Origin of the sequence: Streptomyces sp. NPDC017991, assembly GCF_044328075.1 — a bacterium.
In the GTDB taxonomy this organism is placed as follows: domain Bacteria; phylum Actinomycetota; class Actinomycetes; order Streptomycetales; family Streptomycetaceae; genus Streptomyces.
The window spans coordinates 1-57671 of record NZ_JBIRGP010000008.1; the positions used below are offsets into that span (position 1 = coordinate 1).

The 57671-nt window shown below is 71.9% G+C and carries 21 protein-coding genes (1 of these 21 running past the window's edge); 4 read left to right on the forward strand and 17 right to left on the reverse strand.

All coding sequences use genetic code 11. From position 1 onward, the window contains the following. The 9 genes from ACH4DZ_RS23360 to eccD form a co-directional block, all read right to left on the reverse strand. Positions 1 to 16867: hypothetical protein (locus tag ACH4DZ_RS23360; protein ID WP_398289238.1), on the reverse strand; the 16867-nt coding region annotated here is incomplete at its 3' end. 84 nt (positions 16868 to 16951) lie between these two features. Next, complete coding sequence (locus ACH4DZ_RS23365) at positions 16952 to 17329, reverse strand: hypothetical protein (protein ID WP_398289239.1); 378 nt, start codon at positions 17327 to 17329, stop codon at positions 16952 to 16954. 3 nt (positions 17330 to 17332) lie between these two features. After that, positions 17333 to 17788, reverse strand: coding sequence for a YbaB/EbfC family nucleoid-associated protein (locus ACH4DZ_RS23370; protein WP_398289240.1), 456 nt, complete (start codon positions 17786 to 17788; stop codon positions 17333 to 17335). Positions 17789 to 18017: 229 nt separating this feature from the next. Then, a complete protein-coding gene (locus ACH4DZ_RS23375; protein WP_398289241.1) occupies positions 18018 to 21707 on the reverse strand; it encodes an AAWKG family protein in 3690 nt (1229 codons plus the stop codon). 121 nt (positions 21708 to 21828) lie between these two features. After that, positions 21829 to 22293 (reverse strand): type VII secretion system-associated protein, encoded by a 465-nt coding sequence (locus ACH4DZ_RS23380; protein WP_398289242.1) that lies wholly within the window; start codon positions 22291 to 22293, stop codon positions 21829 to 21831. 201 nt (positions 22294 to 22494) lie between these two features. Continuing rightward, positions 22495 to 22803, reverse strand: coding sequence for a WXG100 family type VII secretion target (locus ACH4DZ_RS23385; protein ID WP_267024490.1), 309 nt, complete (start codon positions 22801 to 22803; stop codon positions 22495 to 22497). An 85-nt stretch (positions 22804 to 22888) separates the two neighbouring features. Next, entirely contained in the window at positions 22889 to 23224 is a 336-nt protein-coding gene (locus tag ACH4DZ_RS23390; protein WP_267024489.1) for a hypothetical protein, read from the reverse strand. A gap of 494 nt (positions 23225 to 23718) precedes the next feature. Beyond that, on the reverse strand, positions 23719 to 25290 hold the full coding sequence (eccB, locus tag ACH4DZ_RS23395; protein ID WP_398289243.1) for a type VII secretion protein EccB: 1572 nt from the start codon (positions 25288 to 25290) through the stop codon (positions 23719 to 23721). Between the two features lie 55 nt (positions 25291 to 25345). Then, positions 25346 to 26752, reverse strand: coding sequence for a type VII secretion integral membrane protein EccD (gene eccD, locus ACH4DZ_RS23400; protein WP_398289244.1), 1407 nt, complete (start codon positions 26750 to 26752; stop codon positions 25346 to 25348). A 476-nt stretch (positions 26753 to 27228) separates the two neighbouring features. On the opposite strand from eccD, the gene eccCa reads away from it, so the two are divergent. Then, positions 27229 to 31266, forward strand: coding sequence for a type VII secretion protein EccCa (eccCa, locus tag ACH4DZ_RS23405; RefSeq protein WP_398289245.1), 4038 nt, complete (start codon positions 27229 to 27231; stop codon positions 31264 to 31266). Between the two features lie 127 nt (positions 31267 to 31393). Here the strand turns inward: eccCa and ACH4DZ_RS23410 are convergent, their stop codons facing one another. From ACH4DZ_RS23410 to ACH4DZ_RS23425, 4 genes are all read right to left on the reverse strand, one after another. Further along, positions 31394 to 32659, reverse strand: a complete 1266-nt coding sequence (locus ACH4DZ_RS23410; protein WP_398289246.1) for a S8 family serine peptidase — start codon at positions 32657 to 32659, stop codon at positions 31394 to 31396. Then, positions 32656 to 35973: a right-handed parallel beta-helix repeat-containing protein gene (locus tag ACH4DZ_RS23415; RefSeq protein ID WP_398289247.1), complete on the reverse strand. Its 3318-nt coding sequence runs from the start codon at positions 35971 to 35973 to the stop codon at positions 32656 to 32658. The genes ACH4DZ_RS23410 and ACH4DZ_RS23415 overlap by 4 nt, the downstream gene beginning before the upstream one ends. Before the next feature lie 165 nt (positions 35974 to 36138). Next, positions 36139 to 37419, reverse strand: a complete 1281-nt coding sequence (locus ACH4DZ_RS23420) for a ricin-type beta-trefoil lectin domain protein (RefSeq protein ID WP_398289248.1) — start codon at positions 37417 to 37419, stop codon at positions 36139 to 36141. Then, positions 37416 to 38330, reverse strand: a complete 915-nt coding sequence (locus tag ACH4DZ_RS23425; RefSeq protein WP_398289582.1) for a type VII secretion system-associated protein — start codon at positions 38328 to 38330, stop codon at positions 37416 to 37418. Before ACH4DZ_RS23425 ends, ACH4DZ_RS23420 begins: the two co-directional genes overlap by 4 nt. A gap of 460 nt (positions 38331 to 38790) precedes the next feature. Between ACH4DZ_RS23425 and ACH4DZ_RS23430 the strand changes: the two genes are divergently transcribed. From ACH4DZ_RS23430 to ACH4DZ_RS23440, 3 genes are all read left to right on the forward strand, one after another. Beyond that, the gene (locus tag ACH4DZ_RS23430) at positions 38791 to 39930 is read left to right on the forward strand and encodes a mannose-binding protein (protein WP_398289249.1); all 1140 of its coding nucleotides are present in this window, start codon (positions 38791 to 38793) and stop codon (positions 39928 to 39930) included. 221 nt (positions 39931 to 40151) lie between these two features. Then, positions 40152 to 52175, forward strand: coding sequence for an amino acid adenylation domain-containing protein (locus tag ACH4DZ_RS23435; protein ID WP_398289250.1), 12024 nt, complete (start codon positions 40152 to 40154; stop codon positions 52173 to 52175). Positions 52176 to 52264: 89 nt separating this feature from the next. Then, positions 52265 to 53185, forward strand: a complete 921-nt coding sequence (locus ACH4DZ_RS23440; protein ID WP_398289251.1) for a helix-turn-helix domain-containing protein — start codon at positions 52265 to 52267, stop codon at positions 53183 to 53185. A 67-nt stretch (positions 53186 to 53252) separates the two neighbouring features. On the opposite strand, the gene ACH4DZ_RS23445 is transcribed toward ACH4DZ_RS23440, so the two are convergent. The 4 genes from ACH4DZ_RS23445 to ACH4DZ_RS23460 all read right to left on the reverse strand — a co-directional run. Beyond that, positions 53253 to 54068: an SAM-dependent methyltransferase gene (locus ACH4DZ_RS23445; protein ID WP_398289252.1), complete on the reverse strand. Its 816-nt coding sequence runs from the start codon at positions 54066 to 54068 to the stop codon at positions 53253 to 53255. 242 nt (positions 54069 to 54310) lie between these two features. Next, the gene (locus ACH4DZ_RS23450; protein WP_398289253.1) at positions 54311 to 55369 is read right to left on the reverse strand and encodes a sugar kinase; all 1059 of its coding nucleotides are present in this window, start codon (positions 55367 to 55369) and stop codon (positions 54311 to 54313) included. A 68-nt stretch (positions 55370 to 55437) separates the two neighbouring features. After that, positions 55438 to 56520, reverse strand: a complete 1083-nt coding sequence (locus ACH4DZ_RS23455; protein WP_398289254.1) for an L-idonate 5-dehydrogenase — start codon at positions 56518 to 56520, stop codon at positions 55438 to 55440. Beyond that, a protein-coding gene (locus tag ACH4DZ_RS23460; protein ID WP_398289255.1) for an MFS transporter crosses the window boundary here: on the reverse strand, positions 56517 to 57671 show its 3' portion. Its footprint extends 240 nt past the window's final position; 1155 of the gene's 1395 nt are visible here — the last part of the coding sequence; its start codon lies beyond the right edge, outside the window; its stop codon occupies positions 56517 to 56519. The genes ACH4DZ_RS23455 and ACH4DZ_RS23460 overlap by 4 nt, the downstream gene beginning before the upstream one ends.

Consider the following 57671-nt stretch of genomic DNA (forward strand, 5'->3'; position numbering starts at 1 on the left):
GCAAGTCACCGTTCGGGAGCCGGTAACCGGGGCTGTTCAGGAACTCGCTTACCCCTGTACCAAGTTGCGCGAAGACATGAGCGTTCTGACCGTCCGTGCCGCCGCGCATCGCGATACGGACCGTGAGGTCGGTGACCGGATCGCCGTCGTAGGTGAACCGCCGCGCATCGAAGCCCGACCGCACCACGAAACGGGGGCGCTTGTCCCGCGACCCTCCTGGACGCGGCGAACCGGCCGGCCCTGTGTGGGGCGCCGGATCCGTGCCGCTCCCGGTCAGCCGAGGGCGGGCTTCGCCGGTCTCGGTGCTGCTCGACACCGGAGTGGCGGTCTGGATGCTGTCGCCCTGGTTGTTGAACGCGACGCTGCTGCCCAGGCCCAGGAAGTTGCTGGTGACGTTGTACCAACTCTTGTCGGCCGGAAGCAGGCTCCGTACGGGACTGTCCTGCGCGAGCTGTGCCGCGAACTGCTCCTTGTAGGCGTTGTAGACCTTCGCCGTGTAACGCGGCTCCCAGGCCGCGTCCTTGCGCTTGTCATTGGTGAGCGCAATCGTGGCCAAGTCCATGAGATAGGTGTCGATCAGGTCCGTGACGTCCTTGGCCTTCGCACCCTCTTCCCCTGTTCGCGCCTCCTCCGCCAGGTCATTGGCCATACCGAGCACGATGTCCCGGTAGATCCGGTGCCTCGTACTGCTCGGGAACGCCGCCATGATGTGGTCGGCCTGACCCGCGCCTTCAGTACTCATCGTGCGTGGCGTCTTCAGATCGGCCAAGCCCGGAACGGTCAGCGGCACTCCTGCGAACATCGACTCCTCGTCGGGGATGTTCGTGTCCCGCGAGGCGAGGGGGTGCAGGCCGATCTCGTGGGCCAGCATGCCCATGATGTAACCGATGTCGTACTTCTCGAAGTAGTAGCTCGCAAGATTGATGTCGACACCCGCGTCACCCAGATCGCGAACGTCCGCCGGGGTTTCCGTCGTCCGCAGGTGCAGAGTGATCCGGACCGGACGGCCCCCGACGTAGTCACGGATCGTGTCGTGCTTGCGGAGCAACTCGATGATGCGGACCGCCTTGTCGCGGTACGCCTCGTTCGTGTGCTTCAAGTTGGTGAACTCGAAGTTCCCCGACTTGAATGGCGTGAGGGTCGGCTCGACGGCGGTGGTCGGCGTGCCATCGGTGTCGCTCTGGGGCAGCCGCGGGCGTGCCTCGCCGGTATTGCCACCCCTGCTCGGTTCCGGAACAGCCGGGCGCTGGATGCTGTCCCCGCGGTTGTTGGTACCCACGCTGGTGGCAAGCGCGGCGAAGTCACCCAGGACACCGAACCGGCCCTTGTCCCCCGGCAGCAGAGCACGGACAGGACTGTCCTGGGCCATGTGCTCGGCCAACTGGGACTTGTAGGCGTTGTAGACCCTCGCTGTGTAAGCGGGATCCCTCATCGCGCGCGCCCGGTGATCGTTGGTGACCGCGATGGAGGCGAGGTCCATGAGGTAGGTGTCGAGGAGATCGGTGACGTCCTTGGACTTCGCGCCCGCCACACCCACCCGCGCATGCTGCGCGAGCACCTCCGCCATCTCCAGCACGATGTCGCGATAGATACCGTGCCGAATGGTGTGCGGGAACGCGGCCATGATGTGATCCGCCTGACCCGCACCCTCGGTGTTCATGAAACGCGGCGTGCTCAGCGTCTCCAGCCCCGGCACCAACAGGGGCATGCCCTGATACAGCTCCTCCTCCTCAGGAATCTTCGTGTTGCTGGAAGCGAGAGGATGGAGACCGATCTCATGGGCCAGCATGCCCATGATGTAACCGATGTCATACTTCTCGAAGTAATAACTCGCGAGATTGATCTCAACACCCGCGTCACCCAGATCGCGAACGTCCGCCGGGGTCTCCGTCGTCCGCACATGCAGAGTGATACGCACAGGACGGCCGCCGACATAACCCTTGATCGTGCCGTGCTCATCCAGCAGCTCGACAATCCGAACCGCCTTGTCCACATACCTGTCCGTCTGATTCAAGTTCGTGAACTCGAAATTCCCCAACTTGAACGGACGCAGAACCGGCACCGGCACGGCGGGCGCCATGCTCGTGGTCGGGTCCTGCTGCATATGGGCCGGAACCCCGGTGACCGCCGTGTCGTCGGCAGACCGGGGCAGGGAGACCGGGTCGACCCAGATGGCCTCGCGAGGTTCCGCGATGGCGCCCTGCCGGGCCGCCGCCCAGCTCTCGTCGGCCGGATCGGACCGGTCGTCGTTCTGTCGAGGCGCGGGGGTCACCTCGCCGATGAGCGCACCGAGCAGGGCCAGGTGCCGGTCGCGCAAGCCGGCGGGGGCGAGCGACGAGTCCTCCGGCGCCGCGTCGAGGTCGCCCAGCAGGCTGCCGAGGATGTGGGGGCGGTGCGGGGAATCGGCATCCCGGTACTCGTCTCGCAGGCCGAGCTGGTGGGTCAGCTCGTGCACGAACTGGACCGGGGCCGCGTCGGCCCACCAGGTGGTCTGGTTCATCGCCTGGTCCCGGCCCGCCAGGTCCACCGTCAGGTGCGGGGCATCCGCGGCGCCCGGGGCACGCCGGACTTCCGGGAGGTCGACGTGCTCGACGGTCACATGCAGCCGGTCGCCGTTGAGGAGGCGGTGGGCCGGATCGTTCAGGAACTCGTCCACGCCCGCCCTGAGCTGGTCGAACACCTGGTTGACCTGCTCGTTCGTGCCGCGCAGCGCGACGCGGACAGTAAGCTCGGTGACCGGCTCGCCCTGGTACGAGAACCGTCGGGCGTCGAAGCCGGAACGCACCACGAACCGGGGACGGGTGTCACGCGGACCCCTGGGCCGCGATGTGTCGGGGGCCCCCGTCCGCGGCACAGGCCCCGCGTCCGTGTCGGCCTGGGGAAGTCTCGGGCGTACCTCACCGGTGTTGTCCGCGGCCTGCTCCGGAGCACTGGCAACGGGCTGTTGGATGCTGTCGCCGCGGTTGTTGGTCGCGATGCTGCCGGCGAGTTGGGTGAAGGACCGCGCGACACCGAACAGGCTCTTGTTCGAGGGCAGTAGGCCCTGGAGCGCGGTGTTCCCCGCCAACTCGGCGTGCAGCAGGTCCTTGTAGGCGTTGTAGACCCGCGCCGTGTAGTTGGGTTCCTTGACCGCGTTGATCCGGTAGTCGTTGGTGACCGCGATGGAGGCGAGGTCCATCAGGTAGGTCTCGAACAGGTCGGTGACGTCCTGGGACTTGGCTCCCGCCACGCCGACCCGCGCGCGCTGCGCGAGCACCCTGGCCATCTCTATGACGATGTCGCGATAGGTGCCGTACCGGATGGTCTTCGGGTAGGCGGCCATGATGTGGTCGGCCTGACCCGCGCCCTCGGTGTTCATCGTGCGCGGAGTCTTCAGGTCGCTCAGCCCCGGTACCGGCAGGGGCATCCCCCGGTACGCCTCCTCCTGCTCGGGAATCTCCGCGTTGCGGGAGGCGAGGGGGTGCAGGCCGATCTCGTGGGCCAGCATGCCCATGATGTAGCCGGTGTCGTACTTCTCGAAGTAGTAGCTCGCGAGGTTGATCTGGACACCGGCGTCGCCCAGGTCGCGTACGTCGGCGGGGGTTTCCGTCGTGCGCAGGTGCAGGGTGATCCGTACGGGCCGGTCGCCGACGTAGGTCTTGATCGTCCTGTGCTCGTCGAGCAGTTCGATGATCCGGACCGCCTTGTCGACGTATCTGTCCGTCTGGTTCAAGTTGGTGAACTCGAAGTTCCCCAACTTGAAGGGGCGGAGGACCGGCCGCGGCGCGGGCGCCGGGTCCGGGGCAGGGTCCGGGTCCAGTACAGGATCCGTAGGAGCGTCGGTGCCGGTGCCGGTGCCGTCGTCGTTGCCGGACAACGTGCTCAGCTCGTACGCCTCCTCCTCCAGCGTGCCCGGGAGGTCGCTGCCGGTCGGTGACGGGGGCAGCGGAAGGGTGATCGCATCCTGCAGGGCCGTGTCCTCGATCTCCGGGGACGCCAAGTCCTTCGGCGGCGTCGAGTCCTTCGGCGGCGTCAAGTCCTTCGGCGGCGTCAAGTCCTTCGGGGCCGGCGCCTTCGAGTCCTTGAGCTCGGAAGTCTTCGAGTCCTTGGAGTCGGGAGCCGACAGATCCTTGGAGTCGGGAGCCTTCAGATCCTTCGGCTCCGGAGCCTTCGGCGGAGGCGCCGGAGTGTGCAGGGTCAGTGGGACGAAGTCCCCGCCCCGACGGCGGAGCCGGATGTGCGGGCCGCTGTCGCCGGACGGGCCCGCGTAGGTGTGAGCGGTTCCGTTCTCCTCGATCAGGGTGACGGTCGTGCCGGTCGCCGCGGCGGCCCACTCGGCCACCGCGCGGTCGGCCCCCGGGCCCCACGGGGCCTCGGCGAGGTGGCGGCGCAGATGACCGTCGCGGGTGTACTGGCTCGGCGCCGGGTCGCCGCGGCGGCCGGCAGGGAGCGGCGGGGGCGTGAAGAGCGTGTCGTGCGCTGTCCGGTCGCCGGGCAGGCCGTACCGGCGCATCAGCTCGGCGGGCGGCACCGTCGCGCGCCTGCGCAGGCGTGCCACCTCCGGACCGACGACTCCGGGCTGTTGCGAGGCCTGGCGCACGGCCGTGGAGAGCGCGCCGAAGAAGCCGTTGCCGCGGCCGGTGGGCGTGCCCTGGGTATAGGTGGCGCCGTCGGGCGCGGTGAGGACGCCGTCGCGGTCCAGGCGGTAGCGCGGGCCGCTGCTGTCGGCGGGTGGCAGCCAGGGCGCGATGGTGTGGCTGCGGTGCGCGGGCGGCTGCTCGGGGGCGGGGCGTGTGGTGCCGACGGCGGAGGTTCCGGTCGTCGTGGTCGAACCGGCCGTGTCCGCCGGCAGTGCGGTGGCGACCGGGGCCGGGGTGCCGGGCGGGAGCGCGGCGTGGAAGAAGCCGTCGGTGGCGAAGAGGACGGGGTCGGCGGCCGGGTCGACGGAGGCCGGGTCGATGCCGTGCGGGAGGAACAGCTGGTCGCGGCCCTCGCCGGTCACCACCGTGAGCGGGGTGCCCAGCACTCGGGCGGCGAGGGCGGGCAGCAGGTCGGCGCCGCCGTGGTCCCCCGCGCGGCGCTCGGGCGGTTGTGGTTCGCCGTCGGGAAGCTCCGTGGCGCCGTCCTGCCGGGGCTCGCTCGCGAACGGGCGGGACAGTGCCACCGTGGCGAGGGTCACCCGCTGCTCGGGAGTCGGCCAGTAGGTCTGCGGGAGACGGCCGAAGGCGTCGAACTCGGCCTGTTGCGCGGGGGTGAACACCACGCCCGCCGTGTCGAGTTCGGCCTGGGTGAAGGTGTCCGCGACGTCCAGGGCGAGAGCGTCGAGCAGGTCCTGGTTGCCGTCCTCGCCCAGTGACCAGGCGAGGCGGTCACGGGCGGCGCCGACGGCTTCCTCGGTGACCGCCGGATCGCCGGGGTCGCCGGTGAACCGGTCGGCGAGGTCGTCGCCGAGCAGGTACGGCAGGCGGCCCCGTGTGTCGGCGGCGGCGAGCAGCGCGTGGAAGAACGAGGCGCCGTCGTGCGGCATGTCGTGCACTTCGCGCACCGTGACACCGTCCGGCGAGGTGATGGTGCGCGGCGCGGAGTCGGTGGCCTCGGTGACGGTGTACGGCGCGGGTGTCTCGGAACGCCAGTCCGGCGCGGTGTACTCCTGCGGCGCGTCCGGCACCGTGACCGCGGCCGAGCCCTGGTGGTGGGCGGTGAGGCGGGAGGCGGCGAGCTGCAGCCGGTGGTGGTCCGCGGCGGCGGCGTCGGTGCGCAACTGCCAGCGGTGGACCTCCTCGCGGGCGGCCTGCCAGGCGATGACGGCCGGAGAGTAGAACACGTCCGGCGGCAGGTCGGTCGGCTCACCGGAGTTGTCGTCGCCGAGCGCGGCCCGGTCCTCCGGGCTCAGGTCGAGCCAGGTCTCCCGGGACCGCGCGCGGGCGTCGTAGTAGTTCTTCTCGGCCGTGGCGAGGTCGGCGGCGGCCTTGGCCTGGCCGTCCCAGGCCGCGAGGACGTCGTCGGTGAACGAGGTCTCGTCCAGGAGCCCGTAGTCACGGGCGATGTCCTCGCGCAGCCAGACCAGGGCGGTGGTCTCGGCCTCGGCGGCGCGCGGTCCGCGCTTGGCCTTGCCGAGGGCGTGCAGCGGGCGGCTGTCGGTGAACCGGTGGTCGACCTCGGCCACCGACAGCCAGCTGACCGGGATCGCGAAGAGCATGCTCCGGTCGGTGACGACCTTGAGGTGGGTGCCGAGGGTGGTGTCGGCGGTGCCCTTGAGGGTGGTGCCGTCGTTCGTGCCGCCGATCGGGACCGTGGCTCCCGGGTTGGTGACACCGGCGTTGCTGTTGCCCGCCAGTGGCGCGGTGCCCACCGCGCCCTCGACGTTGTCGGTGATGCCTGCCTCGGACGCGTCGGAGGTCTTGGCCCGCTGCATGGCCTCCATGCGCGGCTTGTTCTCCACCGCGAGCAGTCGCGCGCCGCGTCGGTGCATCTTCGCGTAGAGGCGGGAGTCGGCGGTGTGCGACTGGCCGAAGAGGTGGGAGGACGCCTGGGTGGGCAGTGCTGCGCCGTTCGCGCCGAGTGCCTCGCGGAAGCCGCCGGTCAGGCCGACCTGGGTGGTGGCCTCCTGCTGGGCCTGGCCGGGGGCGGTGCCGAGGCCGGTGAGGGAGGTGAGGCGGGCCATGCGTACGCGGTTCACGAGGCCGGTGCCGGTGTGCCGGTCGCCGAGGTCGCCGTCGCCGAGGCCGTCGGCGCGTGCGGTGGCGATGGTCAGGGCGTCGTGCACGTTGGCGGCGCCGCGGATGTCCACGGCGAGGATGCCGGAGCCGATGGTGTCGTCGAAGGGCAGCACGTCCGGGTCGGGGCTGCCGCCGGGGTCCCCGGCGGCGGAGGTGCGCCAGGCGGCGATGCCCTCGGGGCGGGCCTGGGCGGCGGTCAGGACGCGCACCGCGCGCTGGGGGTCGGGCACGTCCTGCTCGGTGAGCGCGCCGTCGGAGCCGTCGCCGTCCGGGGTGAGCAGACTGGCGGGGACGACCTCGTTGAGAGTGCCGACGGCGACGTCGGAGACGCCGGGGGTGAGCGCGTCGCCGGACGAGTCCGTCATGGTGATGGTGAGGGCGTATTCGGTGATGATCTCGGCGTGGGCCTGGGTGGTGGCGATGTTCGGCATCGCGGTGCTGCCGGCGGTCTGGGTCCGGACGCTGGACCGCTGCTTGGCCGCGGTGCCCTGGAGCGAGGGGTTGGCGATGAGGACGCCGTCCTCGGCCGCGCGCTGGCCGCCGCTGAGCGTCACGTCGGCGCCGCGGTCCTGCGAGGTGCCGCCGGCGTCGTCGCGGGCGGTGGTGCGGTAGTCCTCCAGCTCGTAGCCGGTGCGCAGCCGGTCCACAGTGGTGGTGACCGGTGTCAGCTTGAATCGGAGCTGTCCGGGGCTGCCGTTGACGGGCAGGTGGAACGGGTTCGACCAGGTGCGGTAGCGGACCGGCAGGGTCATCCCGTCGGTCGTCAGCTCGTGCAGATGCGCGGCGAGGAAGTCCGGGGAGAGCCGCTGGAGGACCTGCTCCCGGTCGTGCGAGGGCACCCCCATCCGCGCCAGCTGCTGTATCAGCTGCCGCGCCGCGGGACTTGCGTCGAGCTGGCCGCTGGGGTGGCTGGGGAAGCGGCGGAACCGCAGGTAGGGAGGCAGCCGGTAGCCGCCGCCGAGGTTGTGCGGGGTGGTGGCGCCCAGGCCGTCAGGGGCGAGACCGGCCTCGATGACGTCCTGCATCGGCAGGTGGAACATCACCGCGTCGCGGATGCGCTGGAGCGCGGCGGCGGCCCCGCGCGGGGCGAGGGCGTTGCCGAGGCGGCCGGAGACGCGTCCGGCCGCGGAGCTGATGCCGGCCCCGGCACGGGTGCCGACCGCGCCCATCGCGGCCGTCCACCGGTCCCGTACGGCGATGGTCTCGGCGGTGTCGGCGACCACCAGGTACATCCGCCCGGCGTAGGAAAGGGTGGTGTTGCGTCCCCGGGTGAGGGTCTGCGAGACGCTGCGGCCCTTGCCCCAGGCGTACTGCAGGGCGGCCGAGTAGGAACCGACCACCGCCGGCCCGCCCGGGGACTGCTGCAGGGGTGTGTCGGCGCCCTGGAGGCCGAGGGTGGTGCGCGAACCGGTGCTCGCGCTGCCGTTCACTCGGTGTTCGTTGCCGACGGTCGTCTCGGAGCTGGCCGGCTTCGGGTCGCTCCTGACCCGGAAGTTGCTCAGCTCGCCGCGGATCACTCCCTTGAGGTAGTGGGTGCTGAACGGTCCCGCGCCGTTGAGTCCGGCGACACGGGAGCCGAACGGGCCCAGGTACTGGCCGAGTTGGCCGGCCACGCTGAGGTTCGCCATCGCGCGGCGCAGTGCGGTGCGCACCGGGGCGCCGGGAGCGCTGACGTGCCAGGAGGTGCCCGAGGCGCGGTCGGCGGTGTCCTGCATGAGCTGCTGGCGCTGCGGGCCGCCCTCGGCGCTGAGCACCACGTGCGGGGCGCTCAGCAGCTTCTTGGTGAGCTGCTGGTCGGCCGACTCCGTGTCGGGCAACGGCCGTGTGCCGTCGATGAGTTGGTCGGCCTCGGTGGCGGAGAGCGGCTGCGGGGCGGGCGTGGTCGCCGGTGCCGTGGCGGTCCCGGTGGGCGGCGGGTCGGCGGGGGCGTAACGGTCGGAGCCGTGTGCGGCCGGTACGGCCAGCTCCACCCGGCCGACGGTCTCGTTGCCCCGGGTGAACAGGGGCCGTTCCTCGACCTTGCTGACGAAGACGCCCGCGCCGAGCAGGCCGACCGAGGCGAGCCTGGCCCAGCCGCGTGGGCGGCGGTGGCCCTCGAAGGTGGCGCCGAGTTCCACCTGGTAGCTGTACAGGTCGGCGCCGGTCTGGAACATCAGGTGGTCGTGGACGACCGCGACCGTGTTCCTGGTGGTCTTCTGGTCGGTCCTGGCGTGCCGGAGTCCGACGGCCACGCTGCCCGCCTGGCGCGGCAGTCCGACGTCGGGCACCTTGTCGTGGTCGCGCGGCCCGACGCCCAGCTCGACACCGCCGGAGAGGGTGACGGCCGCCTGTTGTCCCTGGCCGGAGACCTCGGTGCCGATCACCGCGTTGCGCAGCGAGCGCTCGCTCATGGTGGTCTCGAACCGCCGGTCGGTCAGGCGCGCCCTGAGGATGAGCGTGTGGTGGCCGCGGCGCACCTTGCCGTCCTCGGTGAGGGTGACGGGCACGCCGGTGGTGGACAGGTCGTCCAGGCTCTGCGCCAGGCTGGGCCGGTTCAGCGCCTCGCGTACCTGGCGGTCGTTGTGCAGCGCGGTCCGCATCCGTCCGTCGCCGTACCAGAACTTGGCCAGCCGCGGATGCCGCAGCATGAACGGCGGCACGAACAGCGAGGGGTACGACTGGTGCAGCGTGTCCAGGACCGCGTCCGTGAAGGCGTGCATGGGGTCCTGGGGGGCGGGCGGCGTCTGGTTCGGGGTCGGCGGCTGGTTCTGGTCCTGACCGGACGGCTGTACCTGGGTCTGTGTCTGGGTCTGAGGCTGGGACTGGGTCTGTACCGGGGGCGGGGTCTGGGACTGGTCCTGGACGGACGGCTGCACCTGGGTCTGCACCGGAGGCGGAGGCAGGGTCTGCGTCTGCGGAGGCGCGACCGGGCGGAAGCCCTCGGCGCGGACCTGTCCGCTCAGGTGGACCGGGTCCTCCCGGGTGAGGTACCACGGCACCGGCGGCTCGGCGTCCGGGTCGGGGCCCGCCTGGCCGGGCGTACGGCTGTCCCAGCCCGCGAGGCGGCGCGCGTCCTGGGTGGAGATCCAGTCCAGGCTGACCACCCGCACCGGACGGGCGGCGGACGGCGGTTCGCCGGGCTTGCGCACCATCAGGGTGCGCTCCACCCGGTAGAGCGCGACCGGGTGGTTACGGACACGGCCGGTCGTCTTGCGGGCCGCGTCGACGCCTAGGTAGTGGCCGCGCCCGGTGGAGAGGTCCGCGCGGACGAGGGGGCCGCCCTGGAGGCGTACGTCGGTCTCCGGGCCGGCAAGGGTGTAGTTGGGCCCCGCGGTGACCTGGATGCCCAGGCGGGTGTCACGGACGTGCCCGCGCTCGTTCTGGTACGTGGTCTGCGTGAGGTCGCGCAGCTCCGCCTTGACCGACTCGGTGACCAGGGTGGCGCGGTGCGGCACCGACCGCTCCACGATCAGATGGCCCAGCGGATGCTGTCCGCTGCCCCGGGTCAGTTCGGGCCCCGTGACCGGCCCGGAGAACCGGCCGAACAAGGAGAGCAGCCGCCCCGGCCGGACGTACGAGACCAGGGTGCGGTGCGCCGAACTCCCGGGCCGGGCACCGGACATGGCGATCGCCATGTCCTCCGGCGGGTCCGTCAGGTGCAGCGCGGTGGTGTCGGTCATCCGCGGCTCGATGCCGTCCGGGAAGGTAAGGGTCTTCGGTGCCCGCTGCGGCCCCTTGTAGGGCACGGTGAGGTCGTCCGGAAGCCGCCAGCTCAGCCCGTCGCGCATCGCGAACTCGGCGGCGTGCACCTGCGTGCGCTGCCAACTGGGTTGCGGCAGCGGCGGGTTGGGCTGGGGGGTCGCCGTGGTGGTGGTCGTGGTGGTCTTCGGCGCCTCGGTGACGCGGTCCACCCGTACCCGGTAGTGGACGTCGTCCAGGTGCAGGTGCGAGCCCTCCCAGTTGCGCCACTCGGACTGGTTGTACGCCTGGGTGCCCTGCGCGTAGTCGGTTCGGCGGGTCCAGCCCAGCGAGAAGCCGATCTTCACCAGCCAGCTGAGCGGCGGGCCCATGCTGATACCGCCGGCGATCCGGCGACCGAAGCCGACGCTGCGCCCACCGCCCGTACCGGCCTGGCCGCGCCGCATGGTGTCCACCCGCACGGTGGCGTCACCCACGTTCGCGAAGCGCTCCCAGCGGTGGTACGGGATGGCCTCGACCGTCATCTCGTGGCCCACCCCGGACTTCTCGCGGCCGACGAAGCGCGCACCGCGCGCGGCGGTGAAGGCGTCGGGCTGCTGGGTCAGCAGCCGCAGCAGCTCCGCCTCGTCGAACTGGGCGCGCAGCTTCGCCGGAAGCCTGCCCAGGATCTCCTCGGCCACCTGCTCGGGCGAGCGGAGGGTGGTCTTGCCCAGGCCGGTGAAGAGTCCGGTCCGGCGACCGGGCGGGGGCGTCGCGGTCGCCGCGCCGGGCGGCGTGCCGTCGCCCGGGTCGGCACCCGGGTTGATCAGGACCGTGGGCAGGCGGCTGCCGTCCTCGAAGGTGACGGTCTGCGGCGCCGGGCCCGGCAGCCGGGCGTCCGGGCCGGTCAGCAGCCGTGCCGGGCGGTACCGTTCGAGCTGGGTCTCCAGCGGTACCGCGTCGCCCCGGTCGGGGGTCTCGGGGGCAGGGCTGTCGAGGTCGGTGACCCCGCCCATGCTGCGCAGCCACTCCCCGAAGACACCGTCGGCACCCGAATCCTGAGTAGTCGGATCCTGGGTGGCCGGGTCCTTGGTCGCGTCGAGGTCCGGCTTGGTGGTGGTCGGGTCCGGTACGGGGGTGAGCGGCGCCGAGGCCGGGACCAGCGCGTCGAAGTGGTCGGTGCCGTTGTAGGACAGGTGGAGGGTGCCGCCCTGGCCACCCGGGTTGAGGGTGTTGACGAAGGTGGTCCCCGGCGACCGCGGGTCGGGCTGGACGAGCCGCAGGTCGAGGTCGAGGGTGTGCGCCAGCGCTTCCGGGAGCAGGTCGGCGAAGGGAGAGGCCCAGAGGTCGGAGAGTTCGGCCGCCGCGGCGACCAGTCCCCTGGCTCCGAGGCGCCGCGCGGCGGCGGGGGTGGGCACCACGGCGGCGAGCTGCGGGTAGTCGCTCTCCCCGATGATCCGCTGCCACTCGGCGGTGTCGGCGCCGGTGACGACGTCCTGCGCGATCCGGTTCCAGCGCCGGTTGATCCGGCGCTGCTCGGCCTCGTCCTGCACCCCGGCGAGGGCGCGCATCCGCAGGTCGTCCACCACGGAGAACACCGGGTCCGGGATGGCGAGGGCCATGTTGTCGCCCAGTTCGGACCCGGTGATCCGGTCACGCAACTGGACGCGCAGCCCGGTGATGTTCCGCGCCGCCCACGCGGGAGGGACGGTCTGGCTGCGTGCGCTGTCGAGCGCCGACCGGAAGAGGCAGTTCCCGCCGCCCGGGGTGTCCAGCCGCCGGAATGCGGTGCCGCTCGCGCGCACGATGCCCACCGAACCTGGCTTGCCCTTGCTGAGGAGGGTCAGGTCCTCGGCGAGACTCTCCGGGCGGCTCGGCGGGGGCGACAGATCGGGTCTGCGGCGGGCGAGTTCGGCGGTGTCCTCGGGACTCAGCTTGAGCTCGGACAGTGGCAGCGGGGTGCCGGCGAGCGACCAGGTGATCTGCGCGGCGGGTGCGTAGGTCAGACCGCGTACATCCTCCGGCGAGACCAGGGTGGTGGGCGGGAGCGCGGGCGGCGGCGGGGGCAGCAGGGCGTCGAGCGTGGTGGAGGGCTGCGCGGTGGACCGCAACTCGGCTGCGGCGCGCAGGAGTTCGGTGTACTCCTCGACGGTGGGGTCGGCCGCGGGATCGGTGCCGGTGTCACCCGTGGCACGCCGCCGGTCGACGGTCATCCGGCGCAGCAGGTCCGGAGTCATCCGGCCGTCGCCGTAGCGGGCCGCGGTGTCCTGACTGAGCCAGCGCAGGTTGTCCACGAAGGCGAGCCCGGCCAGCAACTCCCGGTTCTCCGGGCGCTGTTCGGCATCCGGCCCCAGGGCGCCGCGCAGGGTGCGGATCTGCTGGAGGGTACGGGCCTGGGTGAAGGCGTCAGCCGGTTCCGGGCCCGCGTGCAGGCCTGCGTCGCGGGCCAGCGCGTCCAGGTCGGCGCCGCTGGGCTCCGGGGTGAAGAGCCGCCATCCTCCCGGCCCGTCCGGGCCCTCGGTGAGCACCGCGCGGACGTCGCCGTCCCCGTCCCGGGCCGTGCCCACCTCGGTGGTCGGCGCGTACACCTGTCGCCCGGTGCGGTTCGCCACGTGCTGTGCCACCGGCAGTCCCGCGATCTCGGGCTGCCGCCCGGTCTCGCAGGAGAACAGCACCAGCGGCCGGTCCTGATCGCCGTCCTGCGCCCAGGAGTTGAGCACTTCACCGAGCTGCACACCGCTGACCTTCACGGTGGGGTGGGCCGCGTCGTCGGTGCCGAGGGTGACGGTACGGGGGGTGCCGTGTCCCGCGAAGTAGTCGGCTCCGCGCTCGGTGCCCGAGCCGGGCAGTGCGGTCGGCGGGCCGGTGAACACGGTACGGCGGACCGGCGGCTGCGCGTCGGTCTCCGGAGCCGGGGAGGCGGAGGTGGTGCGCACTCCGCGGAAGGTGTCCTGGCCGAGCAGCGCGCGACGCCCCGCACTGTGCGCCGTACCGTCCTCGGCCGGACCCTGCGAGATGGTCAACGTCTGTACGGCACGCCCGGGTTGAGGCTTCACGGCCGAGTCCGCGACCAGGCGGCGCAGCTGTGCGACGGGCACGGCGTGGCCGTCCAGGGTGGTGACGACCGGGCCGCTCGTGGGCCGGAGGACGATCCGCCCGGCCGGCGGGAGCACCACGGGGAGCGCCACCGGGGGTGTCGCGGATGCGCTGTCCGACGTCTCGGGTGACGTGTCGGGTGACGTGTCAAATGAGGTGTCGGGCGACGTGGTGGGTGGAAGCGGCGGCGGTGTGCCGCCGTCGCCGGGCCCGCGTCCGCCGCCGGGGCCGGAGGTCCGCCCGCCGGCCGCGTCGCCGTTGCCCGACTCCAGGTGCAGGTCGGTGGCCGTCTCGGTCCAGGGACGCGACAGTGCGGCGAGCTTGGCCGTGACGGGGGTGCCGGTGTCCGTGGGGTGCGGACCGACTCCGTTGCCGTTCAGGCCGGTTGTCACCTCCGAGACCAGCTTCGGGCGCGTGGCCGGGGAGGGGGCCGGGTCGCTGTCGGTCGTCACGCCGGCCTGCGGGGCGGGACCGGAGGTCGCGGAGGGGGTATGGCCGAAGGCATCGGCGAGCGGCAACAGCACGTTCGCGCCGGGGAAGTCGGTGTCCGAGTTGTTCGAGGTGCCCGAGGTGTCCGAGGTATCCGAAGGGACTGCGGTGTCCGAGGTGCCGTCCGTGGTCATGGCGGGCGGCGGCCCGGCGAGTGTTCGGACCCGGACCGGGGCGCCAGGTCCCTCACGGGTCAGCTCGACGGCGGCGCGCACCGGACGGCCCGATCCGTCCGGCGTGACCGCCGGACCGAGCACCACGGCCCGGTCGACCCCGGCACCGTCCAGCAGCTCGGCCGCCTCCGGCGCCCCCTCCCCCGGCGGCGGAACCTCCGAGACCACGATCGTCAACGGCGGTGCCTGGGTGGACTCGGGGCTCGCGACGGCGGGGGGACCTGCCTTCACGTCACCCGGGCCGCCGAGGTCACGTACATCGCCCGTGTCGGCGTACGAGCCCGTGGTGTTCACCTTCGGCGGGGCAGCGCCGGTGTCGGTGTCCGGCGCGGGGGTGATCTCGGCGGAGCCCGAAGTGACCGGACTCTCGGCGGAGTTGACCGTCTCCGGGGAGAGGGTGGTGTCCGGGGAGGTGGCGATGTCCGGGGCGGCAGACGTCTCCGACTCTGGCGCCGGCGCTGTCGTCGTATCCGGCGCTGCTGTCGTCGTCTGCGGCGGTTGGGAGGTCTCCAAGGTGTGCACGGCGTCATCGGTCGTGGTCTGCTGCGAGCCGTCCGCCGGGTTCGTGACGTCCGAGTCGCCGGTGCCCTGGGGCTGCGTCTCCGGGGAAGTCGAGGACGACTGGTTGGTTCCGGCGGAGGGGGCGCCACCCGGCCGAGCACCTGTACTCGAACCGGAACCCGTACCCGTACCCGTACCCGTACCGGAACCAGTACCCGTACCACCGGTACCCGTACCCGTACCCGTGCCCGTGCCCGCCGCAGCCGAGTTGGTCGGGCCGTTGGCCGTGACGGGACCGCCGCTCGCCTGCCCGGAACCCACATCCGCATTGCTCTGCGAAACCTCGGAACTGCCGAAATCAGAACCGGAGTTGCCCGTGGAGCCGTCACCGAACCCGTCCGTGGTGAGCGGGTTGTCCACCGTGACCGGGGTGCCGAAGCTGTCGAGCGCGCGGCGGACCTCGTCGGCGTCGATCTGGGCGGCGGGGCTGTTCCCGGCCGGGACCACCCTGACCTCGGGCAGCTGCGACAGGTTGCTGTGCAGGTTGTCGCGGACGCCGATCTCGGTGCTGCCCGGCTGCTGGGAGCCGCGCAGCTCGGCGAGATCGCGCAGGGCCTGTTCGCGGACCTCGGCGGAGCCGTTGTGGACCTGCTGCCACAACTCGTTCTCCGCGGCGGTCACAGGCATCGGCCCCGGGGAGTACGCCGGCGGGTTCACGCCGGTGTACGGGGGCGGGTCGCCGACGGAGTAGGGAGGAGGCAGGTCCGTCCCGGAGAAGTCCCCGGAGAAGTCCCCGGTGAAGTCGCCCGTGCCGGTGCTCTGTCGGGAGACGGGCGGGGGCGAGTTGCGGGTGGAGCCGCCGCCCGAGGAGCTGGAAGAGCCCGAGGAACCCGACGTGTCCGTGTTCGAGGGGCCGCCGGCGCTGTCGGCGTCACCGCTGGAGCGCGTGGAACCGTCGGAGTCCCGGGTGTCGGAATCGGTGCTGCCGCCGGAGACGGTGGGCGGCGGCTGATTGCGCAACTTCTCGATGGCGTTGCGGAGTTCGGCGCCGCTGTTCACGGCGGAGTCCGAGAGTGTGGCCTCGACCTGGCTGCTGAGGCCCGCGCCGACGAACGTCGACCAACTGGTGGACCAGTCGCCGTCGAAGGCGCCCTTGATCAGGATCTCCGCGACCGCCTCACCGGCGCCGGCGGCGATGAAGTCGGCGGTGCCCTTGAGGCCGTAGTGCCCGGCGAGCGCGCCCGGCCGGTCGGCGTTGTTCTTCAGGATCTGGTTGTTGCGCCACAGGCTGGTGTTGTTCTTGAAGGAGTTCGGGTTGAACCGGAACGAGAACGAGTTCTTGTTCGTGAGGTTGGGGTTGTTCAGGTTCGGGTCGGGACCTGGGCTGTTGGTCGGCGGATTGTCGTTCTTCGAGCCGGGGCCGGGGCCAGGACCGGGGTCGGGGTTCGGCTTGGGGTTCGGCGTGTGGTTCTTGAGGTCGAGGTTCGGCGGGTTCTTGAAGTTGGGGTTGTTCTTGAAGTTGAGGTCGGGGCCGTTCTTCAGGAAGTTGCCGTCGAAGGCCTTGACGATGTCCTTCGCGAACTTGTCGAAGATGCTGGTGAAGAAGCCTGCTGCGGCGCCGAACGCGGCGGACTTGAGGATGTCGTTCCAGTCGAAGTGGTCGGGTCGGCGACCGTTCGGCGCGAAGTTCATCATCGCGAGCCGCACCGCGAAGGTGGTGAACGCCTCGGCGAACGCCTCGGTCAGCGAGGGCGCCAGATGCAGCCGCTGGAGCAGATGGGTGAGCGTGGCGAGGATCATGAACCGGCTGCGCAGCTTGGCCAGCATGATCTGGCTGGCCGAGGCGCCGCCGGTGAAGAAGGACATCGCCAGATAGATGGCGATCTCGATGAGTAGCCGGATGACCTCCGCGATGACCTGCCACTTGGACTCCATGATGTCCATGGAGGTCTTGCGGCGGCCCTCGGCGATCTTGTCGAGCTGGTCGGAGAACTCGCGCAGGTAGTTCTTGCCGCCGTCGTCGATGAGCATGCCCATCGCCTTGGCGTACGACTTGGAGAGGTCGTCGGGCATGACCTCGGCGATGTCGTGGATCGACTTCTCGATCAGCGACGACACCCGGTCGAGCTTGCGGCCGAGCCCGGAGTAGGGCCGACGGCTGTCGAAGGCCAGGTCCTCGTCGGCGTCGATGAGCCTCTCCCCGGTGAGGATGAAGAGCATCGCGTTGACCTCGGGCGACGCCATCATGCTCATCGGGGGCCGCCTCGCGCGCCGTTCGGGCAGGACGGAGCGGCCGCTCCCGGCGTCATGACGCGGGAGCGGCCTGCCGTGCGGAGGTCAGCGGCGACCATGCCCGCCCGGGCCGCCGTTGCCGTCCAGCCCATGGGTGTCGATTTCCCTGTTGTTCTGCTCGATGTCCTCGATATTGGCGTCACGGGTGTTCTTCATCAGCCGGACCTGGCTGACCGTGGCGTCGGTGATGCCCACCAGCGCGTCGCGGATGGACATCATGGTGTCCTTGGTGGTCTGCCGCTCCTTCTGCTCCTGCGGCTTGGCCTTCTCGGCGAACTCGCCCTCCGTGCCGGGCCACCTGACCGTGGGAGCCAGTTCGTCGAAGAACTCCTCGGTCATGCTCCTGGTGAGGGCGCCGATCTCCTCCAGCTGTCCCGCCAGGGCCTCGATGCGCTGCGGGTCGACGTAGTAGCGCTGTCCCATCGGTCAGTCCTCCCCGTCCTCGCCGAGCGCGTCCCGCCAGCCGGGGGCGGCCTCGACGTCGCGTGCGGTGTCCTCGTCGTCCTCGCGCAGCACCTCCGGGCCGAAGATGCGCTCCCAGTCCAGCTCGAAGCCCTTCAGCTCCGGCACGTCGCTGCTGGGCTCGGCGAAGGGTGCCATCGCCTTCATGACGTGCTTGTTCATCTTCAGGCGTGCCGCGTTCGCCGCCTCCAGGACGCTCGCGGACAGCTCCTGGTGGGACATGTCGCGGTACTTGTTCTCCAGGAACTCGATCCCGGTCAGTTCACCCTGCGGGCCCACGGTGGCGCGGACCGCGCGGTCGGAGGAGAGCACCGCGAACGACGCCTGGCGCAGCTCGCGCTCGGTGCGCGCGACCGCCTCCTGGGCGGCCTGGAGTTCGGCCATGGCCTTCTCCAGCCGCTTCTCCAGCGGTTCCGTCACGCCCGCCCCGCCCTTCTCGTCGGCAACTGCTCTGCTGATCTTGCCTGGTGAGGGCCACTACGCGGAAGCCGGGGAGGGGTGGGATTCGTCTCTCCCCGGTGGTCGTGCCGCTCTGCCGGGTGGTCATGCCGGTTTCCCGGGTGGTCTCTCCGGTCTCCGCGGTGGTCACGAAGGTTCCCGCCCTGGTCACGAAGATCCCCGCGCTGGTCGCGCCGGACCCCCACCGAGCTCACCGCCCGATCACGGCCGGCGTGCCGCCCTCCTCGGTGCCCCACACGTCCACGTCCTCCTCCAGGTAGTCGGAGCTGGTGGCCCTGCGACCCGGCTCCGACTCCTCCTCGGTGGACTCGCCACCGCCGCCGGTGGTGTTGACCCGGGATGCCGGCGCCAGGAAGGTGTCGCTGTCCTCCTGCCGGTTCCACGGACTGCGCCTTCGGCGGTTGCGGCGCTCGCTCTCCTCGGCCGCGTCGACCAGGACGGAGCGCACCCGCTCGCCGTTGCCCTTCTCGGCACCGCCACCCATGCCGCCCGCGCCGCCGCCCATCGGCATACCGGGGCTGCCCGGTGTCCCGGGGGCGCCGGGGGTCCCGCCCGAGGCCGCCGTGGTGGTGGCACCGAGCGGGGAGGCCGTGCTGTCCGAGAGGGGGGCGACACCGGACGAGCTGAAGTCCGAGGACAGGGAGTCCGCGCCGGAGAGGCCGCCACCGGTGGACCCGAGGCTCGTACCGCCGCCGCCGAGGCCCAGCTCGGAGAGCGGTACGTCCCGGGAGGTGGTGCCGCCCCCGCCGCCCCCGCCGCTCCCGTTGAGGTCTCCGAGGCCGTCGAGGATGCTCGAACTGTCGTTGTTCGCGTTCGAGTTGAGGTCGTGCAGGTCCACCCTCTCGGTGTTGCCCTGCGCGTCGGTGACGGTGGCGATGCCGGTGTCCGGGTCGATGACCTGCTTGCTGCCGTCCGGGAAGGTGGTGGTCAGCTGGCCGTTGTCCAGGCTGGTGACGGAGCCGTCCGGGTTGGTGAAACTCGCACCGTGGGTCAGGTCGGTGGTCGTGGTGGTGCCGTCCGCGTCCGTGGTGGTCAGCAGTCCGTTGTCCGGGTCGAACGAGCTCTCGCCGCCGTCCGCGAACGTGGTGGTGAAGTCGCCCGCGTCGTCGAGTTCGACGCTGCCACCGGTCGGGGTCTCCAGCCCGTTCTGATCGCCGTTAAGGTCCCCGAGGTTGCCCAGGTCGTCGATCGACTCGGTGGTGATGTCGTTCAGATCGCTCAGATCACTCAGGTCGTTCAGGTCGTTGAGACTGTTCTGGCCGTTGAGGTCGCCCAGGTTGCCGAGGTTCTCGGTGGTCGTCTTCCCGTCCGGGTCGACGGTGGTCGCCTGGCCGGTCGACGGATCGACGGTCTGGGTCGTGCCGTCCGGGAACGTGGTCGTCAGCTTCCCGTCGTCACCCAGCGACGTCACCGAACCGTCCGGGTTGGTCACCTTGAGACCGTCACCCAGATCCTCCGTCGTGACATTGCCGTCCGGCGAGGTGCTGGTGAGCGTCCCGGTGTCGGGGTCGAACGACGTGGTGCTGCCGTCCGGGAAGTCGGTGGTCAGGTCGCCGGCGTTGTTCAACTGCGTACTGGCGCCGGTCGGGCCGTCGAGCACTCCGTCGCCGTTGGCCGTGCCGTTGAGGTCGGTGAGGCTGCCCAGGTCGGTCGTCGTGGTCGTGCCGTCCGGGTTGGTGGTGATCGCCTGCCCGGTCGTGGGGTCGACGGTCTGGGTCGTGCCGTCCGGGAACGTGGTCGTCAGCTTCCCGTCGTCACCCAGCGACGTCACCGACCCGTCCGGGTTGGTCACCTTGAGACCGTCGCCCAGATCCTCCGTCGTGACATTGCCGTCCGGCGAGGTGGTGGTGAGCGTCCCTGTGTCGGGGTCGAACGAGGTGGTGGTGCCGTCCGGGAAGTCGGTGGTGAGCTTGCCGCCGTCGGCCTGGGTGTTGCCGCCGGTCGGGGTCTTGAGGGAGTTCAGCGAGCCGAGGTTGCCGAGGTTCGAGGTGACCGGCCCGAGGTCGGTCTCGCCGTTGCCGTTGCCCTGGCCGTTGATGTCGCCGAGGTCGCCCGGGCTCTCGGTGGTGATGTCGTTCTGCTGGTTCAGCAGGTCGTCGAGGCTGTCGAGGTTCTGCTCGCCGACCCCGTTGGGGTCGTTGATGCCTCCGAGGCTCTCCTGCACGGCCTTGGCCTGCTCCTCGGCCTCGCGCTTGGCCTCTTCCTGCTCGCGCTTCTGCTCCTCGCGGAGTTCGTCCGCGTACTTCTTGTCCTCGTCGCGCTGCTGGTTCTGCTCGTTGCGCAGATCGTCCTGGAGCTTCTCGGCCTCCTCCTGCTCCTTCTTCTGCTCCTCCCGCAGCTCGTCCTGATACTTCTTGTCCTCGTCGCGCTGCTGATTCTGCTCGTTGCGCAGGTCGTCCTGGAGCTTCTTGTCCTCCTCCCGCTGGCGCTCCTGTTCCTCCCGCAGCTCGTCCTGGTACTTCTTGTCCTCCTCGCGCTGCTTGTTCTGCTCGTTGCGCAGCTCCTCCTGGTACTTCTTGTCCTCCTCCCGCTGGCGCTCCTGCTCCTCCCGCAGCTCGTCCTGGTACTTCTTGTTCTCCTCGTTCTGCTTCCTGATCTCCTCCTTCTCCTCCTCGGCCTTCTTCTCCTCGTACTCCTCCGAGGCCGTGCTGGTCGACTTCGGCTTGGGCACGTTGTCCGCGAAGTCCTCGCCGAGTTCGAGGAAGTGGTTGTTCAGGGCGGACTGCACGGTGGCGGCGGGCTTGCCCAGATACTCGGCGACGCCCTGGTTCCAGATCTTGACCGCCGCGTCACCGACCTTGGCCCAGTTGGCGATGTCGGTCAGGTCGCCGTAGTCGGGGTGCGACTGCAGGAAGCCGGCCTGCGGGCTGTGCCGGACGGTCGTGGAGTAGCGGGTGGTGGTGGACGTGATGTTCGTCTTGGCGACGTTGTTAGCGTCCACCCACTGGGCGAGGTCGTCCAGGACGTAACGCAGCACCTGCAGCGGGTCGTAGTACGGGGACTTGGCCCAGGCCAGCCAGGCGTCCAGCAGCTTGCCGGCCGCGTCCTCCAGGTACTTGCGGCCGAGCGACAGTGCGCGCGAGTACACCGTGTTGCCGGTGCCGGTCTCGTCGCCGGTGCCGGCCGAGGAGTCGAAGGTCTCGATGTAGGCGTCGTAGTTCTCGCGGATCTTCTTCAGCAGGCTGCGGAAGACCTCAGCGGCCTCACCCTTCCAGCTGGCGTCGTCCTTGCTGAAACGGTCCTCCCAGTCCTTCAGGACCACCTGGTGGTCCCGGAAGAACTTGGCGGCGTAGTCGAAGGAGTCGCCCGTGGTGTCGAAGGAGTTCAGGTCCACCGCGTCGCTGCCGCCCACGCCCTGATTGCTGAACCGGGCGTTCTGGGTGCCGCCCTTCAGCAGTTCCATGAGCGCCGTCCGCGGCCCGTTCATGTACCGGGCGAGCGGGATGGTGGACATCTTGTCCTTGTTGTAGTCCGTGAACTCGTTGCCCTCACGGACCTGGGCGTCGTTGACGTTGTCGGAGCCCGGGGCGGCGAAGTAGATCTCCTCGCCGGCCTTCACGCGGCCCTCGAACACGATCCGGGCCTGCAAGATCTTCGTCTTCTTGCCGCCGTCGAAGAAGAAGATGTCGTAGTCCTCGCCGGAGTTGGTCAGGAACCCGGAGTCCTTGACCATCAGGCTGAGACTGCGCTCCTTGATGTCCATCCGGAAGAGCTTGCCGCCGTGGTCGGAGCGGAGCGTGTCGAAGATGGTGTTGCGGTCCGGCACGGGATAGCCGGTGATGTGAGTGACCAGGGTGGCCCAGGTGTCGGTCGTGGGATCGCCGGCGTTGTCGAACTTGTCGAGATTTGTGCCGGAGTTGGGATCGTACCGATCAGCCACCGGGCGCCCTTTCTGGTCGGTTGTCGTCCGTGCCGGCACACCGCGTCTTCGTGCGGAGGTGCAGGCGTGCGTCGCTTACGCGCGCGCCGGCCGGCCGTGGCCGCTGCCGGCAGCGCGAGGGTCAGTCCTCTTCTTCTTCCGAACCACCCGCGGTGAGGGTGTCGACCTCTTCGAAGGTCTGCAGCAGCGTCTGCGCGTCGATCGCGTCGAGGTTCTTGTTCTTGGTCTTGTTGGCTTCCTCGATGGTGTCCGTGAGCGCCTCCTTCAATTCCTTGAAGAGGTCCATCTGGTCACCGAGCAGCTTGTCGATGGCTTCGGCCGCGGTGCGGACTCCCTCGATCAGCTTCGGTCCCGAGACCAGGGGTTCGGTGACCATCTTGCCGATGCGCAGGAGCTGCTTGTCCTGGTCGAGGTTGTCCGGGGTGGTGTGACCGTCGACGAGGTGGCCGAGCGGGCGGATGCCGTTCCCGTCGCCCTCCTCCCGGTGCTTCTTCGCGGCGGTGTAGACCGGCTGTACCTCGTTGTCCCGGAAGTTCTCCATCTGCTTGAGGTCGAAATGCTTGACGTCGGCCTTTTCACCGGCCATGGGACGATCTCCTGCTGCTGGGTGCCGGACGGGGGTACGGACGGCCCTGGGGGGCCGGGTGGTGCGGTGCGTGCGGCCGGCGGCCGGTCCGGCGGACCCGGGCTCCGGGCCGCCGGACCGGCCGTCGATCGCACGCAGACCGCGCCCGGCCACGCCCTCAGGACCGACGAGGGAACGCTCCGGCCGGACGCGGTTCGGACCCTAACGGGCCCGTACGTTGCCCCAGTTGTCGGCGCTCTTGCGCTCGTCGCGGGAGTGGTTGTCGTGGATGGTCCGGATCAGCTCGCCGTTGTCGCCGAGGAGCCTGGCCATGTTCTTGGTGGCGTTGTCCCACTCCGCCTGGACCACGCGGTACTGCTCCTGGTCCGCGCCCTCCCAGGTGCTGACGAGCGGCTTCAGCTCGTCCTCCAGGTTGTTGAGGGTCGTGATGATCACCTGGGTCTGCTCCAGCAGTTCCTCGATGGCCTGCTGGACCTTGGGGTACTGCACATCAATGATGCCGTCGGCCATGACGTCTCCTCTCGAAGGCCGGGCGCCTGGCCCGGGAAGCTCACGAAGTCCGGCTCCACCGAGGGAAGCCGGTACCGCGGGTGGTTCAGCTCAGTGCTTCGAAGACGCCCTGGCTGGTCTTGCTGTTGAGAACCTCGGTCAGGTCCTGGTTCTCCTTCGCCAGGCGGTTGGCGGAGGTCACGTTCTCCTGGAGCGCGTCGATCATCGTGCTGATCTGGACGACGACCTTCTGCGCCTCGGTGTTCCAGCTGCGGAAGAGCTTCAGCAGAGCCTGGCCCTCGTCGCCGCCGACTCCCGAGCGCGCCGCGATCTCGGCGACGTTGTTCTGGGTCTTCTCGACCTGGTTGCGGGCCGACTCCAGAGAGGAGACGCCCCCCAAGCCCTTGGCATAGTCCGCTTTCCTTGCGGCGCTGTCCGCCATGTCACGCTCCCTTCGTTCAGGCGCGTCTCACGCACCGTTGCCCGCTGAGGCTAAAGAGAAAACAGGGTTCCGCGCAACGCGTGCAGGCAAGATGTGAGTAACAGCCGGTTCGGTAGAATTCGCCTGTATGGCAACGGAGTTGTGCGAACGTTGCAGCCGGATGAACGGGTACGCCGGTACTTCCGGGGATACAGCACGCGAACCGCCCCCCGGGCACCTGCGAAGCGGGCGAAAAGCGGGCACCCGAAGAGACCGAACGGTCACGGAGAAGCATCGCCCTCGGCATTGTGCACGTGCCCACGGGAATCCCCGGGTGCGGTCCGCCGTGTATTTGAGCTTCTTCTGAGGTTACCTCTTCGTATCCGAACGCCGTCGGACTCCCTGCCTCCCGCCATCGGCGCCGAGTTCGGCTCGAATTTTCCCTTGCGCTCGTCCCTTTTCTTTTCCATTTCCCCGGCGCGACACCGGTTCCCTGCCCGAATCGAGGTGTGGCGTCAGCCGCGCGAAGCGGCACCCACCGCGTCCGCCTTGCCACTGCCCCCGCGCTTCTCCGGCTCACCGGCGGCCCCGCACTCCGGCGCCGTGGCCTTGGGTTCCGTGACGCCCGTGGCGGCGGCCGGATCGAGGTCCGCGCCGGTCGGGAAGGCCGCGAGCAGCGGGGCCGGGACCGAGCCGATGTCCGAGGCCTCGTAGCCGAGCGCCGCCAGCGAATCCTTGGCGGAGACGCGGTACTTCACGCCGTTCTCCGCCACCAGGTAGGTGGTCCCGGCGTGCGCGGCGCCACTCGCGTGCAGGGCCCGGACCAGGGCGCCGTGCCCGGGACGTACCACCGTGGCCTCCGTGGGCACACAGGCCGGTTCCAGCGGCTGCGCGGTGCCCGCCGACACGGCGACCGGGGTCAGCTCGGTCAGCGGGACCATGACCGACCTGATCCGTACGCCGCCGTTGTCGCCGTCGACCTGGGCGCAGAGCGCGGTGCCGCGCTCCGCGGACTGCGGAAGGGGCGGCGCGTCCGGCAGTTCGGCGGAGACGGCGTCGGCCGCGTCCTTCGCCGCGTGCTCGCGCAGCGCGTCCGCGCCGACCGTGCGCACGTCGGGCGACTGCCCCTCGTAGGCGTCCTTCTGGGTGGCCGGGTCGCCCAGTACGAGGGCGGCGCCGAGCCGGGTCAGCGGCACCAGGCCGTCCTCGCGCAGCAGGTGGTAGGTGCTGCCGCCGCCGACCACGCTGACCTTGAACAACTGGCCGATGCGGCTTGCCTCTCCGCCGAGTTCGGGGCCCTTCTCGCCACGCCCCGGCACCGCGGGGGGCTTCAGGGCGGGGCCGGGAGCCAGCGCGTCGAGGAAGGCCGCCGAGACGGGCATCGGCTCCTGGGAGCCGTAACCGAGCGCGTTGCGGGCGTCGGAGGGGCGGTCGAGCGGCAGCCTGCTGCCCCGCCACACCAGGTACTCGGTGTCGTCCGGGCCGCTCACCAGCACACCGCGGTCGCGGCCGATGCCGCGCGAGTCCAGCGGCATCCCGGCCGCCACGGTGGTGGCGCCGGGCTTGTCGACGCCGGTGGTCGCCACGACACCGGAGGTGTTGGGCAGCGCCCCGTCCGGTCCCGTGACGCACATGTGCCAGGCGCCGTCGTCGAGCTGCCCGGAGGCCGGTACGGCGTCCGGTGCACCGGGGATGCCGACCGGGGAGCCCACCGGAACGCCCTGCAGGGAGGGGGTGTGCACATCGGCGGTCGCCAGGTCGGAGCCGCCGATCAGCTTCGCCGAGGCGTAGTTGCGCACCGGGTGCAGTACGCCGTCGGTGCCGGTCCACAGGTACCGGGCGCCGGTGTCGCGGTTGACCACCAGGTGCTCGCCGTCGCGCCAGCCGTCGTTCCCGCCGGGACGCAACAGACCGTATACGGTGGCGCCCGCGCCGATCAGGACGGTCACCAGGACGCCGAAGACCACCCCGCGGGTGGTGCGCCCGAGCGGGCTCTCCGGGGCGTCCGGGTCGGCCATCAGCAGGCCCGAGCTGAGCCTGCCCATCATGAAACTGTGGGCGTGTACCTGGTCTCTCTTGGACTGCACGGCCTCTCCTCAACTCCTTCTGCGTACCGGGCGTGCGGGGGTGCTCAGCGGGTGCTCAGCCGAACAGGCCGCGCAGCCAGCCGAAGAGGCCCGCCGCCCAGAGCGCGAGCGGCAGCAGCGCCACGGCGAAGCCGGTGTGCGCCAGTTCGGCCGCACGGCCCCAGTACGGCAGCACCCGGCGGCCGGGCACCGTCCAGGCGGCGATCACGAAGGCGGCCGCGGCGCCGAGCAGCACCGCGAAGACGACCGCGCGTCCGGTGCCGTCGTGGTCCGTCGCCCAGGCGCGGGCGAGCAGCAGCAGGCCCAGGACACCGGGCACGGCCAGGGTCAGCCGCTGCGAGATGTGCACCAGACCGCGGCAGTGCAGGAGCAGCAGCAGGGTCAGTCCGAGGGCCGTCAGTGTCTCGGGCAGGTTCGGGTGCTCGGTGAGGACGACCAGGGCCGCCAGGGCGATGACGCCGGTGGCGGCGAAGAGCGCGGTGACCCAGCGCCCGGCCAGCATGGTGCGCTCCGCGACCTCGTCGCCCGCGTAGGGCTCGATGCCCTCCTGGAGCTGGGCGGCGGAGGACGGCAGCGAGGGCAGTCGCATGCCGGCCAGTTTGAAGGCGAACGGCGCGACCGCTCCGGCGGCGAGCGCGACCACGGTCGCCACCAGCCCCACCGAGGCCTGGACGGCCAGGCCGGTGTATCCGATGAGGCCTCCGGCGATCGCGGTGGCCACCGAGACCACCGCGGTCGCGAACAGGGCCGGGGCGCCGACCGCGGTGGCGGCGAGCGCGAGGACCGCGCCGCCCGCGCCCGCGGCGCCCGCGGCGAGCAGCCGCGCGCCCACGACCTGCCGCGCGTCCGCGCCGGTCAGGTCGCCGCCGGGCAGCAGCCAGCCGGCCAGTGCCAGGCAGGGCGCGACCAGCAGGCCGAGCGCGGTCGCGGACAGGCGGTCGCCGACCGCGCGGCTGGCCGAGCCGGCGCCCGCGAGCAGCAGCAGACCGGTCACGGCCGCGTAGGCGACCCGGGAGAAGCCGGAGTTGGGCGTGCCGGGCCACAGCACCAGCGCGAGGGCGGCCACCACGGTGGCGGCGGCGGTGCCCACCAGCAGCGCGCGGGCCGCTTCGGGGTGCCAGGTGTTCAGGCGCCGGCCGGCGGTGTCGGCTATCCCGTCCACCAGGTCGTCGAGCCGGGCCTCGGGCAGCGCCTCGGTGTGCGGGCGCAGATAGAGCACGGCGCCGTCGGAGAGCCCCGCGTGGGCGAGGGTGGTCTCCTCGTCGAGTGGTGCGTCTCCGAGTTGCTGGAGCACCCAGCCGGCGTGGTCGAGACCGGCTTCTTCCGCCTCTTCGCCGACATAGCGCAGCAGCGTGGGCAGCAGATCGGCGACCGGGACGTCGGCCGGCACGGCCAGATCGACGGAGACGCTCGGCGCACGTACGGTCAGGCGGCACAGTTCGGCCACAGCGCTGTCGGTCATCAGCGTAACTCTCGTCTTCCGTGGGGGCTTTGGCAGGAGGACTTCCCCGGGGCAGTGGGAGGGCCTCCCCGGGAGAGGGATGTGCGAAGAGTACGGAAGGCCCGCGCGCGGTCGGGAACGGGGGTGCCGGGCCGGTGAATTTCGTCCGCGCGGCCGGCGACCGCCCCTCCCGCGTGGACAGGTCGCGTTCCGTGAATGCAGACTACTGCCTACGCCCGCCGGATCGTGCTGCGGACCGGACTCATTGTCCGGTATGGAGTTGTCCAACACGGGAGTTGACCGTCCCCGCTATCCGCTCGAAACATTCACCCGGCGTTCCGCGCGTGACGCGGTACCGGGAGAATGGACTCGGTGCGGTCTTTCCCGCTGCCGGATGCGCCGGTATTGGGTGCGGGCCGGAAAGCCAGTAAACCCGGAGGTTCTGTTCCTTGAGTGTCGTGCTGTTTCGCCGGCCGGCCCGCAGACGCGGACCGCAGATGCCCGAGGGGCAATTGACCCTTCAGGAGCCACCGGTCCTTGCCGAGACCGTGCCCGACACCTCGGCGATATGGACCTATTTGCCGATGGCGCTGATGTCGGTGTCGATGATGCTGATGTTCCTGCGCCCCGGCGGCGGGAACGGCGTCTTCATGTATCTGGCGATGGGCGTCATGGCGCTCTCCGCCGGTGCGATGCTGCTGGGACAGCTGATGCGCCGCTCCAGCGAGCGCAAGCAGCGCCTGAAGGGCGAACGGCGCGACTACCTCCGGTATCTGGCGCAGACCCGCAAGCGGGTCCGGTCCACCATCACGGAGCAGCAGCGGGCGCTCGCCTGGCGTCATCCCGACCCCGCCTCACTGCGCTCGCTGGCCCGCACCTCCCGGCTGTGGGAACGCCGCCCGGCCGACGAGGACTTCGGCGAGGCGCGGCTCGCGGTCGGCGAGCAGCAGCTCGCGCTCACCCTGCAGCCGGTCTCCACCCGTCCGGTGGAGGACCTCGAACCGCTCTGCGCGCACGCGCTGCGCCGTTTCATCCGCGCCTACTCCACCGTTCCCGAACAGCCTCTCGGCCTCTATCTGCGCTCCTCGGCCCGGGTGCTGCTGCGCCCGACGGAGACCACGGGCCAGGCGGCGTCCGCCGATCCGGACGTCCCGCCGGAGGCGGAGAGCGGCGAGGCCGGGGGCGGCGCCCCCGCCGAGGGCCCGGGCGCCGACGCCGTACGCGCCCTGGTGCGCGCCGCGCTCGCCCAGCTCGCGGTGTTCCACGCGCCGGAGGAGCTGTGGATCGCGGTCTGTGTCAGTGACGAGCGGCGGCCCGACTGGGAGTGGGTCAAGTGGCTGCCGCACGCGCTGCACCCGCACGAGGAGGACGGCGCGGGCCAGGTCCGGCGGATCACCGCCGAACTCACCGAGCTGGACGACCTGCTCGGCGCCGAGTTCGCCGAGCGCCCCGGCTTCGACGCGGATGCCCGCCCCGGCCGTGACGAGCCGTACACCGTCGTCGTCCTGGACGGTGTCAGTGTCCCCGAGGGCCATCGCTGGGAGGGGCACGGCTATCGCAACGCCGTGGTCCTCGACGTCTCCGGGTCGCTGCGCTGGAAGCCCGGCCGCAACACGCTGCGGCTGACCGTCGGGCCGGACCGGGTGAGCCTGGTGCGCACCGACCGCAGCCGCAAGGAGCGTTCCGTGGCGCTCGGCCGCCCCGACCGGCTCGGGCCGCTCGGCGCGGAGTCCCTGGCCCGGCTGCTGACCGCCCGCCGGATCAGCCTGGGCACCGACATCTCCCAGCCGCTGGAGACGGACGTCGAGCTGACCACCCTGCTCGGCATCCCCGACCTGCACCGGCACGATCCGCAGACCCTCTTCAGCAAGCACATCGGCTCCGCCCGGCTGCGGGTGCCGGTCGCGGTCGGCGTGGACGGCCGCCCGGTGGAGCTCGACATCAAGGAGTCCGCGCAGGGCGGCATGGGCCCGCACGGCATGCTCATCGGCGCCACCGGCTCCGGCAAGAGCGAGCTGCTGCGCACCCTCGTCCTCGGTCTGGCCCTGACCAACTCCTCCGAGACCCTCAACTTCGTCCTGGTCGACTTCAAGGGCGGCGCCACCTTCCTCGGCCTGGAGGAACTCCCGCACACGTCCGCTGTCATCACCAACCTCGCCGACGAGGTCGCCCTGGTGGAACGTATGCAGGACGCCCTGCACGGCGAACTCATGCGCCGCCAGGAGCTGCTGCGCTCCGCCGGCAACTACACCTCCGCCCTGGAGTACGAGCGGGCCCGCGCCGCCGGGGCCGACCTCGCTCCGCTGCCCAGCCTGTTCGTGGTGGTCGACGAGTTCAGCGAACTGCTCTCCACGCACCGGGAGTTCATGGACCTGTTCGTGATGATCGGCCGCCTCGGCCGTTCACTCGGAGTCCATCTGCTGCTCGCCTCGCAGCGTCTGGACGAGGGCCGTATGCACCAGTTGGAGAGTCATCTCTCGTACCGCATCGGTCTGCGTACCTTCTCCGCCATGGAGAGCCGCGGTGTGCTGGGTGTACCGGACGCCTACCAGCTCCCGGCCGCGCCCGGCAACGGCTATCTGAAGTCCGGCGTGGAGGCCCTGACCCGCTTCCGGGCCGGCTACTCCTCGGGCACCTACCGGCGTCGTACCGGCGCCGTGGTCCAGGCCCGGGTGGCGAGCCAGGTGGTGCCGTGGACCAGCGGCTGGGTGGTGCCCCGCACGCTGGAGGCGGCGCCCGAACCGGAGCCGGAGACCGAGGAGAGCGAGGAGGACGAGGAGACCCTGCTCGCCGTGGCCCTCGACCGGCTGCGCGACTCCGGTCCCGCCGCCCACCAGGTGTGGCTGCCGCCGCTGGACGAGCCCTCCCCGCTGGATGCGCTGCTGTCCGGCATCGCCCCCGACCCGGTACGCGGCCTCACCGCCGTCAACTGGTCCGGTACGGGCAGGCTCCGGGTCCCGGTCGGCCTGGTGGACAAGCCCTTCGACCAGCGCCGCGACCCGCTGGTCGTGGACCTCTCCGGGGCCGGCGGCCATGTCGCCATCGCGGGTGGTTCACAGAGCGGCAAGTCCACCCTCATGCGCACCCTGATCGGTGCGCTCGCCCTCACCCACACGCCTGCCGAGATCCAGTTCTACTGCCTCGACTTCGGCGGAGGCGGCCTCTCGCAGCTCGCCGCGCTTCCGCACGTCGGCGGCGTCGCGGCACGGCTCAACCCGGAGCGGGTGCACCGGGCGGTCGCCGAGGTGATGACGCTGCTCGCCCGGCGCGAGCAGTTCTTCGTGGACCACACCATCGACTCCATGCAGTCCTATCGCCGTCGCCGGGCCGCCGGGGAGTTCCCCGACGAGCCCTTCGGCGACGTGTTCATGGTGGTCGACGGCTGGTCGACGGTCCGTCAGGACTACGACGACCTGATCCAGAAGTTCAACGAACTGGCCGCCCGCGGCCTCAACTACGGCATCCACCTGCTCATCACCACCACCCGCTGGGTGGAGCTGTCCGCCCAGGTCCGCGACCAGGCCGCCACCCGCCTCGAACTGCGGATGGGTGACCCGATGGACTCCGAGATCGACACCCGCAAGGCCCGTTCGGTGCCGCGCAGCGGTGGTCGCGGCATCACCGCGGACACCAAGATGCACTTCCTCGCCGGGCTGCCCCGCCTGGACGGCAGCGGCTCCCTCGAAGACCTCGGCGACGGTGTCGGCCACCTGGTCGCGGAGGTCGCCAAGCACTGGCCCGGTGCGCCCGCCCCGCAGGTCAGGATGCTGCCGCACCGGCTCCCGCTCGCCGAACTCCCGGCGCCCGAGTCCACCGAGGGCGACGGCATGCGACTGCCTCTCGGGATCGACCAGGACGCCCTGGAACCGGTCTGGCACGACTTCAGCCGCACCCCGCACCTGGTGGTGGTCGGCGACACCGAGAGCGGCAAGACCAACCTGCTGCGCCGCATCACGGAGGGCATCACCACCCGGTACTCGCCCACCGAGGCGAAGATCATCGTGGTCGACTACCGCCGCACCCTGGTGGACACCGTCCCGGAGGAGTACCGCATCGGGCATGTCATCTCCCTGGACAACCTCAAGGAGACCATCGAGGGCGCGGCGCGGGCCATGAAGACCCGCGTCCCTGGGGCCGACATCGCCCCGGGCCGGATGCGCAAGTGCGACTGGTGGACCGGGCCGCGGCTGTTCATCCTGGTCGACGACTACGACATGGTGTCCGGCAGCTCCTTCCAGAGCCCCATGGAGCCGCTCTTCGAGTACCTGACGCTCGGCTTCGAGATGGGCCTGCACCTGGTGGTCGCGCGCAGCGCCATGGGCGCGGGCCGCGGTCTCAGCGACGGCCTCATCCGCCGCCTCGACGAGGCCAACAACCCGGCGGTCCTGCTGTCCTGCCCGCCCACGGAAGGCCGCCTCTTCGGCAACGCGAAGCCCCGCAACCTGCCGCCTGGCAGGGCCCTGCACATCGCCCGGCGCCGCGAGCGTCTTATGCAGACGGCACTGGTGGACGAGCCTGTGGCGCAGACGGACTGAAGGCAAAAGATTGCGCCGTTCCCCGCGCCCCTTTTCAGGGGCGCGGGGAACGGCGCAATCTTTTGCCTGTAGGGGCGCGGGGAACTGCGCGACCAGCCCCCACCGGCCCGCACCCGACGAACGACCGTCAGTCCCCACCCGCTTCCGCGGCAACCGGCCGCGCAGAAGCGGAAGCAGAGGCAGGCCTCCAACCCCGAGCCCGAGCCCTCGGCAGAGCGAACGCACCCCACAGCACGGCGAGCACACCCCCGGTCCCGAGGACCACGAACAGCGTGGCCCGATCGGTGGCCCGATCCGCCGCGGTCGTGTCGCGCACGGTCACGGGATCGGCGGCCCGCTCCACCCCACCGGCCGCAGCGGAGTCGCTGAGGACCGTGGTCACGGCGGCGTAGGCGTCGAGCTGCGGGATGTCCGCCGGATACGCGGTCGCGGTCAGCCGACGGGCGACGTCGTCGGCCGAGTCGTCGGGCCGGGCGGCACGAACAGCAGCCACGGCCCCCGCGGCATAGGCGGCCGCCACCGACGCCCCCGCGCCGAGATAGTGCCCGTCCCCGCGCGGCCCGCCGGAGACCACCCCCGCGCCGGGCGCGGCCAGGTCGACACCGCTGGTGGCCAGGGCGTTGTCCGGACGGACCCCGGCGGGAAGCATGTCGGCGACCGACAGGACGCCGGGTTCGGCGGCCGGCCAGTAGCTACGAGCCGGGATCTCGTCGGAGGTTCCGGCACCGCGTGGCGGATCCGGCGTGGCCGCGGCGACCACCACCGCCCCCGCCCGCCGCGCGTCGGCGACCGCGCGGGTCAGCTCCGCGTCACGGCGTGGCAGAGCCACCGAGACCGCGATGACCTCGGCATCGGCCTCGGTCGCCGCGCGCAGAGCCGCCACGACCAGGTCGGAACTCGCCCGGCCACGCTCGTCGGTACCGCGCAGAGCCAGGATCTTCGCGCCCGGAGCGACACCGGTCAGCTGCGCACCGCCCCCGCCGGCCCCGGCGATCAGCCCGGCCAGGAAGGTGCCGTGGCCGACACAGTCGTCACCGGCCGCGCCCTGGGCGGTGACCCGGCCGTCGAGCCCCTCGGCCCCGGTGTCCACACCGGTGTCGATCAGGGCGACCGTCACTCCCGCACCGGTGCTGTACCCGTGCAGCCGGTCCAGATCGAGGCGCTGGCGCGACCAGTCCTGCTTCTTCGCCTTCTCGTGGGAGGCGGGCGTGCAGGCCGCGTCCGAGTCGATCGAGGAGGGCATGCCGGGCAGTTCCTGGCCCTTCTTCCCGTCGGCCGACGGCACGCGCGACAGGGGCGCCGCCTGGGCCGTGACGGCCGTGGGCAGCAGCAGGGCGGCGACGCAGCCGACCCCGGACAGCAGGCGTGCGGTCCCGCGGGCGGACGATCTCATCGGGGAGCCGCCTTCGGTGTCACGGCCACGACGTCGCCGGGAAGGAGGATGCGCAGATCGTCCAGGGTGGGCGCGGCCAGCGAACTGAGCCGTCCCGCCTGCCGGGTGACCATCGACTCGACCACCTGGCGGGCCAGGCGGGCGTTGCCGAAGGACCGGTCCCGGGGCAGCGCTTCGAAGTACTCCTTGAGCAGCGGGCCGGTGCCGGGCCCGCACTCGTACCCCATGTTCGCGGCCTGGGTGCGGACGATGGTGACCAGTTCCTCCGAGGAGTAGTCGGCGAAGGCGATCCGGCGCGGGAAGCGGGAGGACAGGCCCGGGTTGGAGGCGAGGAAGCGCTCCATCTCGTCGGTGTAGCCGGCGACGATGACGACGACCTCGTCGCGGTGGTCCTCCATCAGCTTCAGCAGGGTGTCCACCGCCTCCTGCCCGAAGTCGGCGCCGTTGCCGCGCGGGGTGAGGGTGTACGCCTCGTCGATGAACAGCACCCCGCCGCGGGCCTTCTCGAAGACCTCGCGGGTGAGCTGGGCGGTGTGGCCGATGTAGCGGCCGACCAGATCGGCCCGTGCCGCCTCGATCAGCTGGCCCCGCTGGAGCACGCCGAGCTGGGTCAGGATCTCCCCGTAGAGACGGGCGACGGTCGTCTTGCCCGTACCGGGCGGGCCGGTGAAGACCAGGTGGTTGCTGAGCGAGGGCACCGGCAGCCCGGCGGCGGCACGGTGACGGGCCGTGGTGATGAGGTTGACCAGGTCCGCGACCTCGCGCTTCACCTCGGACAGGCCGATCATGTCGCCGAGGCGGGTCAGCGGGTCGTCGGCCGGGGCCGCGCTCCCGGCGGCGTTGGTGACGGCGGTCGCGGAGACGTCGTCGGGCAGCAGCAGCCGCAGGTCGCGCTCGCCCACCTGCTGCTGGGAGGCGAGCCGGACCGCCTGTCTGTCCACCATCTCCTCGAACACCCCGCGCGCGGCACGGCCGTTGCCGAAGCCGGCGTCCCGCGGCATCGCCTCGAAGTGCGCGGCGAGCGCCGCCTCGGTGCCCTCACCCAGTTCGTACTGGTGCTGGGCGCACATGTTCTCCATGATCGCGACCAGTTCGGGCACCGAGTAGTTCTCGAACTCGACGGTCCGCGAGAAGCGCGAGGCGAGACCCGGGTTGGAGGCGAGGAAGGAGTCCATCTCGCGGGAGTAGCCGGCGGCGACCACCACCACGTCGTCGCGGTGGTCCTCCATCAGCTTGAGCAGGGTGTCCACCGCCTCGCGGCCGAAGTCGGCGCCGCCGTTGTTGCTGTCCGACGTCAGCGTGTACGCCTCGTCGACGAACAGGACGCCCCCGAGCGCCCGTTGGAAGGTCTCGGTGGTCTTGATCGCGGTACCGCCGACGACCTGCGCGACGAGGTCGGCGCGGGAGACCTCCACCAGGTGCCCGCTGCGCAGCGACCCCAGTTCGGCCAGGATCGACCCGTAGAGGCGGGCGACGGTGGTCTTACCGGTGCCGGGCGGGCCGGCGAAGATCAGGTGCCGGCTCATCGGCGGGGCCGACATACCGAGTTGTTCGCGGCGCTGGGCGAGCTGGGTCAGGTTGACCAGGGTACGTACCTGCTGCTTGACGTTCTCCAGGCCGATGAGCGCGTTCAGGGCGCCGAGCGGGCCCTCCGGGCGGTCCGCCGCGGGCGCGTCCGCGGCGCCGGAGCCGGCCGGGTCGGTGTTCTCGGCGCTGCCGGAACCCCAGGCGTCCCGCTTGCCGTTGCCGGTGCTGTTCAGGCCCTCCACGGCCAGCCGCTCGCCGGGGGCGGTCTGCACCAGGCCGCCGCCCTCGTTCTCCCGGGCCAGGCAGTTCACCAGGGAGACCGGCGCGGTGGACTCCACCCGGAAGCCGTCCTGGGCGCCACCGGACACCTCGCAGCCGCTGAGCGAGGCGAGCGCCCCCTCGCGGAGCAGGAAACCGTGGCCCCGGGGTGCGTGCACCGAGGTGCGGTTGGCGGTCAGTTCGCCGCCCGCGGCGACGACCACACCTTCCTCGCCGGATATCTCGATGCGGAAGTCGCGGACGGTGACATTGCCGCCGTCGTCCACGACCAGGCCGTTGGTGGTCGTGTCGGAGACTCCGCCGCCGGCCAGGTAGAGCGTGCTGCCGGAGCCGACGCGGACACCCGCGCCCTTCGGCCGGACGATCTCGCAGTCCTCGGCGCGGCCCCGGGCGTCCTTGGAGACCACGATGCCGTCGCCGGCGGGCTCCACCAGTCTGGCCCGGCGCAGCAGCGGGTTGGCGCCGCCGCGCACCGCGATCGCGGGCGAGCCGCCGATCACTTCCAGGTGGTCCAGCTCCGCCGCCGAGTCCTCCTCCAGGAGCAGCCCGGTCTGGTCGCAGTCGCGGACCGTCAGGCCGGTGAGGGCCGGGGAGGCCGCCCCGGCGACCCGCAGGGCCGCGCCCTGCGCGCCGTCCACCCAGCAGTCCTCGAAGGTGCCGCGCGCCCGGTCGGTGACCAGCACGCCGTGTCCGCGGGTGCGCGAGACACGGCAGCGGCGCAGCACCGGGTCGGTGCCCTTGGCCAGGACGATCCCGTTCCCCGACGAGCCGGTGACGCGGACGTCCTCCAGCGTCGTACGGCCCGCGCTGCTCAGGTGCACACCGGTACTGGTGTCGTGCACGACCGTGCGGATCACCGAGAGGGAGCTGTTCTCCTCCAGGGCGATGGAGGGCTTGTCGGTGGACGAGATGTCGCAGTCCTCGACGGTGCCGCGGGATTCGCCGTTGGCGAGCAGGCCGTTGCCGCGGGCGTCGCGGACCGTGCAGCCGCGGATACGCGCCTCGCCCTGCTCCGCGAGGACCAGGCCGCTGGTGCCCAGGTGCTCGAAGGTGCAGGACTCCACGGTGGTGGGCGTGGTCGAGGTGACCACGATGCCCGCGCCCTGGGAGTTGCTCACCCGGCACTCGCGCAGCGCGATCGAGCCGGTGCCCCCGGCCAGCAGCGCGGTCCAGGCGGAGCCGATGACCTCGCAGCCGTCCAGCGCGGCCTGTCCGCGCCGCACGTCCACAGCCGGCTGCTCGGCGTCGCCGCCGCGCAGGGTCAGTTCGGAGAGCATCACGGCGTCGGCACGCAGCGCGAGCACACTGCCCGAGCGCGGCCGGATCTCCACGGTGCCCCGGCCCTCTTCGGCAGTGAGGGTGACCCTGGTGTTGATCACCAGGTTCTCCGCGTACGTCCCGGGCCGGACGCTGATGAGCGCGCCGGTACGGGCAGCCGAGAGGGCCTCACCGATCGTCCGGTAGCGATCCCGGTCCCCCGGACCGACCGTCAGTACCTGGCGCGACACGCACCAACCTCCTTGCCACGGGGGCTTCATCTACGGGCGCCCCCTCGCCGGGGGCGCGTGTCGGTGAAACCGACGGTGCCATCATGCCTCGCCCTGGGGCGGGCGGGTGCCGAGAGGGGTGCTCCCGGGCTCTCCGGGGCGCCCTCGGGCTGCGGGCGCCCTGTCTCAGACGCTCCACTTCTGGTTGTCGGTCCCCGCGCAGCTCCACAGCTGCAGCCAGGCACCGCTGCCCCGGTTGTTGTCCTTGATGTCGACACACTTGCCGACGACGGTGTTGACCAGGTCGTGGCTGGCGTTCAGCACGAACTTCTGAGCGGCGTTGCCGCTGCACCGGGCGATCTGGATGGGAGTGCCGTCGCTGTAGTTCGCGTTGGCCACGTCCAGGCAGAGGCCCTTGATACGGACGGTGCCGTCGGAGGCGAACTGCCATTTCTGGGCGGCCCCGCCGTTGCAGTCCCACACGAACAGCTTCTTGCCGTCGCCGAAATCGCTGCCCGGTACGTCGATGCACTTGCCCGAGAGGTGACTGCGCAGGGAGACGGAGGCGCTGAGAGTCACCCCTGAACCGGCCTTCGCGGACTGGCTCCCGCCCCCACCGGAGGTCGTCTTCCCGCCGCTCTGCTTCGCCGGCTTTTCCTTCTGACCGGCGTCCTTCTGAGCGGCGTCCTTCTTGGCCTCGCCGTCACCGTTTCCCTTGCCCTTGCCCTTGCCCTTGCTCTCGCTCTTCGCCGGGGCGGACGTGGCGGCGTTCTGGGCCGACTTGCCCTGCTGGACGGGGTCCTTCTTGCCGTCGCCCGCGGAACCCGTGTCGGGCGAGGTCTCCGCGAACTCGCCGGGTACGTCCTGGGCGTTCCCACCCAGCACGGTTCCGGCCGAGGCCGGTCCCCTGCGGTCCTTGTCGTCGTCCCCGCCGAGCATCAGCAACGGCACGGACACGAGCAGCGCGCCCGCGACGGCGGCCCCGGCCAGCACCGCCTTGCCCGGCCGGCCCACGGGCCCGGTCTGCTGCTGCGGCCGGTCGATCGCGGTCGCCGTCATGGTCCGTACGAGCGCGGGGAGCCGGCTCTTGGCCGCGGCGGCGGCACCGGGGTCGGCCTCGGCCTCTCCGCCTTCGGAGTCGGTACCGGCTCCACCCTTGGTCCCGGCCTCGGCTTCCGGCTCGGTCCCGGCTTCGGGCTCAGTTCCGGCTTCGGGCTCAGTTCCGGCTTCGGGCTCAGTTCCGGCTTCGGGCTCGGTGGCCTTGCCCTGGGGGGCCGTTCCTTCGGCCTCACCTGACTTCGTACCGGCCGTCACCGCTGCGGGCTCGGACGTACGCTCCGACTCGGGCCGGGGCTTGGGCTCGGCGCCGACGGCAGTGGCGGTGGCGGTGGTCGAGACCGACTCCTCGCTACCGGAATCGGCCGACGCACTCGGGGAGGCAGGGGGCTGCTGGGCCGAACGTGTCACGGGGTCCTCCCTGCGATGTGGGGGCTGTGGGGGTGGAGTTCAGGAGAACTGCCGGCCGGTGGCGGTGCGGCCACGGAACCGGTACCGGAGCCGGCACGGGCCGCTGTGTCAGGGGGAGTTGCGGAGGGAGTACCGAAGTCCTCCGTCGTCACGGCGTCCGCCGCGGTCGCCCCCTCGACGCCCTGTCCCGGTAGGAGAGGGAGAAGGCTGTCCGCCGGGACCAACAAGGGGGCCGCGGCTCCGGCGTTGACCATCAACCGGGTGCCCGAACCGCTCAGTGACCGGGCCAGCTGCCGCGCCGGAAGCCTGCCATGACGAAGTACCGGGGACATGAACTCGTGTGCCGGTGAGGTGAACAACAGCACCACCGGCGCCCCGTCCTGCCCGGTGCCAGTGAGCGGTCCGCCGTCCGGCGCGCGCACCACGGTCACCTCCGCCTCGGCGAGCGCCGCGAGTGCCTCGTCCACCGAGCCGTAACCGGTGGCGGCCCGTTGCGCCGCCGCGTCCACCGGGTCGGTGGGCTTCGGCCAGCCGAGCACCCGGGCCGAGGGCCGGTACGCCGGGTTGGCGCGGTACTCCCCCACGCCCCCGCTCTCGTCCGACTGCCACTCCCCCAGGACCGCCCACTCCGGCGGGGTCCGCTCCTCGGTCCACTCCGGGTCGACCACCCCGATCCAGTGACCGGGAGCCCGGCGGGCAGCGGCCCGTACGGCCTCGGGTATGTCGGGGTTTTCCGCGGCGTCCACGGTGTTCACGGTCTCCGAGGTGTTCACGGTGTTCACGGTGTCCGCGGTGACTGGTACGTCTGTGGTGCCGGCGACGGACGACTCGGTGACAGCGGTCCCGCCGGAGCCGTCGGGCACCACGGGCAAGGCGTCGTGCCCGCCCTCCTGCCGTTCTCCGGGCCGCATCTTCACCTGAACTCTTCGGTCCGTACGGATTCCTGGGTGCCGCACCACACACGCGCACGCCGATGCCGATATCGATCAGATCGGGGAGCCAACAGAATGCCACACCAGCCCCACGCGTGGGGCGTCGGGGCGGACCCGTATCGGGCGACCGCCTGCCCGTTTGCTGCCCGGTTGGAGAACTTTTTGGGAGCAGTGAGGCGTGGGTGGACAAAGCGATGGGGCGGTTGGGACTCGGGGTGCTGCTGTCGCCCCTGCGACGGGCTAGGTTGGGTCTGCCATCGGACCCGTCCATGCACAAGTGCCCTGTACCGCCTTGCACAAGTGCCTTCCATCCGGACGCCCGAGCCAGGGCCGTACGGGAAGGCCTCGCAGCTCAGCAGGGCATCGGATCGGCCCGGCCCAGCCGTTGTTCGGACCGGTGCCCACCACCGACAGCTCCGCCACCGAGGAGGAGTACCGCATGTCCCCCCAGCCCCACACCCCCGGCGAGAACGCGGACGGAGCCGCCGCCGGCGCGGAGGAGGCCGAGTCCACATCCGCGTCGTCGCCGGCACCGGACGAGCGCGCACCGGCGGCCCCTGCCGAGGCCTCTGAAATATCTGAGACCTCTGAGACCTCAGAGACCCCTGAGGCGAAGTCAGGCGCTGCCCCGGCCGGAAACGGAAAGCAGGGCACCGCCCCGGCCGCGGAGCCCGGCGCCGAACCGGACGGCGAGACCGGCGCCGACCCGGACGGGGAGACCGCCGGCACCCCCGCCGGCCCGGCCACCCCGGCCGCTCCCCCCACTCCCACCGCCCAGGCGGCGCCCGCGCCCACGGCGGAGACCACCGAGGCACCTGAGGCTCGCACGGAAGGCGTCGCCGTGGCGGCGGCCGTCGCGACGACTCCGCCGGGCACGAAGACCGGCACCGGCGTCAACAGCGGACGCCCCCGCAAGCCGGTCCTGGCAGGGGCCGCGATCGCCGGCGCCGTCCTGATCGCCATACCGCTGCTGCTGGCCGGGAGCGCGCAGGACGACGGGCGGCCCGATTCCAAGGGGCTGGCCGCGGAGGGTTCGGACACCGTCCTGAACGCGAGCTCCGCCCCTGCCGTCCTCGACGACTACGTGGCCGAGACGCCCAGTTCGTCCCCGCGCAAGGAGAAGCCGAAGAAGAGCGAGGCTCCGCAGGTCGTCCCCAAGGCCGTCGCGCCCGTGCCGGAGGCAAGGACGAGCAGCCCGGCCGCGAAGAAGTCGAAGGCCCCGGCCAAGGACAAACCGAAGGCGACCCCCAAGCCGAACTGGGGCACCAAGACCGTCTACGCGACCACTGTTCTGCAGGCCAACCAGTCCTGGAGCACCAACCGCATCCGCATGGTCATGCAGGGCGACGGCAACCTCGTCGTGTACAACGAGAAGAACAAGCCGATCTGGGCGTCCATGACCTTCGGCAGCAACCACCGGGCGATCTTCCAGGAGGACGGCAACCTCGTCATCCACAACGGGGACGACCGCCCGATCTGGGCCTCCCGGAGCCATGGCCACGCGAACGCCCAGCTGATCCTGCGAGCCGACGCGAAGGTGGTCATCCTCCACAACGGCGTAGTCATCTGGTCGACCTGACCCGAGCGGCCCGTCGCCCGATCCACCTCCGTACGGTCCTCCCACCAGGCCCCTGCGCCCGACCCCGAACCGGGGAACGGGAGCAGGGGCCTGTGGCGTCCAGGGCTCCCGCACTGCTCATACTTGGGGCCCCGCAGCGCGCCGCCTCCCCTTCTGCCCGCCAGGACGCTTCGCTCAGGCACCAACAGTTGGCCCACGCCCACGCACGAACGAACGGACTCATGACTCCTCCTGAAACGCTCCTGGACGTGCTGCTGGACGCGGCCCACCGGGCACCCGGACAAGTCGTCGTCCACGTCCGCGGGGACGGCGGTGAGGTGGCCGTCACCTTCCGGCAACTCCTCGAAGAGTCCCTGCGGGTCGCGGGCGGCCTCCGTGCGGCAGGAGTCGCCCCGGGTACCTGTGTGCCGTTACTCGCGGACCGCAGCGAGGATTTCCAGCCGATGTTCTGGGGCGCGCTGGCGGCCGGACTGGTGCCGGTGCCGCTCGCGCCCGACGCGCGGCGGGTCGGGCCCGTGTGGGAACACCTCGGCCGCCCGCCCGTCATGGTGGACGAGGCCTGCGCGGAGGTGGCCGACGAACTGCCGGGCGCTGCGGAGGTGTTGCGGCTGGAGACGCTGCGGGAGTGCCCCACTCCGGCCGCACCCGCGACACCCGGGCCCGACGACCTGGCGTTCCTGCAGTTCTCGTCCGGCAGCACCGGCGCGCCCAAGGGCGTGGAGCTGACCCACGCCGCCGTGGTGGCCAACCTGCGGCAGATAGTCGCCGTCTCGGCCCTGTCCGAGCAGGATGTCCTGGTCAGCTGGATGCCGTACTTCCACGACATGGGTCTCATCGGCACCCATCTGGCACCGCTGGCCTCGCGGACGAAGCAGGTGAAGATCGGCCCGCTGTCGTTCGCGAAGAACCCGCGCCTGTGGCTGGACGTGACCGCCCGGCACCGGGGCACGGTCCTGTCAGCCGCCAACTTCGCGCTCTCGCTGACCGTCCGGCGCGTACCCGCCGACGTACTCGCCGGACTCGACCTGAGTGCGGTGCGGCTAATCCTGGTCGGGGCCGAGCCCATCTCCGCGACGGTGTGGCGGGACTTCGCCGCCAGGATGCGTCCCGCCCGGCTGGATCCGCGGGCGGCGACACCCGTGTACGGACTGGCCGAGGCGACCTTGGCCGTCACGTTCCCGCCGCTGGGCGAAGTGGCGGTTCCCGTCGCCCTGGAGCGGGCCGCACTCGCCCGGGGCGTGGTCGTGGAACGCGCGGCGAACGGGGCGGCGAACGGGGAAGACCTGCCGGGGACGGACGTCTCGGCAGTGACGGACGCCGTGGAGGTGACGGACGTCGTGGCTGTGACGGACATCGTGGAAGTGATGGACGTCGGCCCGCCGGTGCCGGGCTGCTCGGTCCGGATCACCGACGGCACCGGCCGGCCGCTGGGCGACCGGCGGGTGGGGCACATCGAGGTGCGGGGCCCGCAGACGGCCCGCGGCTACCACCGGCTGCCGGAGACGACAGCACTGTCCTTCGCCGAGGACGGGTGGCTGCGGACCGGGGACCTGGGGTTCCTGCGGGACGGCCGGCTGTGCGTCAGCGGCAGGCACAAGGATGTCCTTTTCCTCAACGGCCGTACCTTCCACGCCCCGGACATGGAGGAGGTCGCGGGCGCGAGCCCCGGGCTGCCGCCGGGCAGCCCGGCGGTGATCGGCTCGACCGACCCGGTGACCGGCGGCGAGCGGGTGGTGGTGTTCGTTCCCTGGGCCCGGCCGCCGCGCGGTGCCGCCGAGGTCCTGGACGGGGTCGCGCGCCGGATCCGTACCGCACTGGGCCACGACGACGTACGCGTGCTCGCACTGCCGCCGTCGGCGTTCCCGCGCACCACGAGCGGCAAGCTGCAACGACAGCGGATGCGGGCCCGTTTCGAGGAGGGCGCGTACCGGCCCACGGCGTCCTCGTCGCCCTCGCCCTCGCCCCTGCCCTCGTCCACGTCCTCGTCCTCGTCCTGCGGGAACCCGGCAGCCCCCGTAGTCCCCGAAGCGCCCGAAGTCCCCGCGGCCCCCGCGGCCCCTCGCTCGTACGACGCCATGCGGCGAGTGGTGCGCAGTGCCTGGGCCCGGGCACTGCGTCTGCCGGAGGCTTCCTTCGGAGACAAGGACCGCTTCTCCGACGTGGGCGGCACCTCGCTGAAGGCCATGGAGGCGCTGGCCCGGCTGGAGGAGTCCCTGGGGCTCACGCTGGGGCCCGCCGTGATGCGCAACGACACCGTCACGACGCTCACCGACCACCTGCTGACCGTCACGGCGCAAGAGGCCGCGACGCCGCACAAGCCGCCCACGCGCAAGGCGCCCACGGACGAGCCGTCGGACCCGCCCTCGCCGGATGACGCGTCGTCCGCGACGGCGGTCGTCGCGATGGCCTGCCGTTTCCCCGGCGCGAGCACGCCGGAGGAGTTCTGGGACCTGCTGACGGCCGGCCGTGACGTCGTCACCGAGGTGCCACAGGACCGTTGGGCCACCCCCGGCACCCCCGGCACCCCTGGCACAACCGGCACCGCACGGCCCGGCCGCTGGGGTGCCTTCCTGGACGACCCCGCCGCCTTCGACGCCGCCCACTTCGGCATCGACGACGAAGAGGCCCGTACGCTCGACCCGCAGGCCCGGATCTTCCTCGAACTGGCCCACGAGGCCCTGGAACGCGCCGGTTACGCCGGACCCCGCCGACGCGGCCTGCGCATCGGTGTCTTCGCCGCCGTCGGGGACAGCGGCTACCGCCGGATCCTCGCCGACGCCTCCCCCGACCTCACCTCGTCCGCGACAGCGCTGACGGGCAACCTTCCGAACCTCGTCGCCGCCCGGGTCTCGCACTGCCTCGACCTGGACGGCCCGGCCCTCGCGGTGGACACCGCGTGCTCGTCGGGTCTGGTCGCGCTGCACCTGGCCCGCCGCAGCCTCGCGGACGGCGAGTGCGACATGGCCGTCGTCGGCGGAGTCAACCTCCATCTCACCCCGGACGGTCACCAGGCCCTGGAAGCCGCCCAGGCACTCTCCCCCACCGGACGCAGCCGCGCCTTCAGCACGGCCGCCGACGGGTTCGTACCCGGCGAGGGAGGCGCGGCCCTCGTCCTGCGACGCCCGCGGGACGCCCACCGGGACGGCGACGACGTACTCGCCCTCGTGCGCGGCACCGCCGTCAACAACGACGGCACCTCACTGAGCCTGATGGCACCCAACCCCCTGCGACAGCGCGAGGTGATCACCCGCGCGTACGAGGTCTGCGGCGTCGATCCGGCGACGGTGACGTATGTCGAGGCCCACGGGACGGGCACGGCCGTCGGTGACCCCATCGAACTGCGGTCCCTGGCCCACGCCTTCCCGCCACGCGCGGACGGCCGGCCACGCCTGCTCGGCTCGGTGAAGACGAACGTCGGACACCTGCTGAACGCGGCCGCCCTGCCCTCGCTCGTGAAGGTGGTCCTGGCTCTGCGGCACGGCCGGCTGCCCGCCTCCCTGCACCACTCGCCGCCCTCGCCCGCCGTCGAACGGTCCGGATTCGCGCCGGTCACCGAGGCGGGCGACTGGCCGTCGGCCGACCCGTCCGGCCCCCACAGGGCCGGTGTCAACGCCTTCGGCTTCGGCGGCACCAACGCGCACGCCGTGCTGGAACAGGCACCGCCGCCCACGGCACACGAACGGGCCGGCGACAGTGGCCCGCACCTGTTGACCCTGTCGGCGAACAGCGCGGCCGGGCTGGACGCGTGGGCGTCCCGTCTCCTCGGCCATCTGCGCGCGCACCCGGAGTTGGACGAGGGCGACGTGTGCCGGGCGGCGGCCACGGCCCGCGACGAGGGCCCGTACCGCCTCGCCGTCGTGGCCGACGGCGACCTGCGCGAACGCCTGACCGCTGCCACGGCTCCGGGCGGCGACCGACGGCCGGGCGTGGCTGCCGGGACGGTGACGAACCGGCCGCGGACCGTCTTCGTGTTCCCGGGCCAGGGCTCGCTGCGACCGGGACAGGGCCGCGCGCTGTACGCGACGGCGCCGGTGTACCGCGAGACGCTCGACGAGGCGTCGGCCCACGTCGGCGCGGTGCACGGACGGGAGTTGACGGCCTGGTGCGTCGACCCCGGGGTGGACGCACAGGCGCAGGCCGCGACGGAGATCGCCCAGCCGCTGCTGGTGGCCCACGGGGTCGCGCTCGCCCGGCAGTTGCGGGCCTGGGGCGTACGGGCGGACGCGGTCGTCGGGCACAGCGTCGGAGAGCTGACCGCCGCCTGCGTCGGCGGAACACTGTCGTTCGCCGACACGCTGGCGTTCGCGGCGGAACGCGGACGCCTCATGGGAGCGTCGACCCCACCGGGCGCGATGGCGGCGGTGCGCGGGGCCGACGAGGAACAGGTCGCGGCCCTGGTGGCGGCGGCCCCCCGGGAACTCGCGGTCGCCGCCCGCAACGGCCCCGGCAGGCTGGTGCTCTCCGGCAGTCCCGACGCGGTCGGGCGGGCGACGCGGGAACTCTCCGCGCGAGGCGCTTCCGTACGCGCGCTGGAGGTGTCGCGTGCCTTCCACTCGCCACTGATGGAGCCGATCGCCCACGAACTGACCGCCGCAGCAGGCCGGTTGAGGTTTACGGATCCCGGCCTTCCGTTGCTGAGCACGCTCACAGCCGAGTGGCAGCCGCGCCTGGACCCGGACCATCTGCGCGAACACGCCCTGCGACCGGTGCTGTTCGGGCAGGCGGTGACCCGGCTGCTCGACGAGGGCTACGACAGGTTCGTGGAACTGGGGTCGCCCGAGAGCCTCGCAGGTCTCGTCCGGGCGACCGCCGCCGCGCGGGAGCCGGCGGACAGGACCGGCTCCGGCAGGGACGTCCTCGTGATCTCCGCGCCCGTGGGGCCGGAGCGTTCCGGGGCTCCGCAGGAGGACGCGCCGGGCGGAGCGGGCGAGTTGCTGGAGACCGTGGCACACCTGTGGGCACGCGGTACGGCACTGGACCGTACAGAACGCGACGGGAGCCGTCGGCGGGTTCCACTGCCGCCCTACCCCTACCAGCGGCGCCGCCACTGGCCCGATGCCGGGGAACCCGGCCTGCTGCACCACGTCACCTGGCAGGAAACACCCCTGGCGCCGAACACGTGCGGTCCGGTGCTGGTGACCGGCCCGGACCCGACGGCCGTGTACGACCTCACCCAGCGCCTCGCGGACCACGGCGTGCAGACGGGCGCGGCCCCCGAAGCCCGTCCGCAGGCGGTGATCCTGCTGGCCGGGCCCGCCGCCCGTGGCACGTCGGCCGAGATCGAGCGTATCCAGCGTGACCTGGTCACGGCGTTCCACGAGGCGCTGACCCTGTTCGACCTGACCGGGGCCGGTCGTCTGCTCGTCGTGACCGAGGACGCGCACGCCACCGGGCACGGCCGGGAACGGCCGAATCCGGTCCAGGCGGTACTGGGCGGGCTGACACTCGCCGTGCCGTCGGAGTCCGCCGGAGCGGTGGCCGACTGGGTCGACCTGTCCTCCCTCGACGACGCCGAGCAGCGGTTGCGAGCCGTCCTCACCGAGGTGGCCGCACCCCGGGCGGCGGGTGCCGTCGCCTATCGGAACGGACAGCGGCTGGTACGGACCGTCGCCCCGCGGTCGGCGGATCCGTCCGGCGTCCAGGACAGGCTGCCCGCCGACGGCACCTTCCTCATCACGGGCGGCGCCGGGGGCCTCGGCTCCGCCCTGGCCCGGGAACTCGCCGGGCGTGGCAGACCGGTACTGCTGCTCACGGGCCGTTCTCCGCAACCGCCCACCGGTCTGCTGGCGGAACTCACCGGTCTCGGTGCCGACGCCCGCTACCACCGGGCCGACCTCACCTCGCGGGACGACGTGGAGGCGCTGATCGCCGAACTGCCCGCGCCGGACGCCGTCCTCCACGCGGCCGGAGTCGTACGTCCCGGCAGTCTGCGCGGGACGAAGGTGGAGGAGACGATGGAGTTGCTGGGCGCGAAGACGCTCGGCACCGTGTTGCTGGCCGAGGCGCTGACCCGGCACGGCCGCACTCCCGACGTGTGTGTGGCGTTCTCCTCCGTCTCCTCGGTGCTGCCGGGACTGGCCGGGGCACTTGGTGCCTACGCGGCGGCCAACTCCTTCCTCGACTCGTTCGCGGGCGCCGAGCGGCAGGCGGGGCGGCCGTGGCTGTCGGTGAACTTCGGGCCGTTCGCCGGGACGGGTCTCACCGCCGCGTTCGCCGCCGACGCCCTCCCCGACGGCGGAGGCCGACTCCTGGCGACCGCACCGGCGTTGGCGGCACTGCGGACCGCGTGCGGCACCGGCCAGGCCCAACTGGTCCTCGCCGACCGGCCGACAGACCGGCCGAACCGGTCCCGCACCCGCACCCCCCTGCCCAGCACGCGCGAGCCACGGCCCGCGGTCCGCACGACCACGCCCCTGTCCGGCACCGCCGCGGTGCTGCGGGAACTGCTGGCACAGTCGCTGGGCGTCCCGGCGTCCACCGTCGACGACGACGCGCCGTTCCTCTCCCTGGGCCTGGACTCGCTGGGTGCGGTCGACCTGGTCAAGCGACTCGAACGCAGGTCGGGTCGGTCCCTGCCCGCCACGCTCTTCTTCGAGTACCGGACCGTACGGGAACTGTCCGCCCACCTGGACGCGGACAGCTCCCCCGCAGCGGCGGGGGCGGAGGCGTCCGCTCCCGTACCCGCCACGGACCCGGCCCCCTTCGCCCTCACCCCCGTACAACTGGCCCTGCACACCAGCAGTCGGCTGCATCCCGGCGTCCCGGCACGCGGTCATCTGCGGATGACGGTCCGCGGCCCCCTGGACACCCATGTCCTGGGGCAGGCACTGGCAGGCCTGGCCGAACGGCACGGCATGCTGCGCCTGCGGATCGACGATTCCGGCGCCGGCCCCGCGCAACGGCTGGCCCCGCCAGCTCCGCTGTCGACCTGGTACGAGGTCCGCGAGTGCGGGGCCGAGCAGGTCGCCGACCTCGAAACGGCTCTCTGCAACCAGCCCTTCGACCTGACGGCCGAACCGCCCGTACGGGCTGTGCTGCTCCGGCAGGAAGCGGGCGTCGCGCACCTGTTGCTGGTGGTCCACCACGCGGCGGCGGACGGATACAGCCTGAACGTCCTGGCCGGTGAGCTGTGGTCCGCCTACACCGCGCTGTGGCGGGGAGAACACCCGCAGCCGACGCCGGACGCGCCGAGCTTCGCGCAGTACGTCCGCACCACTCGCTCCTCCGGCACCACCGCCTCGGACGCCGACCGCCGCTACTGGACCGAGCGGCTGGCCGAACACCGGGCCGGGCGCGGCGAACCGCTGCGGCTGCCCTACGACGGCGATCCCGACGCACCTCCGTCGGGCCCGCTCGTGCAGCACTACGGTTCCCTCGACGCGACCCTCACCGCCGGTCTGGAACGGCTGGCCGCCGCACACGACGTGTCCCTGTTCCATCTGCTGCTCGCCGCGTATGTGCGCTGCCTGTCACGGTGGACCGGCCGGCGGGACATCGCGGTCAACGTGGCCCGGGCCCGCCGCGAGGAACGCTTCCCCGGCGTGGACCGGCTCGTCGGCCCGCTCGCCGACACCCTCCCCCTGCTCTGCGCGACCGAACCCGACGAACCGGTCGTCGCGCTGGCGCAACGGCTGCGCCGCGGCTGGCTGGAGAGCGAACGGCACGCCGGGCTGAGCAGCCTGGAGCTGGCCGGTCTCCTGCCCGGCGGTGGTCCCCGGACGGCGAGCCCGGCGGGCTTCAGTTTCGCCCGCTTCCCGGCACACGTGGCGGCCGACTGCCCGGTCGAGGTACGGGCCGACGCGGCCGGCACCGGATCGGCCGCGACCCGGCTGAGCCTGCTGTGCTGGGCGGACGGGTCGACGCTGCGCATGTCGTGGAACTTCCCGTTGCCTCTGTTCGACCCGCGCACGGTGACGCGTCTGGACGGGGAGTACCGCGCCGAACTGGCCGCTCTGTGCACGCCGTTCCCCGAGTCTCCCCGGGAGACCGACGAACCGCGCGGAGTGGTCGGCCGACTGCTCCGCCGGTTCCGTGCCACGCCCGACGCCACCGCCGTGGAGGCCGACGGAACGGCCCTCACCTACGCGGCACTCGACCGCGCCTCGCAGCTCCTGGCGACGCGGTTGCACGCGGCAGGCGTACGTGCGGGTGACCTGGTCGGGCTGCTCACCGAGCCCGGCGCGGACACCGTGATCGGCGTCGTCGGCATCCTGCGCGCCGGGGCGGGCTGGGTCCCGCTGGACGCGACGTACCCGCCCGCCCGGCTGACGGACCAGCTGAGGCGCGCGGACGTCTCCACCGTGGTGTGCCATGAACCGACCGCGCCTGTCGCGGAGTTGTTCGGCAAGGATGGAGTGCGTGCGGTACGCGCCGACGGCTCGCCGGACCCGCGGGCCGGCACCGCGTCGCCCGTACCCGATGCGACCTCGGCGCCCGACGCGATCGCGTACGTCATCTTCACCTCGGGTTCCACCGGCCGCCCCAAGGCGGTCCCGATCACGCACCGGGCGATGGGGAACTACCTCGACTGGGCCATCGGGACGTTCGGCTACGACGCCGGTGACCGCCTGGCGCAGACGGCGTCGCCGTGCTTCGACGCCTCGGTACGCCAGCTGCTCGCGCCCCTGCTGGTCGGCGGCACCGTGGTGACCGTACCGCGGGAGCTGCTGCGCGATCCCGAGCTGCTGCTGGCGTACGCGGAGCGGACCCGGATCACTGTGTGGAGTTCCGTCCCGACGCTGTGGGAGCAACTGCTGTCGGCCGCCGAGGAGCGCGTACGCCGGGGAGCGGGCCGCCCGGACCTGTCGGCGCTGCGCTGGGTGCACGTGGGCGGGGAAGCCCTGTCCGCCGCGCACGTGCGCCGGTGGTTCGGCCTCTTCGGCGACCGGCAGCGGATCACCAACCTGTACGGCCCCACCGAGACGACCGTCAACGCCACCTGCCACATCATCACGACGTGTCCGGCCGACGGCGTACGGACCCTGCCGATCGGACGGCCGGTCTCCGGCACCGACCTGGCGGTGGTCGACGCCCACGGCGCGCCCTGCCGCCCGGAGGAACCGGGCGAACTCCTGATCGCGGGAGTCGGCCTGACCCCCGGCTATCTGAGGCAGCCCGAGCTGACCGCGGAAGCGTTCACCGTGCGGGACGGTCGGCGCTGGTATCGCAGCGGCGACCGGGTCCGGCTCCGCGCGGACGGAGTTCTGGAGTTCCTCGGGCGGATCGACGACCAGGTGAAGATCCGCGGGAACCGGGTGGAGACGGGAGAGGTCGAGGCAGCCCTGCTGACGCATCCCGGGATCGCACAGGCGTCGGTGGTCGCACGCGAGGGGCGGCTGCTGGCGTTCGTCACCGCCCGGCCGGGTTCCGGGCAACCGGAGCCGCCGGACGTGCGCCGCCATGTGGCCGGTCTCCTGCCGCCGTACATGATTCCGGCGCGGATCACGGTGCTGGACCGGCTGCCGCTCAGCGGCACCGGCAAGATCGACCGCCGTGCGCTCGGGGATTCTCCCTCGACCCCGGTGGCGGCCACCGGCGGGAAGGCTCTCCCTGCCACGGCCACCGAGCGCCAACTGGCCTCCGTCTGGTCCGAGTTGCTGGAGGTCGACGCCGTCTTCCGGGAGGACGACTTCTTCGACCTGGGAGGCGATTCGCTGCTCGTCCTCCAGGTGTTCGCCCGGCTGAGCGAAACCGGGACGGATCTGCCCCGCCCGACGGTGATCTACGACAACCGCACCCTCGCGAAGTTGGCCGCCGCCGTGGACGCGACCGCCGCGGAAGGGCGTCCAACGCCGGCGGCAACCGCGTCCACGGACCACGCGGCTCCCTTCCCCGTCACGCCGGCCCAGCGCGGTTTCCTCCTCGCCGAAGCCCTCTCGCCGGGCGGAGGCGGTTCCTGGCCCGCGCGGCTGCGGTTGTCCGGCCCACTGGACCCGGAGGTGTTCCAAGCGGCGGTGGACCTGCTGGTGGAACGCCACGGCATGCTGCGTACCGTCTTCCCCGCCGGCGCCCGACCGCCCGTCCAGCAGGAACTCCCGCCCTCCCTGCGCCTGCCGGTCGCCTTCGAGACCTGTACCGACCCCACCGAGGTGGACGGACGCGCGGCGGCCGAGGCGGAACGGCGCTTCGAACCGTGGGCCTGGCCGCTGCTCCGGCTCCGGGTCCTCACGCTCGCAGAGCACGAGCACGTCCTCCTCGTCCACGCACACCACCTCATCGGCGACGGCTACAGCGCCGCACTCCTCGTACAGGAACTGACGGCGGTCTACGACCGGCTGGCCGCGGGCCGCACCCCCGAACCGCCCGCGTCCCGCGCCACCTTCCGTGACCACGCCCTGCTGTCGGCCGAGGCGCGGCCGGACACCGCGCCGGGTGCGGCGGAGCGCCGGGCCCGGGTCGACGCCCCCTACCGGCAACCCCCGTTGCGCACCACCGGCCAGGACGACGGAGCGGAGTTCCTGTCGGCGGGATTCGTACTCGATGCCGCGTGCACCGCGTCGCTGCGGGCGCTCGCGGCGAAGGCGGGGGCCACCCTGTACGCGCCGCTGTTGACCGCGTACCACCAGCAGTTGACGCGGCTCACGGGTCAGGCGGACCTGATCGTCGGCCTGGCGGTGAGCGGTCGCGACCGGGGCCTGACGCTCGACGCACACCGTGTTTTCGGCCCGTTCGCCACCGCAGTTCCCCTACGGCCGACGGTCGCACGGGCGGACGGACGGACGGAGGACTTCGCTGCTGCCCTGCGGCGGATCGTGGCCGAGGCCGAACAAGCGCGCAGGCATGAGGACATCGTGCCCCGCAATGCCGACGGACTGCCCCTGACCTCGCAGTTCTTCTTCACCTACCTCGACTTCTCCGTCCTCGCCGCTCCGCACGGGCAGTCGCTGACCGCGTCGTGGGACGACGGGGACAGCGCGTTCGCGCCGCCGTCGTCGGCGACGGACGTGTTCCTGGCCGCACGCCCGGAGGGCACAGGACTGCGCCTGACGGTACGAGGATCGGCCGCGGCCTTCTCCCCGTCGGCGCTGGACGGCTTCGCCCGGGCGCTGCGGGAACGGCTCACGCGTGCCGTGCGCCCACGCGACAGGAACCGCCCGTCGAGTCCACCCCGGCAGACGATGGACGCCGCCCTGGTCGGCTACCTGCCCGCCCCCGGCCACCTGGCCCGGCTGGCAGGCCTGCCCGAGGACGCCCTGCGACGGGAGGACCTGCGCGCGACGCTGTTCCCCGACGGCGCGCCACGCCTGCTGGAGACGGTCCGCACACCGCTCGGTAGGTCGGGCTTCGTCTGCGTGCCCCTGTTCTCCGACGAACTCGGCCGGGACCCCGAACTCGTCGCGCACACCGCCCGCGCGGTGTCGCTCGCCTCCTCGCTCGGAGCCCGGTGCGTCTCCCTGGCCGGCATGATCCCCTCGCTGACCGGTTACGGCTTCGACGTACTGCGGTCCGCGGACCTGGGCCCGGCAGCCGTCACGACCGGGCACGCGGCGACCGTCGTCTCCGTGGTCCGGACGGTGCACGCGGCACTCGCCGCCACCGGAAGGGACCTGGCGGACCTCGACGTCGCTTTCGTCGGGCTGGGATCGATCGGCACGGCCTCCCTGGACCTGCTGCTCACCCGGGCCCTCCGGCCGCCACGGCGGCTGCTGCTCTGCGACGCGCCCGGCAGCGGACCACGGCTGCGGCAACTCGCACGACGACTGAGGGAACGCGGCCGGGCCGACGAGGTGGCGGTGGCGGAATCCCGGCCCGCACTGCCCGATGCCGTGTACGGGGCCGACCTTTTGGTGACGGCGGTGAGCAGCACCCACACGCTCCTGGACGTCGACCGGCTGACGCCCGGCACCATCGTGGTCGACGACTCCTTCCCGCACTGCTTCGACAGCGGGCGGGCGCTGGCCCGGATGCGGGAACGCCGGGACGTACTCGTCCTGGGCGGCGGACTCCTGCACCTCGGCGACCTCGACCGCGAGATCGCCGAGGGGCTGCCGGCAGCGGCGGCGGCCGGATACCTCGCCCAGTCATGGCCGGCAGGAACCCTCGCGTCCTGCCGAACGGAATCCCTCCTGCACGCGGCGGAACCGCAACTGCCGTTGGTACGAGGCTTGGTGGACGAGGCGGCGGCCCTCGCCTACTGGCAGGCCACCGAACGCGCGGGGGTGACAGCGGGCCCCCTGCACCTGCTGGGCCACACCGTCGGACCGGACCTCCTGGCAGGCGTGCGCGGAGCTGGGGCCGGCTCCTGAGTTGAAGATCATGTACAGGACAGCCCCTAGGATGGCCGGGCACAGTGTTCGGATGCGCGCGGAGTTGCGTTCACCGCAAGGAGACTGCCATGGGCACGACAGAGGCCGTAGGTTCACCGTTGGACAGCAGTGTCTCCGACCGCAGAGTTCTGGACGGCCAGTCGGCCGGTCCCGTGCTGCCGCGTCTGGTGCTGGGCGCACGGTTGCGCGCGCTGCGGGAGGAGAGAGGGATCTCCCGTGAAGCCGCGGGGCATGTCATCCGCGCCTCCCGGTCCAAGATCAGCCGCCTGGAGGCCGGCCGGCACGGGTGCAAGCCGCGTGACGTGGCCGATCTGCTCACGCACTACGGAGTCACGGACGAGGCCGAGCGCGCCACCTTGCTGGTGCTGGCCGACGAGACCAACACCCCTGCCTGGTGGCAGTACTACAGCGATGTGGTGCCCGCCTGGATGCACACCTATCTGGGCGCCGAACAGGCGGCGAGCGTCATCCGCTGCTTCGAGGTCCAGCGCGTACCCGCCCTTCTGCAGACCCCCGCCTACGCGCGCGCCTCCGTCCGGCTCGGCCATCCGAACGCCGACGCTCAGGAGATCGAGCGGCGCGTCACGCTGCGTATGGAGCGCCGGCGGATTCTGCACCGGGATCCGCCCGCCCAACTGTGGGCCGTGATCGACGAGGCGGCGCTCCGGCGCCCGGTGGGGGGCGTCGACACGATGCGCGCCCAGCTCAGGCATCTCATCGAGCTCTGCCGGCTCCCGCAGGTCACCGTCCAGATCATCCCGTTCCTCGCCGGCGGCTACGCGGCCGAGGGCGGTCCGGTCACCATCCTGCGCCTGCCCGGCGGTCAGCTGCCCGACGTGGTCTGTCTCGAACAGCTGGCCACCGCCCTCTATCCCGACAAGCCGGCCGAGATCGAGCGCTACTGGGATGTCATGAACCGCCTGGGGCTCGAAGCCGAGTCACCGGAGGAGACGCCCACGATCCTCCACCGCGTCCTCCAGGAGACCTGACCCCGGAGGTGAGCCGTCGGCCGGCGCGGTGAGCCGTCGGCCGGCGCTCACCGGCCGACGGGCCGCCTCAGCGCTTGACGCCGACGCCGCCGTACTGGTGCACCTCGGCGGGCAGGCCCAGGGCCTCGGTGTCGGGACGCCAGCGCGAGCACGACGCCACACCCGGTTCGAGCAGTTCCAGACCCTCGAAGAAGCCCTCGATCTGCTCGGGGCTGCGCAGGATGTACGGGATCGAGCCGCCGTCGTTGTACTGCTGGATGGCCTCGACGTACGCCTTGCTGGTGTCGGTGCTGTCGTACTGCACGAGGTAGCTGCCGGGCGGCAGCGCGTCCACCAGCTGCCGCACGATCGAGCGTGCCTCGTCGTAGTCCTCGATGTGGCCCAGGATGCCCATCAGCATCAGAGCGACCGGCTGGTCGAAGTCGAGGGTCTTGGCGGCTTCCCGCATGATCGTGTCCGGATCGCGCAGGTCGGCGTCGACGTAGTTGGTGACGCCTTCCGGGGTGCTGGTGAGCAGCGCGCGGGCGTGTGCCAGCACCAGTTGGTCGTTGTCGACGTAGACGATCCGGCTCTCGGGGGCCACCCGCTGGGCGATCTGATGGGTGTTGTCCACGTTGGGCAGCCCGGTGCCGATGTCCAGGAACTGCCGGATGCCCTCCTCGGCGGCCAGCTGACGGACGGCGCGGGCGAGGAAGTACCGGGCGGCACGCGCTCCGGTCTCGATGGCGGGGAAGACGGCGCGGAACGCGTCACCGGCCATCCGGTCGACTTCGTAGTTGTCCTTCCCGCCCAGCCAGTAGTTCCAGATCCGGGCCGACTGCGGCACGGAGGTGTCGATCCTGGAGAGCGCCTCCGGCTCGGAGTTCTCTGCCTCGTCAGTCATGGACGCTCCTGTGCGTGCGTATGCGTGGGTGGTTGAGGACCACGGAACCGTCGAACGCCGGTCGTGGGCGCCCACGTTATTCCTCACCACTCGGCCCGTGTGCGACACCGGCCCCCAACACACCCTGTTCGGCCACTCGTTGGCTCGATTGCCGTCTTGTCTCAGCCTCGGCGCGTCGTGTGCCCCGAGGGTGCCCCGCGACTCTGTGCCCCGACTGTGCCGCCGCTGTGACCGGAGTCCTCTCAGCGGCGCGCGGTGGCGGCCCACGCGTCCTCGTCCAGGGCGAGGCAGCGATCGGTCTCCGTACGCGACGGCATTTCGGGCACGTCGTCCCTGGTCCGCAGCGCGGCGGCAGCCGCCAGGTGGCCGAGGCGCAGCCGGGAGCGTTCGTCGCGGTCCTCCAGCACTCCCGTCAGATAGCCGGCCGCGAACGCGTCCCCCGCGCCGACCGGTTCGACCACCTTGGTGGGCAGCGAGGGCACGAACGTCCGCAGACCACCGGCGTACGAGGTCGCCCCGTGCTCGGCGTCCTTGACGACCACGATGGGCGCCGGCGCGAGCAGTTCCGCGATGTCGTCCGGACGGGCGGTGCCCCACAGCTCCTCGGCCTCGTCGCGGCCGACGAACACGATGTCCGCGGCCCGGGCGAGTGCGAGCAGACTGCGTGCGGCGTCCGTACCTTCATGGCGCCCATGACGTTCATGGCGTTCATGGCGCCAGAGGGCCGGGCGGTGGTTCACGTCGAAGGAGACGAGGGGGCCGGGCGTGGCGTGGCCGCCCCGACCGACGAGCAGTGTCTCCAGCAGACGCGCGCAGCTGTCGGAGAGGGCCGCGGCGACCCCCGACAGATGCAGGATCCGGGCCCGGCGGAGCGCGGGATGCCGGGCCAGCTCCGGCCCCATCGCGGACGCCGCGGACCCGCCTCGGTAGTAGTACGTGCGGGTGTGGCCGGGGCCGGCTCCGGGGTCCGGCGCCGGGTCCTTGAAGTAGACGCCGGTCGGGCGCTCCGGATCGGTCTCCACGGCGCTCACGTCCACCCCGCGCGCCGTCAGTTCGGCCAGCACGCGACGGCCGAACGGGTCGTCGCCCAGCCTGCTCAGCCAGGCGGCCCGGTGCCCGAGTCCGGCGAGCCCGCAGGCGACGTTGGACTCGGCACCGCCGATGGCCATGCTCAGCACGGACTGCTCGGCGAGCGGGCCGTCGTCCGGCGGTCCGAGAACGGCCATCGTCTCGCCGACGCACACGACGTCGGCCGCCCGGTCGTGACTGTCGGCGGCGCGGGCAGGGGACGGCAGGGACACGGGCTTCTCCTGGCGGAAGGGGTGAACGAGCCTGGGGGTGATCGGCTGCGGCGGACGGGGCCCAAGGTTCAGACGGAGCGCAGCCTCAGCATGACCTTGCTGCTTCCGCTGCCCGGGTCGGCGGCGACGGCGAGCGCCTCCTCGGCCCGTTCCAGCGGGAAGCGGTGAGTGATCAGCGGGGTCACGTCCAGGCCGTCCCCGAGTGCGTGCAGCGCGTCGTCGATCTCCTCGACGAAGCGGTACGAGCCGATCCAGGTGATCTCCCGGGTCACCAGGTCGCCGAGGGCCGCCGCCACGGCCGTACCGGGCAGGTTGCCGACCTGGACGAGGGTGCCGCCCCGCGCGGTGGCCCGCAGCACCGGTCCGAGCGCGGCCGGGGCGCCGGACGCCTCGACAACCACGTCCACGTCCTCGGGCAGCCCCTCGCCGGCCGAGAGGTCGCGTGTCTCGTCGGCACCCATGGCGCGGGCGACGGCGAGCGAGGACGACGACAGGTCCGCGGCGATCACTCGGCCCGCACCGCGGTACCGGGCGGCGGCGACGACCAGGGAGCCGATCGGGCCGCAGCCGTTGACCAGGACCGTACGGCCGCGCAGTTCGGGGACCCGCCCGACGGCGTGCAGTGCGACGGCCAACGGCTCGGCGAGGGCGCCCTGTTCGGTGGTCACGCCGTCCGGCAGCGGCCGGATCTGGGCCGCGTCGACCGTCCGGTACTCGCTGAACCCGCCGTCGGTGTGCGGTTCGAAGGCCGCGGAGCCGAAGTAGCGGACGCGCGGGTAGAGGTTCGTCCGTCCGGCGAGCCGCTCGGGCAGGACGCCGTCGCCGACCAGGCTGGCCGGATGGACGGTGACCGCCTGTCCCACGTCGAGACCGGTGACGCCGGAGCCGAGTTCGGTGATCCGGCCCGCGAACTCGTGGCCGAGCACCAGCGGATGCGTGAGCGAAGCGGTGCCGGACGCCCCCTTCCTCCAGTACGCGACGTCGGATCCGCAGATCCCGCCCCACTCCACGGCCAGCAGCACCTCGCCGGCGCCGGGTGCGGGCCGGGCCCGCTCGTCGACGCGTACGTCGCCGGGGCCGTGCACCACGACCGCCCTCATGCGGGGGGTGAGCGTCGGGGGGGTGAGCGTCTGAGGGGTGAGCGTGTTCATACGGCGTCCTCCAGCCGGACCAGGTCGCGTCCGCGTGTCTCGGGGGCGAGGTACGCGCTGACGAAGGTGATGAGGGAGTAGACGATGAGCATGGCGGCGATGGGCCACCAGCTGTCGGTGACGGCGGTGAGCGTGGCCGCGAGAACCGGGCCGATCGCGGTGGCGAGGATGCCGCCGATCTCCTTGGAGAGCGCGAGCTGGGTGAACCGGGTGCGGGAGCCGAAGAGTTCGGCCATCGTGACGCTTTCGAGCGAGAACAGCCCGAGGACTCCGACGTTCAGGCCGAGGACCATGCCGAGCATCACGCCCGGGGTCGATCCGGAGGTGATGAGCAGCATCACCGGGAAGGCGAGGACGACGGTCAGCGCGGAGAGGGCGAGGTAGATCGAGCGGCGTCCGAAGCGGTCGCCCAGCAGGCCGATCAGTGGCACGGTGGCGAAGCCGGCCAGTGAGCCGTACACGATCGCGTCCGTCGGCACGGACCTGCCGACCGCGAGGTTGGTGGCGATGTAGCCGACGAGGAACGTCTGCATCAGCCCGGAGTTGCCGGCCTGGCCGAAACGCAGGCCCAGCGCCAGGAAGAACGCCTTGCCCTTGCGCTGCCGGATGCCCGCCGCCAGGACGCTGCCCTCGTGCTCGTCGGCGGTGGCGATCACGGACTCGACCTCGTCACGCGCCAGCGCCACACCGTCGACGACGTCGGGACGCTCCTCGAAGACCGGGCTCTCCTTGAGGCTGCGCCGCACCCAGACCGCGAAGATCATCAGGCCGAAGCTGAGCAGGAAGGGCAACCGCCAGCCCCAGGAGAGCAGTTGGTCCTCGCTGAGCACGGCGAGCAGGATGGCCCACAGGCCCGACGCGGCGAGCGTCCCGGAGTTCGTGCCGAGCGAGACCAGCGAGGAGATCAGGCCGCGCCGCTTGACGGGCGCGTACTCGGCCAGCATGACGGTGGCCCCGGCGATCTCGGCGCCCGCGCCGAAGCCCTGTACCAGCCGCAGTGCGACGAGCAGGATCGGCGCGAGGATGCCGATGGTGGCGTACGTGGGCAGGGCGCCGATCAGGGTGGTGGAGGCGCCCATCAGCAGGATGGTGATGTACAGGACCTTCTTGCGGCCGAGCCGGTCGCCCATCCGCCCGAAGTAGACGGCCCC

Excerpts from the sequence above, each read along its gene's own strand:
- ACH4DZ_RS23365 (WP_398289239.1), bottom strand. The coding sequence starts at position 17,329 with ATGGGACAGCGCTACTACGTCGACCCGCAGCGCATCGAGGCCCTGGCG.
- ACH4DZ_RS23380 (WP_398289242.1), bottom strand. The coding sequence starts at position 22,293 with ATGGCCGGTGAAAAGGCCGACGTCAAGCATTTCGACCTCAAGCAGATG.
- ACH4DZ_RS23385 (WP_267024490.1), bottom strand. The coding sequence starts at position 22,803 with ATGGCCGACGGCATCATTGATGTGCAGTACCCCAAGGTCCAGCAGGCC.
- ACH4DZ_RS23390 (WP_267024489.1), bottom strand. The coding sequence starts at position 23,224 with ATGGCGGACAGCGCCGCAAGGAAAGCGGACTATGCCAAGGGCTTGGGG.
- eccD (WP_398289244.1), bottom strand. The coding sequence starts at position 26,752 with ATGACCGACAGCGCTGTGGCCGAACTGTGCCGCCTGACCGTACGTGCG.
- eccCa (WP_398289245.1), top strand. The coding sequence starts at position 27,229 with ATGCCCGAGGGGCAATTGACCCTTCAGGAGCCACCGGTCCTTGCCGAG.
- ACH4DZ_RS23410 (WP_398289246.1), bottom strand. The coding sequence starts at position 32,659 with ATGAGATCGTCCGCCCGCGGGACCGCACGCCTGCTGTCCGGGGTCGGC.
- ACH4DZ_RS23425 (WP_398289582.1), bottom strand. The coding sequence starts at position 38,330 with ATGCGGCCCGGAGAACGGCAGGAGGGCGGGCACGACGCCTTGCCCGTG.
- ACH4DZ_RS23430 (WP_398289249.1), top strand. The coding sequence starts at position 38,791 with ATGTCCCCCCAGCCCCACACCCCCGGCGAGAACGCGGACGGAGCCGCC.
- ACH4DZ_RS23435 (WP_398289250.1), top strand. The coding sequence starts at position 40,152 with ATGACTCCTCCTGAAACGCTCCTGGACGTGCTGCTGGACGCGGCCCAC.
- ACH4DZ_RS23440 (WP_398289251.1), top strand. The coding sequence starts at position 52,265 with ATGGGCACGACAGAGGCCGTAGGTTCACCGTTGGACAGCAGTGTCTCC.
- ACH4DZ_RS23445 (WP_398289252.1), bottom strand. The coding sequence starts at position 54,068 with ATGACTGACGAGGCAGAGAACTCCGAGCCGGAGGCGCTCTCCAGGATC.
- ACH4DZ_RS23455 (WP_398289254.1), bottom strand. The coding sequence starts at position 56,520 with ATGAACACGCTCACCCCTCAGACGCTCACCCCCCCGACGCTCACCCCC.